Origin of the sequence: Winogradskyella sediminis (assembly GCF_003387355.1) — a bacterium.
In the GTDB taxonomy this organism is placed as follows: Bacteria; Bacteroidota; Bacteroidia; order Flavobacteriales; family Flavobacteriaceae; genus Winogradskyella; species Winogradskyella sediminis.
In genome coordinates, this window is sequence record NZ_QUNH01000003.1 from 230,686 (window position 1) to 288,356 (window position 57,671).

Consider the following 57,671-nt stretch of genomic DNA (forward strand, 5'->3'; position numbering starts at 1 on the left):
ATATAAATTGTTGTTCTTCACCTGTAAAACTAAACATCAATATAATAAGTAGAATATAAAAAGCCCAACGAATTGGTTTTTTCATAAAATCAATTTTTTCAATAGCATACTGTCCACTTCTTCCTAGCCATTCAGTAGCAATAAAAAATAATACTAAGGTTAATATTGTTGATGGCAATACTTCAATTTCAGAAAAGAGTGATGTATCAAACATATTATATAAGTAAGAAAAAGCGTGAGCAACTGAATCGGCTCTAAAAAACACCCATGCAATAAGTGTGATAAAGAACGTGAATGCCATTTGTCTTAGTTCTTTTAGGGTTGGGAAATATTTTCCTTCAGCAACTAAATTAGTATTGATTCTATTTTTTTTAGTTAGTAATAATGGTAAAAAGTAGAGTGCATTTAAGGCTCCCCAGATTATAAAGGTCCAGTTTGCTCCATGCCAAAAACCGCTAACAATAAAAATAATAAAGGTATTTCTAATCTTCATCTTTAGCCCACCTCTACTGCCTCCTAAAGGAATATAAAGATAATCTCTAAACCAAGTAGAAAGAGAAATATGCCAACGTCTCCAAAATTCTGCTATATCTCTAGAAAAATATGGAAAGGCAAAATTTCTTTTTAAATTAAAACCAAATAATCTAGAAACACCAATAGCAATATCTGAATACCCTGAAAAATCACCATAAATTTGAAAAGCAAAGAAAAAAGCACCAAGTAACAATGTACTACCATTGTATTCTGTGTGGTTATTAAAAATAATATTAGCATATTTTGCGCAATTATCAGCAATTACAATTTTTTTAAATAAACCCCAAAGTACTTGACGTAGACCATCTACTGCATTTTTGTAATTAAATTTTCGTTCAATAGAAAATTGAGGTAGGAGATTGGTTGCTCTTTCAATGGGTCCTGCAACTAATTGCGGGAAAAAGCTAACAAAAGCCATAAAACCAACAAAGTCTTTAGTTGGCTCTAGTTTTTTATTATAAACATCAATTGTGTAACTCAATGTTTGAAAAGTATAGAAGCTAATACCAACAGGTAATATAATATTTAATGTATTTATGCTCAATTCAGATCCGAAAAATGTAAATGAGTCTATTAAGCTATCAATAAAGAAATTATAATATTTAAAGAAGCCTAAGAAACCTAGGTTAACACATATGCTAATCCATAATAAAATTTTACGAGTCTTTAGTTTCTCTTTTTTGCCAAGTGCCAAACCTATGGAATAATCTACTAAAGTACTAAAGAGAATAAGAGATAGAAACCTCCAATCCCACCAACCATAAAATACATAGCTAGCAAGAGCTATTAATACGTTTTGTGATTTAATACGTTTACCACCAATTACCCAATATAGTCCGAAAACTATAGGAAGAAATATAAAGAACTCTAAAGAATTGAATAGCATGTTATCGCTTTACTAGTTGTTTTTCGTTTGTTTTAATGCTTCTACAAGCTGCATACTCGCTTTTTTAGCACCTTTATAGTTTAGGTGGTGATAATCTGCGAAATCTTTATCATTATATAGGTACTGATCATCCTTATATGTGTTTAAGTCAAAAAAAGGAACTTGTTGTTCAGCTAAGTAAGAATCAAAAAAAATAGCTTCATCATCAGGGTCAGTTAATTCTAATCTTGTTGGAGGGTAAGCGGTTCTAACACAAATTAATTTTGCATTATTAGAACTTACCAATGCTTGTATTTTATTAAAATACGTGTTAAATCGGTCTCTATTGAAGGACGATGTAGAGAAGTTTGCAATGGGTTCGTAATTTGATATTTGAGTATCACTGACAATAGTTGTGTCATACAAATATCCTTTTATCCAATTGTCTTCTTTTCTCAAAGATTTATTTTTAGATAAAATCCCTGCAATATCTTGCTTAATATAGTTCTTGAACTTTACAACGGGAATACTATAATTTAAAATTCCGCTGTTGCCATAGCCTTCGTAAATGAGATTTAATTGCCTTTTCTTAGAGTTAAAGAATGAGCTATTTGAAAACGTCTGGTAATAATCGTATGACTCATCAGACGCCTCAAAAAACATATCTAAAACAATATATTTAGGATTTTGATATTCAAATATTTCTTGTAACGAATAATAGGTTTCTGCAATGTCTTGGGCAGAGGTTGCCATATTATACGAGTTGGTATTTAAAACTGAATCAATAATTATTGGATTAAATGACGCATAACACCTGCTTGTGCCAATTAAAATTAGATCGAAAGTGTTTTTGTTATTATGAATTGCTTCCCACTTTAGGTAATTTCTATTGGTTTTATTTTTTACAGATTTGTAAGTAGGATACTCATAGAGTATTGCTATTATGGTATTTAAAATTATAAATACTAATAAACCTAAAGCAAACTGTTTTAAGAATTTTTTCATTTAAAACTGAAAATAAATAAATGCTTGTTCTTCTCCTGTGAAAAGAAACATTAGCATAATTAGTACCATATATAAAGACCATCGTAATGGTTTATTTATTTTATCTACTCTCTCTAATGCATATTCTCCATGTCTTCCTAACCATTCTATTATCATAAATACTAAAACCAAGAATAAAACTGTAAAAGGTATGATAGCTGGTTTAGAAAACAGTGAAACAGTAAATATACTTTGTAAATATTCTATGGCGTGTGTTACAGAATCTGCTCTAAAAAATACCCATGCTAATAAGGTTATAAAAAAGGTATTTGTCATTTGTAAAATTTCTTTAAAGCTAGGGAGTAATTTGTTTTCTGCAACGATATCAGTATTTACTCTATTTTTATTTGTAAGTAATAGAGGTAAAAAATACAGAGCATTTAAACCTCCCCAAATAATAAATGTCCAATTTGCTCCATGCCAAAAACCACTGACAAGAAATATAATAAATACATTTCTAATTTTTTTGTTTAGGCTTCCTCTACTACCACCTAGGGGAATATATATATAATCCCTGAACCAAGTAGATAAAGAGATGTGCCAACGCCTCCAGAATTCAGCTATATCTCTGGAAAAATATGGGAAAGCAAAATTTTGTTTTAGGTTGAATCCAAAAAATCTAGACACACCTATGGCAATATCTGAATATCCAGAGAAATCACCATAAATTTGAAAGGCAAATAGAAAGGCTCCTAAAAGTAAAGTGCTTCCTGAATAGTCATCTGAGTTATTAAATATAATATTAGCGTATTTTGCACAATTGTCTGCAATGACCACTTTTTTAAATAAACCCCAAATTACTTGGCGCATTCCGTTAACAGCATTAGCGTAATCAAATTGACGTTTACTATAAAACTGTGGTAATAAATGGGTTGCTCTCTCAATAGGGCCAGCCACTAATTGAGGAAAAAAACTAACAAATGCAAAAAAAGCAATAATGTTTTGAGTCGGTTTTAGACGTTTTTTATAGACATCTATAGTATAGCTTAAAGTTTGAAACGTATAAAAACTAATACCTACTGGTAGAATGATGTTTAATGTATTAGGGCTAATTTCGGATCCGAAGAATGAAAATGAAGCTATAAAGCTCTCAACAAAAAAGTTATAATATTTAAAGAAGCCTAAAAAACCAATGTTAATGCAGATACTCGTCCAGAGTAACAATTTACGTTTTACTTGTTTGTTTTCCTTACTTAATAGTACTCCAATACCATAATCAATAAATGAACTAAATATAATGAGCGAAAGAAATCTCCAATCCCACCATCCATAAAAAACATAGCTGGCAATTACAATAAGAAAGTTTTGGTGCTTCAAATTTTTATTAAATACAAACCAATAAAGAATAAAAACTATCGGTAGAAATAAAAAAAAATCAAGCGAGTTAAAAAGCATAGTTGGTTAAATTTGAGTCGTTTTTATGCTAAATCATAATTGCGTCAGGTAAATATGATAGTTAATAATTGTAATGTCAAAATAATTCTTTGAACTTACAATTATAAGGTATTATCTACATATTATGGTGGTGAAAATAAACTAAACGGTTAAAATGTAATTATTTGCGACGTCACTTTATTGTATTGAAATTAACTAAACTCATCGGTTAATTCCTTTTTAGGAAAAAGAATTTAACACTTATAATTAAACATTGTTGTTGGTATACAATTTGCACAATAACCGTGTTAATATGCAGGGTATATAGGTAAAGTATGTTTTAGGTGAATTCTACGGTCTCGTCATCGATGAGGTAACCTAGATAAACAAAAATAGCCATAAGGTATGGTTGGTTGATTACACTATGTAAACTCAGCATAAACACGCACATGGCTAGTAGCATTGGGAGAACAAAATATCTTATGTTTTCTGAACATGAAAAGGCTCTATGATAGTAGACACCCAGCATAATTATAAAGAATAGTAAAACAAAAATTCCAGCATCTGCCCAAATAGCAATAAATGTATTATGCGTTTGATGAAGAGCTCCAAAGTCAACACCGTTACCCATAAGTGGATTTTTATAAATATAATGCAAAACCTCTGCTACTAATTCACTTCGTCCTGAATCATCAATTTCCTCAAAATTTAATGACAAAACATTCACTAGGTTATTAATTTTATCTCTTTGTTGTCCTACTAAGTCCATATTGGCTGTGAGACTGTTTAAGTTTAAGAGCAAAAGGTATACTATGGGTAACAAGCAAATTCCAAATATGAGTTTTAATCCAGTAAAAAATTTACTGTTCAGTATTACTAAAGAAATAATAAATACCGAGAGTCCTGTAGTAGAAAAGGTAATAAACAAGCTATAGAATACAACTGCTAATATGCCTATTTTAAGAATTTTAAAGATTATTTTCTGAGGATTATAAACTTTATAAATAAAAATAAAAGTAAGTACCGTAACTAAAGCCATGTTATTGGCATCTCCATATACACCTTGAGCTCTATCTACCACATATTCTCCCACTCCTTGAACATCGAGATCAAAATTTATGCTATTAAAATAAATACACGTAAGGCAAGATAAGATTAGTGAAATTATAGCTGTTTTTTCAAATACCTTTCGGTTCTCAGGCAAACTGAGATAGTAGTAAAATCCTAATACGTAGAAAAAAGGAATTGTACTCGCTACAATATTTGTGTAATTGTTATGCATTGCTCCAGAAAAAATGGCAATGACAAAATAAATTATGTAAAAATAAATCCAGAGTCTCGCTGTTCTTGAGAACTCACCTCTGTTTCTTAGGGTTAAAACGATTCCTAATAGAATTAAACCTAAACAAAAATATGCTATTATCTGCGCTAGTACTGTAGAAATAAACATCGTTACTAAAACCTGAAGGTTGAGTACAGTAATAACAAAAGGTACTAAAAAACAAAGGTGTATAGTTAATTTGTTTTTCATTTTTATAGCGCTTCAAAAATTTCTAGATACTTAGAATAAATGGTTTCAATATTATACCGATCTAATGATTTTATGCCTTGTCTAGCTAATTCTATTCTTTTTTTTGGATTTTTTATTAATTTATCTAATTCTATGCTCATTAATTCCATATTCTGATCTTCAACCAAAATACCATTAACGTTATGAGTTATGATTTCTGAAGGTCCAGAAATACAATCATAAGAAATACAGGCCATACCTTGTGACATAGCTTCTAGTAATACCATTGGTAAACCTTCAAATCTAGAAGTCATGATGTAAATTTCAGAATCTCTCATAATTTTAGAAACCTCATTAGAAAAACCTTCAAATATCACTTTGTCTTCTAAGTTTTCTTTTTTTACAAGGTTCTTTAAATATTGTGTTCCTTCTTCACCTCCGCCAACAATTTTTAATTTCCAATGAGGATAATTTGCTAAAATAGGTCCAATTAATCTTATCAAATTATCAAATCCCTTATGGTGATATCGGTTAAGTGATCCAACTGCTAAGATAGTCTTATTTCGATCTCTGCTTTTTTCTTTAAAAACATCAAAGGAACAAGGGTTGGGCATAACAAACGTATTGACATTTCTCTGTTCATAAAAATCCTTATCAAAACTGGTAAGTACTGTTAAAGCGTTACTATATCTATAGGCATACTTTCTAGTTATTTTGCCAATAAAATCTGTCTCTTCTAGGTGGTTGTTGTGTTCGGAAGCAATTAGTTTTATTCCATAAAGTTTACTTATAAGCGTTCCTATTAAATTTGTGTGAATCATAAAGGAAATTAAAACATCTGGTCTATTTTTTTTGGAATAATAATAATGTGCCAAATTTTTTAAACTTCTTACCATGTGATTTTTAATCTTTCCATGATGAAGTCTAATGCGTTTAATATCCTTTCCCGGTTGCCAGACATCTGGTTCGTTAAAAGTTATAATGGATACTTCATGCCCTTTAACTTTGAAATGATCAGCGAGTATAACCAATACACGTTCTGCACCTCCCGAAGCTAGAGAGTTAACAACAAAATCTATTTTCATTAGATTAGTTTTTTATATTGTTTATATGTGTATCCAAAATAGAAACAACTACTTATAATAAATACCAAAGACGTGCTCATTGCTAATCCATAAACTCCATAATATTTAATTAAAATAATGTTTAATATGATATTAATAATGAGATTTACTAGAGATATCCAAGCCATAAAGCTGTTTTTATTAATACTTGTTAAGAATTTAACAATTATTAAGGTGCAAAGATAGAAAGGAACATTCAGAAACAAAATTTGTTGAATAGCAGATACTTTTAATGTATCGTCATGAGTAAATTGATCTCTTTCTAACCAGAGTTCAATAATCCAATCTGAGATAAATATTCCAATTAAAGTAGCTACTAGTACTCCTAGAAATACCCATTTTAATATTTTAAATAAATACAGGTAGGCCTTTTTAATATCTTCAATAACTAATCTCGAAAAATGAGGTAATAGCACATTTCCTAGAGACATAATTACAATAGCAACACCAAAGGCAGGAATTCTATTGGCGTAACTTAAAGCTGCTAATGACCCTACAATTAATTGACCTGCAAAAAATTGATCTACAAAATTATTCATAGCTGAGAGAAAACCAGAAGATACTTTAGGAGGTAGTTGCCTTATCATTAATCTTGAGTTATTATTTAAAATAGGCTTTCCTATTGCTATTACTCTGTATCTAATAGAGAAATATAATAAAAATATAAAACCAACAAGAGTACCAGCTATTGTTCCGTATGCCAAAACCATAGGACCTAATTCGTCTAAAAATAAGAAAAGAAAGAGAATCATTGTTAATAATGGAAATAGTCCATATACCGTAGATATTAAAAAGCGATTTTCAACTTCTAGTAGCCCAACAAGTACAGACTCTATAGCCCAAAATATTAAACATGGTAAAATAACATGTAGTTGGTCTTTCACTAGTTGGTAATTCGCTTCTGGTTGATTAGGGTAAATAATATCTAAAATAAGATCTATCGATAAATATGAGAATAATATAGATACAATTGCAATGCCAATGGTTATCAGGAAAACAACACTTTGAAAGCTAGACCTATTACCTTCATTTTTTAATTCAGCTATATAATTTGGTATAAATAAGTTTGTAAGTGAACTAATAAATACGCTATTTATAAAAGTAGGTATCAGAGAAGCAATGATAAAAGTGTCAATGACGACGTCTAGTCCAAAACTACCAGCAATAATAGTTTCCTTATAAAATGCAACCCCTTTTATAAGAAAGGTAATTACGGCTACAATTGCCATACTTTTAAAGATGGGATTCTGTAGTGCAATGTTTGCTTTTTCTAAGAGTTTCTTTACTAACATTTTCAGTTAACTAATGCCTTCTAATTATTGGTAAATAAACTTAACCGCGTCAAACATTATACAATAAGGTCGATTATATTTTGACGTGATGATATTAGTTACTGTAGGTTAAAGTTTATTTAGGCATAATAATTATAAGGTCACAAATATGAAAAAAATAATTGAAACTCAGATTATTATTATATAAACTCAATAGATTTCGGTTTAACTACAATGTTACTATTTTAAGTATTTTCAAATATGAACTATATGAGTTTATTTTTTTCGATTCAACATCACTATTTATTATAAAGGACGACTTATTGAAAAAGCTTTTTTGTAATAAAATCCGTTAAAGTGTTAAATGTCTCGATGACAAACATCTAGATATAAAATTAAACCGTATATAAGTTTATGAAATTTGAATACATTTTTTTGTATTTAAAAACCTACAAAAGAACACATTTTAACGAATAATTAAGCATTATAATGCATTTTGACGAATAATTAATCCTTTAAACTAAAAAAATACATTTTAATTTTATAGATTGCCGAACCTACTTAATTAAAATGCCCTAAGAATTTATGAAAATTTTTAATACGTCCCCAACAGCGATTGGTATATTACCAATATTATTCATATTATTTTCTTTAACAAATATATCAGCACAACAATTAGCTTTCCCTACAGCAAAAGGCGCAGGAGCCTATGCATCAGGAGGTAGAGGTGGTCAAGTTATTCATGTTACCACATTAGATTGGGATGGGCCAGGTAGTTTAAAAGAAGCAATTACTACACCAGGTCCAAGAACAATAGTATTTGATGTAAGTGGCGAAATAGATGCCACAGCAATGGGTGATTACGAGACTTTAATTTCGGGATCTCAGTTTGATGACTTAACAATTGCAGGGCAAACCGCACCAAATGGAGGAATTACAATAAAAACAAGCTTTTTTATTATAAATGAGGTCGATAATGTAATCTTAAGATTTTTAAGATTTAGAAACAATTCGCCACATCCTAATTCTGATGCGATTTGGTTATTAGGTTCTGATACTGTTATTTATGATCATTGTACATTTAGTCATGGTAATGACGAAGGGTTAGATGTAAGTGCTTCAGCTACTCCTACATCTTCGAACAATATTACCATTCAGAATTGTTTTATTCAAGACAGTAAAACCGGTTCATTAATGGGAGACAAATCAGCGACCGGAAGTTTTACTTTTACCAATAATGCCATAAGTGGTATTTCTCATAGATTCCCAAATACTACTGCAGATACAAACGGTCAAATCGATGTCGTTAATAATGTGGTTTATAATTGGAACAATCGTCTAGTTAGAGTTACAGGAAATGGTAATTATAATATTATCAATAATTATTATAAGCCTTCTAATGAAGGATTAAGGAGAGCAGGTTGGTTTCCTGGAAATACAGAAATTATTTCAAGATTACACAAATTGCAAGTTCAATTGACAGACAGCCCATTGATTTATACAACTGGAAGTGTGATTACAGGACAAAGAGAGACTCCTCAGGAAGACGATTCTGATATGTGGCAATATTTCGCTGGTTCTCATGCAGCTTTTCCTGAAGGAAATCCGGTTGCAAGTCAATTTTTTGCAAGTACTCAATTTCCATTAGTGGGAGCTGAGTTTACAATAAAAACAGCAAACCAAGCCTATGTTGATGTCTTAAGCGATGTGGGTGCTAATAAAACCTTAAATGCGAATGGTACTGTTAATGAGTATTTAGATTTAAAAGATGAAGCTGATATTTTAATGATACAGAATGATACTTTTGAAAGCTACGACTCAAATAATTTCACATATTTTCCTAGAAGTGAAATTCCTTACCCAGCGATACCTCAAAACAGCAGACCATCCGATTTCTATGTGTCAAATCCACATATTCCAGAAGTTTGGTTTCAGGCTAATGTGCCAGAAGGACAAGATCATAACGACATAGCACCAAGTGGTTATACTTGGCTAGAAGAATACTTAAATGGCGTAGATAGATCTAATGAAATAACAGCATTAGAAAGTGTTGTGGTTACACCTTCGACGGCAGAAATATTTATTCCAGAAACACTTCAACTAACCGCTGGTTTTATTCCAGATAATACAACCAATCAAAATGGAACATGGAGTTCTAGCGATGAAACTATTGCTGTTGTTGATGCAAATGGACTTGTAACTCCTATTTCTAATGGACAAGTGACTATTACATTCACAGCTTCAGATGGAGGATATACAGATACATCTGAAATAACGGTTTTTTATGAGGCGCTCGAACCGAGCGCAGGTGAAGACCAACAGATCTGTGAAGGTGAAAGTATTACCCTTACTGCCAGTGGCGGTACAAATTATATTTGGAACACAGGTGAAACTAGCAATAGCATAAATGTAACACCTGAATCTACAACAACATATACAGTTACAGTATCTGATGATAATGGACAATCTGAAGATGCTACTGTTACTGTAATGGTTAACGCTATGCCAACAGCTAATGCAGGAGAAGATCAAACTATATGTGCAGGAGATTCTATTACCTTAACAGCTACTGGTGGAATTTCATATCTATGGAATACGGGAGAAACTACTGCATCAATTGAGGTTAGTCCTAATGAAGAAACTACCTATAGTGTAGAAGTAAGTAATGATACTTGTTCTAATTTAGATGATGTCACTGTATTTGTTAATACTGCTCCAATATTAACAATCACAGAAGATTTAGTTATCGTTGAAGGTGAATCTGCTCTGTTAACTGTAAGTGGAAGCGATACATATGAGTGGAGTACAGGCGAAACTACAGATTCTATCACTGTAACTCCTTTAAGTACTACTACATATACGGTAAACGCGGTAGGGCCAAATGGTTGTACGAGTAACGCAGAGGTTACTGTAACGGTTATACCAGAACTTATTGCTAATGCTGGTAATGACCAAACGATATGTTTTGGTGAGACCGTAACTTTAACGGCTATAGGAGGATCAACTTATTTATGGAATACCGGAGATACTGGTCCTGAGTTAAATGTAAGTCCAAATGAGACAACAACCTATACTGTTACTGTAGAAGATGAATTTGGTTTTACCGATACTGATGACGTTACTGTTTTTGTAAATGATTTACCAAATATTTCAATAAATGAAGATCTTTTTGTAATGATTGGTAATTCCGTAACACTTACCGCGACTGGCGGAAATACATACTTGTGGAGTACAGGCGAATCTACTTCAGAAATCACAGTTAGTCCAGATGTGACAACAACCTATACCGTTACAGGATTTTCGGAAGCAGGTTGTCAAAGTGTAGCTGAAGTAGTTGTTACTGTGATTGAAGATTTAGTGGCGAATGCCGGAAATGATGTTACAATATGTCTCGGTGAAAGTGTCATTTTAAATGCATCAGGTGGAATAACTTACACGTGGAATACAGGTGATATAGGAGCAACACAAACGTTTTCACCAACAGAAACTGCGACTTACACCGTTACAGTAACAGATGGGTTTGGAAATTCGGATACAGATGATGTTACGATTACAGTAAACTCTCTTCCCATAGCATTTGCAGGTGAAGATAAAATAATATGTCAAGGCGAATCCGTTGAGCTGGTAGCAGAAGGTGGAGATTCTTACTTATGGAGTACTGGTGAAACAACTTCAACAATAAATGTAACCCCTAATGAAGATACTATTTATACAGTAGAAGTGTTTGCAAATGATTGTTCTGCTACGGATGATGTTGCAGTATTTGTTATGGTCGCACCAGAGTTAACTGTGAGTGATGCGATTACAATTGTTTCAGGGAGTTCAACTATAATTGAAGCTTCAGGAGCTGATTCTTACGTATGGTCTACTGGCGAAACTACTAGTGCAGTAGAAGTTAATCCTATAGAAACAACGACCTATTCTGTAACAGGTTTTTCAATTAATGGCTGTCAAATTTCTAAAGAAATAACAGTGACTGTAATAGCGGAAGTGCTTGCAGATGCAGGAAGTGATGTTTCTATATGTAATGGAGAAAGCGTAACGTTAACGGCTTCGGGTGGAACTGAATTTTCCTGGAATACAGGTGATACAAGTGCCTCAATAACGGTTAGTCCTACTCAAACCACAACGTATACGGTGACTGTAACAGATAGTTTTGGTAACTCGGATTCTGATAGTGTCATAGTGAACGTTAATGACTTACCAATTTTAACCATATCTGAAGGTGTAACCATTACTGAAGGAGAAAGTATTAACCTTATTGTTAGTGGAGCAGAGACGTACCAGTGGAGTACAGGTGACACTTCTAGTACTATTGCGGTTAGTCCATTAGAAACAACAATTTATACGGTTACAGGTTACTCCGCAACAGGTTGTGAAGTTACTGAACAAGTTACAGTAAGTGTTGTTGCAGACGTCATAGCAGATGCAGGAAGTGATGTTTCAATATGTAATGGAGAAAGCGTAACGTTAACGGCTTCAGGTGGTGTTGATTATGAATGGAATACAGGTGATGCAAGTGCATCAATAATGGTTAGTCCTACTCAAACAACAACGTATACGGTGACTGTGACAGATAGTTTTGGTAACTCGGATTCTGATAGTGTCATAGTGACCGTTAATGACTTACCAATTTTAACCATATCTGAAGATGTAACCATTACTGAAGGAGAAAGTATTAACCTTATTGTTAGTGGAGCAGAGACGTACCAGTGGAGTACAGGTGACACTTCTAGTACTATTACGGTTAGTCCATTAGAAACAACAATTTATGCGGTTACAGGTTACTCTGCAACAGGTTGTGAAGTTACTGAACATGTTACAGTAAGTGTTGTTGCAGACGTCATAGCTGATGCAGGAAGTGATGTTTCAATATGTAATGGAGAAAGTGTAACATTAACGGCATCAGGAGGTGTTGATTATGAGTGGAATACAGGTGATGCAAGTGCATCAATAACGGTTAGTCCTACTCAAACCACAACGTATACGGTGACCGTAACAGATAGTTTTGGTAACTCGGATACTGATAGTGTGATAGTGACCGTTAATGATTTACCAATAATATCTGTAAGTGAAAATATTACAATTGTTGAAGGGGAAAGTACAAGCTTATCAGTAAGCGGAGCTGAAACTTATGTATGGAATACAGGTGAGACATCAAATACTATTATTGTAAGTCCTGCTGTAACCACAACTTATAATGTTATTGGAATGACAAATTCATGTACTAGTGAGTTAAAAGAAGTAACCGTTACAGTATCGCCATTGTTTAGAGCATCTGCAGGTTCTGATACGCGTGTTTGCGATAATCAAAGTTATGAAGTAGTTTTAACCGCAAACGAAGGAGATAGTTACTTGTGGAGTACAGGAGAGACAACTCAAAGTATTGTTGTAAATCCGATGTCGACATCAACCTATTCCGTAACCGTTACTTTAGGGGAGCAGACTGATACAGATGATGTTGTGGTATATGTAGATCCGAGTCCAGATGTTGTTATCGAGAATGGAGACAGTGTAGATATATTGAATGGAGACTTTGTAACATTATCAGTTTCTGGAGCTAATTCTTATCAATGGACTAATGGTGCTACTCAACCTAATATTGCAGTAAGTCCGTCGACAACAACAACTTATGAGGTTAGAGGCTTTGTAGGTGAGTGTTATGACGATAAGCAAGTTACGGTGAATGTACTACAACCAGTAGTAGCGGATGCAGGCCAAGATGTTTCAATTTGTTTAAATGATCTAACAACTTTAACGGCTACGGGAGGAGATGACTACGTTTGGAGTACCGGAGAAACGACTCCTACGATTACGGTTTCGCCAACAGAAACTACGGATTACACCGTAACCGTATTTAATGCTCTAGACTTTGATGAAGCTACAGTTAGAGTAGAAGTTGATCTTAATTGTGCTATAGACTCTACACAACCGATTGAAGAAGAAGAGGAAGAGTTAAATTTTGATGTTTATCCTAATCCGGCATCAGATATGGTAAATGTAAAAATATCAGGAACGGTAAATGTTTCTGATATAACTATCTACGATGTTACAGGAAAGTTAGTAAAGCAAATAAAAGTGGCTAATGAGAATTCAAGTTACTCTACAACGTCTCAAATAGGAATTAGCTCATTTCAGTCTGGTGTATATTTTGTGAGACTTATTAGCAAAGATAAAGCTATGACTAAAAAGTTAATTGTAGAATAAGAAAACACTATTATTGAATATAAAAGCACCAAAATCAATATGGATTTTGGTGCTTTTTTTTATAATCGAATTCGGTTAATTTGAGCCAAATCCAAATTCTTTATACCACTTGCTTAATACATATAATTTCCAAACATTAGCAGTGTGATCTTCATTACCCTCCATATGATCTATTAATAAGTTTTTAAACTTTTTTACATTCAGGTTAGGAACACTATTTAGAAAATCATCATTTAAAGCTTCTAAAAATTCTTCCTTCAATTCTTTGCGCATCCATTCACCTATAGGAACAGCAAATCCACGTTTAGGTTGGTCGAACACGCTTTCAGGTATATATTCTTTTAGAATGTCTCGTAATATCTTTTTTTGACGTCCTTTTTCATACTTAAAATGCATTGGTAATGATCTTGCAAACTCTATAACTCTGTAGTCCAAAAAAGGGCTTCTAACTTCTACGGAATAAGCCATACTAGCTCTGTCTACTTTAACATTACTGTCATTCTCTAACCATAATTTAATATTTAAATCCGCGGCTTTTTGTAAAAATATATCAGACCAAGATTTATAACCTTGGTAGTGCTTCATGTATTCTTGCTTTTTCTCGTTTAATAGAAAACCTTTTCTTGAAAAAATATTCTCAATAAAATCATTTCTACTTTTTGTATATAAAGCATTTTTAATTCTATAAGAATCCATTCCAAATAGCTTTAATAGTCCGGAATTGGCAATAAACTTTCTCAGTATATAAGGTATATCCATGATTCTTTTATTCCGAACTAAGGAGTCAAAATGCTCATAGCCAATAAAACTCTCATCGCCTCCATCTCCAGATAGAGCAACAGTTACGTATTGTTTAGTTACCTTGTTTAGTAAAAGAGAAGGTAGGGCAGAGCTATCTGCAAATGGTTCGTCATATACATCCGTGAGTTTTGGGATAAGGTGAAGTATGTCACTAGCATTGCAAATCGTTGTAGTATGTGTTGTGTTTAAGATTTTAGCATACTGTTCCGCTATTTTGCTTTCATCATATTTAGGGTCATCGAAACCTATTGAAAAAGTGTTTATTTTAGATTTTGAAACCTTTGCAGCAATACTAGACACAAGTGCGGAGTCAATACCTCCTGATAAGAATGAACCAATAGGTACGTCAGATTGTAGACGTATTTTTACGGCATCTAATAAAAGTTTGTGTAATTCATGTTTTGCATCTTCATATGAAATGTCTTTAATTTTAACCGGTTTTAAATTCCAATAACTAAAGGTCTGTAGTGAATTGTTATTGAAGTCAATTTCCATATAATTTCCTGGAGGAAGTTTGTAAATATTTTTGGCAATAGTATAAGGACTCGGTATAAACATGCAATCTAAAAACATGGAAATAGCATCGTCATTGACCTTTTTACCTGAGAGCATGGGTTTAATTTGGCTACAGATTTCAATTTTTCCATTTTCCCAGTAATAATAAAAGGGTTTAACACCAAGCCTATCTCTTGCAGAAAACAGAATATTTGTTTTGGAATCGTATATTGAAAAGGCAAACATTCCATTTATTTTGTCTAAAATGGATTTTCCCCAATGTTTATAGCCAATTAATAATACCTCGGTATCGCTTTCTGTTTTAAATTTATAACCAAGGGCTGTAAGTTCTTCTCTTATACTTATATAATTATAAATTTCACCATTAAAAACAATAGTTAAATTTTTAAAAAACATTGGTTGATTAGAACGTGGATCTAGGTCTAATATAGATAAGCGTAAATGTCCAAAGGTAAGATCATTTACTTTTTCAATTCCAGTATAATCTGGACCTCTAAAAGAAATTGAATTTAATTTAGATGTAATTTCCTCATTATCAAAAGGAATATTAGTCAGATATATACCGCACATATTATGAATGTTATTATTACTACTATGTAAAAAAAGAACATTTTTATGTGAAAACCACGAGTATTGTAATAAAACAGTTGAAAATTTAAAAAAACAGGATAAGGAGTTAAACTTTTAATATATAGCGACATAAAAACTTCTATATAGTATTATAGCAATTAAAAAAAAATGCATCAAAATTTTAAATTTTGATGCATAATAGTATTTAAGAACTTAAGAACTAAGATCCGATAGAAGAGTATTCAAATCCAATACTTTCCATGTTATCTTTATCTAATATATTTCTTCCATCAAATATAAAAGCTGGTTTTTTCATATTATCATAGATTTTTTGCCAATCGTATGTTTTAAACTCATCCCACTCAGTCATAATAGCTATAGCATGAGCATCTTTAGACACTTCATATGGGTCTTCAAATGAAGTTACTAACTCATTATTCTCCTCTGCGCTTCTAGTATTGAGATAATTTAAATCTGCTTGCACCTTTTTATTATTTACTTTTGGGTCGTAAACAGCTATATGTGCTTGTTCGTTTAGTAAGTGATCTGCCACATATATTGCAGCTGATTCTCTAGTGTCATTGGTATCTTTCTTAAAAGCCCAACCAAGCATAGCAATCTTTTTACCAGAAACGGTATTATATAAGGTGCTAATTAAATTATCAGAGAAACGACGTTTTTGATGATCGTTTAAAATAATTACTTGTTCCCAATAGTCTGCCACAGCATTTAAGTTGTAACTCCTAGCAATATAGACAAGGTTTAAAATATCTTTCTGAAAACAAGAACCACCAAAACCAATAGAAGCATTTAGGAATTTTGGACCAATTCTTGAATCCATTCCTATTGCTTTTGCTACTTCGTTCACATTAGCTTCAGTGTGTTCACATAATTCGGAAATAGCATTAATTGATGAAATTCTTTGTGCTAAAAACGCATTGGCTGTTAATTTAGATAACTCAGAAGACCATACATTTGTTCTTAAAATATTTTCTTGAGGGACCCAAGTTCCATATATACTAGCTAAGCTTTCTATGGCGTCTTCAGATTCTCCTCCTATTAAAACACGGTCTGGACTTAATAAATCTTCAATGGCTGTACCTTCTGCTAAAAATTCTGGGTTAGATAAGATTTCAAACTTTACATTATTACCGGTGTTATGTAAAATGCTTTTTATAGCTTGAGCCGTTCTTACAGGTAAGGTTGATTTTTCAACTACAATTTTATCTGTAGATGCTACTTCAGCAATATTTCTAGCACATAATTCTACATATTTTAAATCCGCAGCCATACCTTTACCTTTTCCATAAGTTTTGGTAGGTGTGTTTACCGAGATAAAAATCATTTCAGATTCTTTAATCGCTTCATCAATTGCAGTAGAAAAGAATAGGTTTTTTCCTCTAGTTTCTTTTACAATTTCTGCTAATCCTGGTTCATAAATTGGCAATTTAGATACGTCTTCATTATTCCAAGCGGCAATCCGCTCTTCATTAATATCGACAATAGTTACTTTAATGTTTGGATTCTTTTTTGCTATTACTGCCATTGTTGGTCCACCAACGTATCCAGCACCAATACAGCAAATCTTTGTGATTTTCATGCTTTTATGTTTAATTTGATTTGAGCCTAAATTTTATTATATGTACAAATTTGACTTTTTATTTTACTTCTATCAAGTTGTATTAATATCTTTTCTTTCAAAAAGATATTTGTGTTTTTATTGAGATAATAATTTTTCAAATTTAAACTATTAATTGTAATAGTCTTTATACCAGTCTATAAAAGATTTTACACCAGACTTAATAGAGGTATTTGGTCTATAATCATAATCTTTAATTAGGTCATCGACATCAGCCCATGTACGTTCCACATCACCGGGTTGCATTTCCATCATATTTTTAGTAGCAACTTTACCGAGATTAAGCTCTATTTCTTTAATAAAATCTAGTAATTTAACTGAGTCATTATTACCAATATTGTATAACTTATAATACGCTTTAGTATCAATCCGATTTGTTGCTGGTTTTTCAATTACTCTAACTACACCTTCTACGATATCGTCAATATAAGTGAAATCGCGCTCCATTTTTCCATGATTAAATACTTTTATAGGTCTATCTTTAACAATTGCATCCGTAAATAAGAACATCGCCATATCTGGTCTTCCCCAAGGTCCATATACTGTAAAGAATCGTAAGCCTGTGGTTGGAATTTTAAACAAATGACTATAAGTGTGTGCCATAAGTTCATTGCTTTTTTTTGTAGCTGCATATAAGCTTATTGGGTGGTCTACAGTGTCTTCTGTAGAAAATGGAATCTTTTTATTCATGCCATAAACACTTGAGCTACTTGCGTAAACGAGATGTTTGATGTTATAATTCCTGCAACATTCAAGTATATTTAAGAAACCAACAAGATTTGAGTCCACATAAGTTTCTGGATTTTCTAAACTATATCTTACACCTGCTTGTGCAGCAAGATTACAGACAACATCAAAATTTTCACTTTTAAATAATTTAGGGAGTTGTTCTCTATCTTCAAGATTCATTCTTATGAAACTAAAGTTTTCCGATTCACTTGTACAAAGAGAATTAAAATTAGTAGCCTCAGTTTTATCTACGCCTAATTCATTTAGTCTTGAGTATTTTAAGTTAACATCATAATAGTCATTTATATTATCTAGTCCAACGACTTGATGACCTTTAGATAACAGAACTTTACAAGTGTAAAATCCAATAAATCCTGCCGCACCTGTGACTAATATTTTCATAATTATGCTTGTTTTGCGAATTAATGCTTCAAATATTAAAATTTAGATTGTAATTATTCAATTTTAATTGAAACAAATATATTTTATTGGTTGTTTGTATAATTTATATCGAGGATTGTCGCTAATGAATCACAATTTTTGACCCTCAATTCTAGATCACGATCTTTATAGCTATTTTCTATAAGATAGATTTTGCAAGAATCAACTTTTGTATCACTTTCTGAAAAATCTACATTTCCATATTTCACCAAATTTATCACTATTGTTGAATCTAATGTTTGTGTTGTAATAAAACTTGAAGCTTTATCAGAATATTTAAAAGGTTTTGAAGTTATATTTTTTACTGTTCTGGCATTAGGACCATAATCGCAAGAAGCGTCCTTTCCGTTTAAAAAAAACATAAGAAGTATTAAACCAATAGCAAAACCGCCAAGGTAATAGGCAAAACGATGTATAAATTTCATAGATTTAAAGTGTCAGTCTGATGATAAAAGCTTAATAGCAAATTAAAAAATTAACAAGTTGGCATCACTATATTCTAAATCGAACCATTCTGCGACCGATTTATTAGTTAAAATACCGTGGTAAAAATACAACCCATTTTTTAAACCACGATCAAAACGAAGCGCATTTTCAATACCACCATATTCACCTATTTCTAATAAATAGGGTGTAAAGATGTTACTTATAGATACAGAAGCGGTCCTTGAATAACGCGCTGGAATATTAGGGACACAATAGTGAATGACTCCGTTATGTTCAAAGGTAGGACGATCGTGCGTAGTGACTTCGCTTGTTTCAAAACAGCCTCCCATATCAATACTCACATCAATTACTACTGAACCCGATTTCATATTAGCTACCATACTTTCTGTGACGATAACAGGTGCTCTGTTTGCTCCTCTAACTGCACCAATAGCAACGTCGCAACGCTTTAATGCTTTAAGAAGGTTTTTAGGTTGCATTGTTGAAGTATAAATGGTGCGTCCTAAATTGTTTTGAAGGCGTCGTAGTTTGGTAATGGAGCTATCAAATACTTTTACATTAGCACCTAGACCTGTGGCAGAGCGTGCTGCAAATTCGCCAACAGTACCAGCACCGAGTATAACAACTTCTGTTGGTGGCACACCATTAATGTTACCTAGCATTAAACCATTTCCGCCATTCACGTTAGAAAGTAATTCTGATGCAATTAAAATTGAAGCTGTGCCTGCAATTTCGCTTAGAGAACTTACTGCAGGATATTGACCATCATCGTCTTTAATATATTCGAAGGCTAAAGCTGTAATTCGTTTTTTAGCTAAAGCTTCAAAATAAGACTTATTTTGAGTTTTTATTTGTAGTGCAGAAATTAATAAGGTCTGTGGATTGATAAGTTTAATCTCTTCTAAAGAGGGTGGTTCTACTTTAAGAATTATAGGGCAGGAGTAGACTTTAGAGGTGTCTTTGGTAACTTCAGCACCAGCTTCACTATAAGTTTTATCTTTAAAATTAGCACCTTCACCAGCGCCAGACTCAAACAATACACGGTGACCATTAGCGGTTAATGCAGAAACGGCATCTGGTGTTAAGCATACACGTCGCTCTTGAAAATGAGCTTCTTTAGGAATGCCAATAAAAAGCTCCCCCTTTTGCTTAAGAATTTCTAAGGTTTCTTCTTGAGGTAATAATTGGGCTTTGGTAAATGGTGATAGTGATATACTCATTAAGTCAATTACTTTTATATTGTCTTTGCAATATAGCAAATAACACTAAACAAAATACAGTAATAAAAGAACTTAAGTGACATTTAATTTATAGTGTAGTATATGTAAACCTAAAAATACTGTTTAACTTTTCCCCAAAGACCTTTAGGTTTAATCATAAACTCAGCTTCAAGTTCTTCGAGTGTTTTGTCAGCATAATTAATTTTGTTGAACATTTTAGCTCTAATTAAATAAATTGATGGAACTACTAGAACCAAAACAGGAAGTAACACCACAAAGGTACCTTCATCAATATTTCCAGCTTCTCCATTCCAACTTATAACTGCTTGAAATGCAAACATAACAATAGGTACTAATATGGCATGATACCACCAATGACGGCAGGTAAAAAACCAAATAGTCAATAGTATAAGGGGAATAATTTTACTCGTATAAACCCACATTGCATATTGTGCATCTTCCCAAACTCCACTTTTATAGGTAAACAAAAAAGTGTCCCAAACTGCATCAGTCGGAACACTTTCATGTAAGGAATACAAAAGAGGAGTAGAGGCTATAATTGTAGCAATAATTGTTCCTACAATGGCGCTTCTACTTAATTTACTATTATCCCCATTTAATGAGTTTTCTTTTTTTCTTCTCAATTTGTGTTGTTGTCTGTCCATCTAAGTCAATAAGATTAGTAGCTTGTACAGTAAATAATACTCCTCCGAAGATTGCAATAGCTAGGACTAAATTTTTTTTTGTTTTCATAATTTAAAGGGATTTAATTAATTAATTTAGTTCAAATGTAAAAGCATTAGTAAGCGTTTACAAATCGAAAACTGTTAAAGTCCAATGAATTATGAAGCGTTCGTTACGGTTTTTCCGTAATCCTAGTTGAATTTTGTAGGAAAATTATTCAATTTTAATTAAAAAATTATACTGTTTTCATAGCTGACTTTTGGGTTAAATGATTAGTGTTAATGGTTAATTTAATAGATCGCGTATCGCTATCTACCTTAGTAATAGCAACGGTTTGTGCTTCCGTTGGTATTAATTCTTCGATGCGCTCTGACCATTCCATAAATAACCAATGATTACTATTAAAATAATCTTCGATTCCAAAATTGTAGGCTTCTTCAATAGATTCTATTCTATAGAAGTCGAAATGATATATTTTGTCGTTAGGTATATTATACTCATTCACTATAGAAAAAGTAGGGCTGGTGGCAACATCATTACTTTTCATTGCCTTTAGCAGCGCATTGATTAATGTGGTTTTACCTGCGCCCATTTCTCCATTAAATAATACTGTTTTTGTATCAAGATGAATAAGGATACGATTCGCAATTGTATCTATATCATTTAAATGGTATGTGAATTCTATAATTTTCACTTTAAATTTTAAGTCATTTTCAGTTACAATAGTAGGGATATTTTTTGAGATAACCTAAAAAATAGTGTATTTCGTCGGATTTTTTTGCACTTTAAAGGTTTTTAACCTCATAATGTTGTATTTATAATCAAAATAGAGCAACTTAAAAATAGGATTAAAATATAAAAATGATACCGAATTGTATACGGTATCATTTTTAAATTAAGAGTAAAACAAATTTAGGACTAATTATTTAGGATCCATAACAACAAAAGGTATAATCATTTCCTCTAAAGAAACACCTCCGTGTTGATATGTATTTCTATAATAACTAACGTAGTGATTAAAATTATTTGGGTAGGCTAAAAACAAATCACCCTTGGCAAAAATAAAAGAGCTACTCATAGTTAATGCAGGTAGATGTATAGACTTAGGGTTCTTAATGGCTAATACATCCTTGTCTTCGTAGGTGAGACTTCTACCTGTTTTATAACGCAGATTTAAGCTTGTATCTCTATCACCAATAACTTTAGTTGGTGCTTTTACGTTAATAGTGCCGTGATCTGTGGTTAGTATTAACTTAAAACCAAGTTGTTGTGACAACTGAATCATTTCGAATAAAGGAGAGTTCTTAAACCAACTTACGGTTAGTGAGCGATACGCTTTGTCGTTAGATGCTAATTCTTTAACAACTTCCATTTCTGTTTTAGAGTGCGACAACATATCTACAAAATTGTAAACAATGACGTTAAGGTCGTTATTTTTTAGAGATTTAAAATTCTCTACCAGTTTTTTTCCGGATTTGAGGTTTGTAATTTTATGATATTCATGTTTTATATGTCCTAAGCCTAAACGTTTTAATTGTTCTTTTAAAAAATCACCTTCGTGCATGTTTTTACCTCCGTCGTCGGTATCGTTTTTCCAGTACTGAGGAAATAGACTTTCCATATCTGCTGGCATTAATCCAGAAAAAATAGCATTACGTGCATATTGTGTTGCTGTGGGCAGAATACTGTAAAATGCCAATTCCGATGCTTTTTTATAATAATTATTTACAATAGGTTCAAAAGCTTTCCACTGGTCGTAACGTAAGTTATCGATCACAACTAAAACGGTTGGTTGTTTATCACTTAATTCTGGTACCACTTTATCTTTAAATAACGTATGTGACATTACAGGTGCATCAGTATTAGGCTGAAACCAATCTTCATAATTTTTCTCTATAAATTTGCCAAATTGCATATTAGCTTCCGTTTTTTGAGATTCTAAAATAGCGGTCATGCCAATATCTTCAATATTTTCTAGCTGTAATTCCCAGTATATCAGTTTTTGATATAATTCCACCCATTCTTCATAAGAATTAACCATAGATAAATCCATCGCAATTTTTCTAAACTCTTGCTGATAATTAGAGGTTGTTTTTTCAGAAACTAACCTTGAATGGTCTAAATTTTTCTTTAAGCTTAATAAAATCTGATTAGGGTTTACTGGTTTTATTAAATAATCTGCAATCTTATTACCAATAGCTTCTTCCATAATGTACTCTTCTTCGCTTTTAGTAATCATTACTATCGGAAGATTAGCACGTCGTTCTTTAATTTCATTGAGGGTTTCTAGTCCTGTTAATCCTGGCATATTTTCATCTAAAAAGACAATATCAAAATTAGTATCAGTAATGATTTCTAAAGCTTCGGTACCACTTTGGCATTTAGTAACACTATAGCCTTTTTGTTCTAAAAAAATAATATGTGGCTTTAATAAATCGATTTCGTCGTCAACCCAAAGAATATTTATCATGTTGTGGTATATTTGTTTCTTAATTATTGAAATTTAAAATTTTGCCTACAAAAAATAAGCTTAAAATATTTAACGATCCAATTTACGGATTTATTACCATACCGAATTCGTTAATATTTGATATCATTCAGCATAAGTACTTTCAAAGATTACGTCGTATAAGCCAAATGGGATTATCTTATTTGGTGTATCCTGGTGCGCATCATACAAGATTTCATCATGCTTTAGGTTGTATGCATTTAATGCAAAAAGCCATTAATGTACTTCGCTTTAAGGGAGTTATGATTTCTGAAGAAGAAGAAAACGGATTGTTAATTGCTATTTTGTTGCACGATATTGGTCATGGACCTTTTTCACATGCCATGGAGCATAGCATTGTAAATAACGTATCTCATGAAGAAATTTCACTACGTTTTATGGAAGAACTCAATTCAGACTTTAACGGAAGTTTAACGTTAGCCATTTCAATCTTTAAAGGCGAGTACCCAAGACATTTTATGTGTGAGCTCATTTCTAGTCAATTGGATATGGATAGAGCCGACTATTTAAAACGCGATAGTTTTTATACAGGTGTTGCAGAAGGTAATATTAATAGTGAGCGTCTCATTACCATGCTAAATGTTGTAGACGATCAGTTGGTTGTGGAAGAAAAAGGGATTTTAAGCGTGGAAAAATTCTTAATAGCAAGGCGCTTTATGTATTGGCAAGTATATATGCATAAAACCGGTGTAGTTGCAGAGCAATTATTAATGGGATCCTTAAAAAGAGCTAAAGAATTAGTGCATCAAGGTGTAAAATTAAGATGTAGCGATGCTTTATTTTATTTCTTGTCTTCTGAAATTAATGCAGAAAACTTTAATTCTGCAACCTTAACGGTATTTTCAAAATTAGACGATTATGATATTGTAGCTGCAATGAAAGATTGGCAAAACCATGAGGATTTTGTGTTAAGCAATCTCTGCCAAATGCTATTGAATAGAAGCTTATTGAAAGTGAAATTAAAAAATAAGCCAATTAAATCTTCGGAATTAATAATGCATTCAGAGGCCTTAAAAAAGAAACATAATATTACAGAACATGAAGCTTCATATTTTGTGTTTCAAGGTGTATTAACGAACCAGGCTTATCAAAATAACTTTCAGAAAATCAATATTTTATTTAAGTCAGGAAAAATAAAAGATATGGTTAAAGCATCTGACCAATTAAATTTAAAAGCACTGAGTAAACCTATCACTAAATATTATATGTGCTATCCTAAAAAGAAAATGTAATCCTTTTTTTCTATTTTTGTGCATAGCAACAAGACTTTAAAATCAAATCATTGAAATTTACAGCAGAACAAATCGCAGGTATTTTAGAAGGAATAGTTGTTGGTGACCCAAATATAGAAGTTTCTAAACTTGCTAAAATAGAAGAAGGAACAGAAGGCTCACTAACATTTTTGTCTAATCTTAAATATACACCTTATATATATACAACAAAAGCATCTATAACTATTGTAAATTCAGATTTCGAACCAGAAAAACCAATATCTACGACGCTAATTAAAGTAGAAGATGCATATGAAGGTTTTTCTAAGCTATTAGAATATTACGATCGTATAAAATCAAATAAATCAGGAATAGAGCAACCTAGTTTTATTTCAGATACTGTTGAAGTCCCAGACGAGATTTATGTCGGTGCCTTTGCTTATATTGGTCATAATGTAGAACTGGGGACTAATGTTAAAATATTTCCTAATGCTTACATTGGCGATAATGTTAAAATTGGTGATAATTCTGTAATATTACCTGGTGCTAAAGTCTATTCAGATTGTGTATTAGGAACCAATTGTGTTATCAATTCTGGAGCTATTATTGGAGCAGACGGTTTTGGTTTTGCTCCCACTAAGGATGGAGGATATGTTAAAATACCACAAACAGGAAATGTTATTTTGGAAGATTTTGTTGATATCGGAGCAGGTACCACTATAGATAGAGCAACGATAGGTTCTACTATAATTAGAACTGGAGTTAAGCTCGATAATCAAATACAAATTGCCCATAATGTTGAAATCGGAAAAAATACGGTTATAGCCGCTCAATCAGGAGTAGCGGGTTCAACAAAAATTGGAGAACATTGCCAAATTGGCGGACAGGTTGGTATTGCAGGGCATTTAACAATTGGAAACAACGTTAAAGTACAAGCGCAATCTGGTATCGGGAGAAATGTAAAGGATAACGAAGTCTTACAAGGCTCTCCTTCTTTTGGATACACGGATTGGAATAAATCTTATGTTTATTTTAAAAATTTGCCGAAACTGGTAAAAACTATTAATGAATTAGAAAAAAAAGTAGATGGCCATAATTAAAACGGAAACGAAACAGAAAACCATTGAAAAAGAAGTAACACTTTCGGGTGTAGGGCTTCATACTGGTGCAGAAGTTAAATTAGTATTTAAGCCTGGTGCGGAAAACTCTGGATTCGTTTTTCAACGAACAGATTTGGAAGGATCACCAAAAATCGAAGCTGATGCTAATTACGTTACAAGTACACAGCGAGGAACTTGTATGGAGAAAAACGGAGTAACGATTCAAACTTGCGAACATGTCTTAGCAGCCTTAGTAGGTCTAGATATCGATAACGCAATAATAGAATTAAATTCTTCAGAACCGCCAATTATGGACGGCTCTTCTAAATTCTTTGTAGAGGCTTTAGAGAAATGTGGTATTGTTGAGCAAAATGCGTTTCGTGAAGAATATGAGGTCACTCAAGTGGTATCCTATACTGATGAAGGCTCTGGCAGCGAAATCATTTTAATGCCATCAAGCACCTATCAAATTACGACTATGGTAGATTTTGGTACTAAAGTTTTGGGAACCCAAAATGCTACGCTAAACAAGGTTTCAGACTTTAAAACTGAAATTGCGGATGCCAGAACATTTAGCTTTTTGCATGAAATTGAAATGCTTTTAGAGCACGGATTAATTAAGGGAGGTGATTTAAATAATGCCATCGTTTACGTAGATAAAGAATTATCTGATGAAACAATGGAGAAATTGAGAGTTGCTTTTAATAAAGATAATATCGCAGTAAAACCAAATGGTATTTTAGACAACTTAACGTTGCACCATCCTAATGAAGCTGCACGTCATAAGCTATTAGATGTCTTAGGTGATTTAGCTTTAATTGGTACAAGGATAAGAGGTAAAGTCATAGCTAATAAACCAGGTCATTACGTTAATACGCAGTTTGCTAAAAAAATCTCTAAGCTAATAAAGAATGAAAGACGTAATAATGTTCCACAAGTTGATTTGAATGCAGAGCCATTAATGGACGTGAATCAAATTATGGACATGTTGCCACACAGACAACCATTTTTATTAATAGATAAGGTGTATGAATTGTCTGATAACCATGTTATTGGTATGAAAAATGTGACCATGAACGAAGAGTTTTTTAAAGGTCATTTTCCAGGTGCACCAGTGATGCCAGGTGTATTAATAGTTGAAGCTATGGCGCAAACAGGTGGTATCTTGGTATTAAGTACTGTACCAGATCCTGAAAATTACTTAACTTTTTTCATGAAAATGGATAAGGTGAAATTTAAGCAAAAAGTAGTACCAGGAGATACATTAATTTTTAAATGTTCATTAATTTCACCAATTAGAAGAGGAATCTGTCATATGCAAGGTTATGCTTATTCTAACGGCAAATTATGTGCAGAGGCAGAGTTAATGGCACAAATATCAAAAGTTAAATCATAATAAAAAATGTCTTCAAAACGAAAAATTGAAGTCTACAACGATTAAAAGCGAATACATTTTTACCGCTTTATCACAATAAAAAACAGAAAAATGAACCAACCGTTAGCATACGTACATCCTGGAGCAAAGATTGCTAAGAATGTTGTTATAGAACCTTTTACAACGATACATAATAATGTAATAATTGGAGAAGGGACTTGGATAGGAAGTAATGTAACCATTATGGAAGGAGCTCGAATAGGTAAAAATTGTAGTATTTTCCCTGGCGCTGTAATTTCAGCAGTTCCACAAGATTTAAAATATAACGACGAAGAAACTACCGTAGAAATCGGAGATAATGTTACCATTAGAGAATGTGTAACCATTAATCGTGGTACAAGCGATAAGATGAAAACCGTCATTGGTAACAATTGTTTAATTATGGCATATTGTCACATAGCACACGATTGTATTGTTGGGAATAATTGTATTTTTTCTAATAATAGTACACTGGCCGGACATATTACCGTTGGTGATTATGTAATTTTAGCTGGTATGACTGCAGTTCATCAATTTTGTTCTATCGGAAATCATGCTTTCGTTACAGGTGGTTCTTTAGTAAGAAAAGATGTGCCTCCTTTTGTAAAAGCGGGAAGAGAACCATTATCCTATGTTGGAATTAATTCAGTAGGATTGAGACGTAGAGGCTACGAGTCTGAAAAAATTAGAGAGATTCAGAATATTTACAGAATTCTGTATCAAAAAAATTACAATAATACCCAAGCTTCAGATTTAATAGAAGCTGAAATGGAAGCCACACCAGAACGCGACGAGATTTTGCAATTTATTAAGAATTCGCATCGTGGTATCATGAAAGGCTATTTCAAATCAAACTAATAAAATAGATTTTAGTATTACTTATAATCTTTCACAATATATTAAGATTAAGTAATACTAAGTCAGTCATATAAATAAATTAAGATTAAGAACTAACGCTAATAACAATATAATGGCAAATACTTCAGATATTAGAAACGGATTATGTATAAGATATAACAATGATATCTATAAAATTGTAGAATTTCTTCATGTGAAACCTGGAAAAGGACCAGCTTTTGTAAGAACTAAAATGAAAAGTGTAACTACAGGAAAAGTTTTAGATAACACTTTTTCAGCAGGTCATAAAATTGATGATGTTCGTGTTGAGACTCATAAATTTCAGTACTTATATAATGATGGTGAATTTTATCACTTTATGAATGAATCTGATTATACTCAAATTCGATTATTAGAATCTGCAATTGACAGAACAGATTTAATGAAAGAAGGAGAGGTGGTTACAATTCAAATTAACACTGAAGATAATATGCCTCTTTCGGTAGAATTACCTGCGTCAGTAATTTTAGAAGTTACGGCTACAGAACCAGGCGTAAAAGGAAATACGGCTACTAATGCCACAAAACCTGCAACAGTAGAGTCTGGTGCGGAGGTTAATGTTCCTTTATTTATTAATGAAGGTGATAAGATTAAGGTAGAAACCGAAAAAGGGACTTACAAAGAACGTATTAAAGAATAAATTAATTTGCAGTTTCGGTCACAGCAAGTAGACTGAAAACTGAGACTGAAAACTGTAAACTGAGAAATGAAATTCCCTAAGCCATATACACTAAAGCAAATAGCACAATTAATAGATTGTGAATTTAGAGGTTCAGAAGACTTTGAAATTTTAGGTATTAACGAAATTCATGTTGTAAAGCCAGGTGATATTGTTTTTGTAGATCACCCAAAGTACTATGATAAGGCTTTAAAATCTGCAGCAACTATTGTTTTAATTAATAAAGATGTGCCTTGTCCTGATGGCAAAGCACTATTAATTTCTGATGATCCTTTTCGAGACTTTAATAAAATCACAGCACATTTTAAACCTTTTAAACCATCGAATATTGCTATTGCTGATAACGCCATTATAGGAGAAGGTACTGTAATACAACCCAATTGTTTTATCGGTAATAATGTTACTATTGGCGAAAATTGTGTGATTCATGCCAATGTTAGTATTAATGATGATGCTATTATTGGCAATAATGTCACTATTCATTCCGGAACAGTTTTAGGAGCCAGCGCCTTTTATTATAAAAATAGACCAGAAGGTTACGACCAGTTAAAATCTGGTGGTCGTGTTATTATTAAAGACCATGTAGATATTGGTGCGCTTTGTACTATAGATCGTGGAGTTACAGGCGATACAACTATTGGAGAAGGTACTAAGTTAGATAATCAAATTCAAATAGGGCACGATACCATAATTGGCAAAAAGTGTTTAATTGCATCTCAAACAGGAATTGCTGGTTGTGTTGTGGTAGAGGATAATGTGACTATTTGGGGGCAAGTAGGTGTTAAAAGTGGAATTACCATTGCAGAAGGCACTGTATTGTATGCACAATCTGGATTAGGGCATACTACAGAGGTTGGAAAGACCTATTTTGGTTCACCAGCAATAGATGCAAGAGCATTTTTTAAAGAGAAAGCCTATATAAAAATGATTCCTGAGATGGTTCAAAAATTAAAAAATTTGTAATGACATCAAAAGCGGTTGTAAAAGCATTTTATGAGTCCGATTTAGCAAATGACGCATCAGTTGTAGAGCGGTTTTTTCATAAAGATTGCAAATTACATTGGACCAATAACCAAGGCATTAGATTGCTCGAATATAACGATATCATAGCGTTTTTTGAGGGCACAAGACAATCTTATAATCACTTGCGTTTTGGGTTTACTCATTTTATAGAAGCTGAAAGCTTTGTAACTACAAGGCATACGCTTTATGGTACAACCATTGAGAATCCTAATATAGAAACTATGATAGCGCATTTTTCAACCATTTGGGAGGTAAAAGATAATAAATTATATCGTGGATATGAAATCAGTCAACATGCCGATGAAAGTGACGAAAAAGGTATGGAATCTTACAAAGAAATAAATATATAAAAGAGGTCGCATTTGCGTTTAAAATCTCTTATTTTTGCATAACAAAATACATAAAACTTAAAATCAACAATATCAAATGAGCGTTTTAGTTAATAAGAATTCTAAGATAATAGTTCAAGGTTTTACAGGTAGTGAAGGTACATTTCACGCTGAACAAATGATTGAATATGGTACAAATGTCGTTGGAGGTGTCACTCCAGGAAAAGGTGGTCAAACACATTTAGACAAGCCTGTTTTTAATACAGTTTCTGAAGCTGTTGAAAAAGTTGATGCTGATACCACAATTATTTTTGTACCGCCAGCTTTTGCTGCAGATGCAATTATGGAAGCTGCAGATGCAGGAATTAAAGTAATTATTACAATTACAGAAGGTATTCCTGTTGCCGATATGATTAAGGCGTCTGACTACATTAGTGGTAAAGATTGTCGTTTAGTTGGTCCTAACTGTCCTGGTGTTATTACTCCTGGTGAAGCTAAAGTTGGTATTATGCCAGGTTTTGTATTCAAAAAAGGTAATGTTGGTATCGTTTCTAAATCTGGAACGTTAACTTATGAAGCTGCTGATCAAGTTGTAAAACAAGGTTTAGGAATTACAACTGCAATTGGTATTGGTGGAGATCCTATTATCGGAACAACTACAAAAGAAGCTGTAGAATTATTAATTAATGACCCAGAAACTGAAGCTGTGGTGATGATTGGTGAGATAGGTGGACAACTAGAAGCTGATGCGGCACACTGGTATAAAGAAAGTGGAAGTAAAAAACCAGTAATTGGTTTTATTGCAGGTGAAACTGCGCCTGCAGGTCGTACAATGGGACATGCTGGTGCAATTGTAGGTGGTAGCGATGATACTGCCCAAGCTAAAAAGAAAATAATGAGTGCTTGTGGAATTCATGTAGTGGATTCTCCTGCTGAAATAGGAAAGAAAGTAGCAGAAGTTTTAGGCTAATATTTTCCTCATAAAACTGTTAAAAACCTTACAAAATCTTGTGAGGTTTTTTTATTTCGTGCAAATTGTAATTATTATCTTTGAATTAAGGTCTCAGCGTCTAATTGTCTTGATGCCTTTCTTTATAACATATTGAAAAACAAACTAATCATAAATTAATAATGAAACTTTTAGAAGGTAAAACAGCCATAATTACTGGCGCAAGTAGAGGTATTGGTAAAGGTATTGCAGAAGTTTTTGCAGACCATGGTGCTAACGTTGCATTTACGTATAGCTCATCCGTAGAAGCGGCTAATGAATTAGAAAAAGAACTAAATTCTAAAGGTGTTAAGGCTAAAGGCTATCAGAGTAATGCAGCAAGTTTTGAAGAGTCTCAAAAACTCGCAGAAGATGTTTTAGCTGAATTCGGAACGATAGATATTTTAGTAAATAACGCAGGTATTACAAAGGATAACCTATTAATGCGAATGGGTGAAGAAGATTTTGATAAAGTTATTGAAGTTAACTTAAAATCTGTATTTAACATGACTAAAGCTGTGCAACGTACTATGTTGAAACAACGAAAAGGCTCTATTATAAACATGAGTTCAGTAGTTGGGGTTAAAGGAAATGCCGGACAAACAAATTATGCGGCATCTAAAGCCGGTATTATTGGTTTTTCAAAATCAGTAGCTCTAGAGTTAGGGTCGCGTAATATTAGAAGTAACGTCATCGCTCCAGGTTTTATTGAAACCGAAATGACAGCCAAATTAGATGAAGACACCGTAAAAGGTTGGAGAGCCGGAATTCCTCTAAAAAGAGGAGGTACACCAGAAGATATTGCTAACGCTTGTGTGTTTTTAGCAAGTGATTTAAGTGCCTATGTTACAGGTCAGACCTTAAACGTAGATGGTGGTATGTTAACCTAAATGCAAAAGCCTGTTGAGACAGGTATCTATCTATTTTTTTTGTATAATTTTTAATGAGTAAATTAACACTTCTATACATTACAATTGCTGCGATTACAGCGCTTTTATTAGCGCTGTTTCAGTATTCGTATAAATCGAAATTAAAGTCCAATCTCAAATATGTGCTTGCAGCATTAAGGACAATTTCAATTTTTGGAATTTTTCTTTTACTCATTAATCCAAAGTTTGAATCCTTTACTTACTTCAACGAGAAACCCAAGCTTGTTGTTGCCATAGATAATTCGGAATCTGTTTCGTATTTAAAACAAGATGAAAAATCTAAAGAAGTGGTTAACACTTTAATGAACGATTCAGAGTTAAAAGAGCGTTTTAATATTCAGACGTACAAATTTGGAAAATCGGTATCCTCGTTAGATAGTTTAAATTTCAGCGAACGTCAAACTAACATTGCGTCGGTATTAAAACAGTTTGAAGAAATTTATGCAAATTTAACGGCTCCTATAGTACTCTTAAGTGATGGTAACCAAACGTATGGTGCAGATTACAGTTATATTGCTAAAGGGATAAAGCAGCCCATTTATCCTGTAATTTTGGGAGATTCCACTATACATTCAGATTTAAGTATTAAACAACTGAATGTTAACCGTTATGTGTATTTAAAAAATAAGTTTCCCGTTGAAATTATTGCAAATTATAGTGGAAATGAAGAGATAGAAACAGAATTAAAAATATGGTCTGGTAACACCGTCGTATTTAAAAAGACACTTGAATTTAATGCCTTAAAATCGTCTGAAATTATTTCAACAGCTTTAACGGCGAACAGTGTGGGCGTAATAAAATACCGTGTTGAACTCGTTCCATTAACAACTGAAAAAAATAAAGTAAATAATATTAAGAATTTTGGAGTCGAAGTTATTGATCAAAAAACAAATATTGCATTAGTTTACGATCGTTTACACCCAGATTTAGGTGCTTTAAAAAAGGCTATTGAAAGTAATGAGCAACGTAGCGTATCCATATTAAAACCACAAGAATTAACTGACAAAATAATTGATTTTCAGTTAGTTATATTGTATCAGCCTAACTATAACTTTAAACACTTGCTTAATGCGATTAAAGAGCAGAAAGTCAATACATTTATCATCTCTGGTACAACAACGGAATGGAATCTATTGCAAAAAACTCAAGGATATTTTAAGCAAGTAGTTACCAGCCAAACGGAAAGTTTTCAACCTAGTTTAAACAAAAACTATGGCACATTTATAGTTGAAAATTTAGACTTTAATAGTTTTCCTCCGTTACAATCTGAGTTTGGATCACTTCAAATTACAGTTCCTTACGAAACCTTATTGTACAAACGAGTTAATGGGATAACTACCGAAGATATATTGTTAGCTACATTTGAGACTGAAGGGACTAAACACGCTATTTTAAATGGTGAAGATATCTGGCGCTGGCGATCTCAATCTTATTTAAATACCAATAGTTTTAATGCTTTTGATGAATTTATAAATAAGTTAGTTCAGTATTTAAGTTCTAATAAAAAGCGAAGACGTATTAACGTTGATTATAAGAGTTTTTATAATGGTAATGACGATGTTATAATTTCGGCACAATATTTTAATAAAAATTTTGAGTTCGATAATTCGGCATCGTTAAGTATTGTATTAAAAAATAAAGATGATAATAGCGTAAGAGAAGTACCTCTTTTACTCAATAATGGTAATTATACTGTAGACTTAAGTGGAATTAATGCGGGTTTATATGAGTTTACTATAAAACATAATTCAGAATCAATCTCTGTATCTGGTAGTTTTCAAGTTTTAGAGTATAATGTTGAGCAGCAATTTTTAAATGCAGATATCGAGAAGTTAAAAGCTATGGCTACTGAGAGCAATGGAGCCGCTTATTTTACATCAGAAACCGATAAATTGATCGGTACTTTAATTAGTGATAATAGGTATAGTACCATTCAAAAAAGCACTAAAAATATCGTATCTTTGATTGATTGGAAATATCTACTTGGTTTAATTGCTTTAAGCCTTTTTGTCGAGTGGTTTATTAGAAAATATAACGGATTAATTTAAATATAATAGAATGGAGAAATTACCCAAGGTTGGATTACCGATTTTAATAGGAGTTATACTTTTAATTATTGTACTAGCTAAATCTGCAGTAACCTTAGACTCAGGTCATGCAGGTGTGTTGTATGAAACCTTAAACGGAGGTGTTGTAGCAGACAAAGATCCTTTAGGGCCAGGATTTCATATTATAGCACCTTGGAATCGTGTGATTGATTATGAAACACGTCAGCAAGAAATGCCAGAAAAAATGTCTGTATTGTCCTCAAACGGATTAGATATTAAATTAGATGCTTCAATATTGTATCAACCAGATTACAAGAATCTAGGAAGGTTACATAATGAAAAGGGTGAGAACTATGTAAGTCGAGTGCTTCAACCCGCTATTAGAAGTGCTGCGAGAAGTGTTGTTGGGCGTTATACACCAGAGCAATTATACTCTAGTAAAAGAGATGCTATACAAGAAGAAATCTTTGAAGAAACTAGAAAAATTGTAGAACCACAGTTTATTCAGTTGAATGATATTCTTATTAGAGATGTAACTCTACCACCAACAATTAAACAAGCTATTGAACGTAAGTTAAAGCAAGAGCAAGAGTCGTTGGAGTATGAATTTAGATTAGTTACTGCTCAAAAAGAAGCTGAAAAAGTAATTATTGAAGCACAAGGTAAAGCTGATGCTAACCGAATTCTAAGTGCTTCATTAACCGATAAAATTCTACAAGACAAAGGTATTGAAGCGACTGTAAAGTTATCAGAATCACCTAATAGTAAAGTTGTGGTAATCGGGTCTGGTGATTCAGGAATGCCTATTATTTTAGGAAATCAATAAATTTTAGGGCAAATATTAAAGTTTTATTAAAAAATATAATTTTATCAACTAATAATTAGGATTAGTAATTTTATTTAGAAATCTTTGTGCCAAGAATTAGAAACTATGACACTTATTCAATTACATCATCATTTTCATATCATCGCTCAAGCGAGGTGAAAGTGTATTGAATAAAATCAAAATATATTTTAAAAACCCGTTTGAGAATTTCAAGCGGGTTTTTTGTTTTTTAATCCAAAGGAATTCTTAGACATTACAAATCGTAATTATGACTAAATTAAAAATTGCAGTTCAAAAATCGGGTCGACTAAACGAAGACTCCATGAAAATTTTAAAAGAGATTGGTATTTCTGTAGATAATGGTAAGGACCAACTTAAGGCGTCTGCTCAAAATTTTCCTTTAGAAGTATTTTATCTTAGAAATGGCGATATCCCTCAGTATTTAAGAGATGGTGTGGTTGATGCTGCTATTATTGGTGAAAATGTTTTAATTGAGAAAGGTAACGATCTAAAAATTGTAGAGCGCTTAGGATTCTCTAAATGTAAAGTGTCTATTGCCGTTCCTAAATCATCATCATCAAAAAGTTTAAAAGATCTCGAAGGGAAGCGTATTGCTACATCGTACCCAAATACAGTAAATCAATTTTTAAAAAAAGAAGGGGTAAATGCGAACTTGCATATTATTAATGGTTCTGTAGAAATAGCTCCGAATATAGGATTGGCAGATGCTATTTGCGATATTGTATCTAGTGGAAGCACACTGTTTAAAAATGGCCTAAAAGAAGTGCAGGTTCTTTTAAAATCTGAAGCTGTACTAGCGACTTCTCCTAAAATCTCAGAAGAAAATCAAGCGTTAATTGATAAACTTCAATTTAGATTAAAGTCAGTATTAAAAGGACGAGAAAGCAAATATGTATTGCTTAACGCACCAAACGACAAATTGGCTAATATTGTGAAAATTCTTCCAGGTATGAATAGTCCTTCTATTTTACCCTTAGCCAAGGAAGGCTGGAGTTCTGTTCATTCGGTTTTAGATAAAAATGATTTTTGGAATATTATAGATGAATTAAAAGCCAATGGAGCCGAAGGTATTTTAGTTTGTCCTATAGAGAACATGGTACTTTAAAGAACTATTGTACACAATAAAAACATTAAATTTAAGGTAACAGATGAAATTATATAATAATCCAGAAAAATCAACTTGGCCAACGTTACTTCAGCGTCCCACTCAGTCTTTAGAGGTAATTGAAGCTACTGTAAATCAAATTTTTAAAGATATTGAAGCAAATGGTGATAGCGCTATTAAAAAATATACTGAGAAATTTGACGGTATTGCTTTAGATTCTCAAGTAGTTTCACAAGAAAGAATTGAAAAGGCTTCAAATTTGGTAAATACCAATCTAAAAAAGGCTATTGTATTAGCAAAAGCTAATATAGAGAAATTTCATAGTGCTCAGAAAACTGGGAAAATTAAGATAGAAACGATGCCTGGCGTTTGGTGTTGGCAAGAAAAACGTCCTATTCAAAAAGTAGGACTATATATTCCTGGTGGAACGGCTCCTTTATTTTCAACGGTGTTAATGTTAGCGGTTCCGGCACAAATAGCAGGTTGTAAGGATATTGTATTATGTTCTCCTCCTAATGAGAAAGGTGAAATTGCTAATGAAATTTTGTACGCTGCACAGCTATGTGGAGTGACTAAAGTTGTCAAAGTAGGAGGAATCCAGGCTATTGCGGGATTAACCTTTGGTACAGCATCAATTCCTAAAGTTTTTAAAATTTTTGGTCCTGGTAACCAGTTTGTGACTGTGGCGAAGCAACTCGCTACAAAATATGGCGTAGCTATAGATATGCCAGCGGGTCCAAGTGAACTTTTAGTGATGGCTGACGAATCTGCAAATGCAGCTTATGTGGCTTCAGATTTATTGAGTCAAGCGGAACACGGTAGCGATAGTCAGGTGATCTTGGTAACAACGTCTCAGGATTTTGCTGAAAGCGTTTCAAGTGAAATTAAAAAACAATTAGAGGTTTTGCCAAGAAAAGGCATAGCTGAAAAAGCAATTGCTAATTCAAAGACCATTATTGTGGCCTCTAATGAATCTGCATTAGAATTGATTAATGCATATGGACCTGAACATTTTATAGTTGCCACTGAAAATAATAATTTTTTTGTAAATCATGTTGAAAATGCGGGTTCAGTGTTTATTGGTAATTATACTCCTGAAAGTGCTGGTGATTATGCTTCAGGCACAAACCATACGTTACCAACTAACGGGTTTTCAAAAGCGTATTCTGGAGTTAATTTAGATAGTTTTCAAAAAAGTATGACGTTTCAAAAAATATCTAAACAAGGTATACAAAATATAGGAAACGCTATTGAGTTAATGGCAGAAGCAGAAGGCCTACAAGCCCATAAAAATGCAGTAAGCTTAAGGTTAAATGATTTGAAAAAGGAGTAAAGATCTTATTTTTAGTAATAGATCACTGAAAAACATGCTTTTAAACAGCAATTAGTATGAATAGCAATTTCAATATAAACAATCTCTTAAGAGATAATATTAAGTCCATAAAACCTTATTCGTCGGCAAGAGATGAGTATAAAGACACCACTGATGGCATGATTTTTTTGGATGCGAATGAAAACCCATTTAGTACGGACGTTAATCGCTATCCAGATCCTCAGCAGACTGCTCTTAAAGAACGTTTATCGGAATTAAAAGGAGTTTCCACGCAGCAAATTTTGCTCGGTAATGGAAGCGATGAAGTTTTAGATCTTATATTTAGAGCGTTTTGCGAACCTAATCGTGAAAACATTATCACCTTACCTCCAACATACGGTATGTATAATGTCTTAGCAAATATCAATGCCATAAATACCATAGAAATACCATTAACGTCAGACTTTCAACCAGATGTTGATGAGATACTTAGTGCTGCACACTCACACACCAAAGTACTTTTTTTATGCTCGCCTAATAATCCAACAGCTAATAGTTTTAACGCTGATGCTATAGCGTATTTAATTGAAGAGTTTCAAGGTATCGTGGTCATTGATGAGGCTTATATCGATTTTTCAAAAAAGGAAAGCTGGTTAAGTCGTTTAAATGATTTTCCAAACATCATCATTACGCAAACCTTATCTAAAGCTTATGGTTTGGCTGGTATTCGTTTGGGTATATGTTATGCCTCAGTTGAGATTATTTCAGTTTTAAATACGATAAAACCACCATACAATATAAATCAATTGACGCAAGAAAGAGCGTTAGAGCGTTTAAATGCTGAAGATACTGTAGCTAAAGAAATCCGTAAAATAGTAAAACAACGAAAAACTCTTAGAAAAGCATTAAAGTCCATTGATTATATAGAAAAGGTGTATGCTTCTGATGCTAATTTTATTTTAGCAAAAGTAGATGATGCCAATAAACGCTACCAACAATTGGTAGAAAAAGGAATTGTAGTAAGAAACAGAACAAAACAACCATTATGTGAAAATTGCTTACGATTTTCTGTAGGTACTAAAGCGGAAAATGAGAAGTTAATTCAAACATTGATGCAATTATCGTAACATTTGTCATTCTGCAGTAGATGTGGAATACATCATTATATTATTAATCAAAAATTAGATTCCTAATTAGATAGGAATACTCATAACATATGAAGCCAGTTTTATTTATAGATAGAGACGGAACGCTTATTAAAGAGCCAGCGGATGAACAAATAGATTCTTTTGAGAAATTAGAGTTCTATCCAAAGGTTTTTCAATACTTAAGTAAAATCGCTAAAGAATTGAATTTTGAAATTGTAATGATTACCAATCAAGATGGTTTAGGTACAGACGTCTATCCTGAAGATACTTTTTGGCCAGTTCATAATTTTGTGCTTAAATCATTTGAATCAGAAGGTGTTATTTTTAAAGAGCAGTTTATAGACCGAACGTTTGCTAAAGACAATGCGCCTACACGAAAGCCTAATACAGGCTTATTATCAAAGTATTTTTCAGAACCTTATGATTTGCAAAACTCCTATGTTATTGGTGATCGACTTACCGATATAGAATTGGCAAAAAATCTTGGAGCAAAAGGAATATTTATAAATGATAATACCAATCTTGGAACAGATGAAGTTACAGTAAATTATACAGAACTCGACCCTTATATTGCTCTTGAAACTAATGATTGGGAAGTCATATATAAATTTTTAAAAAGCACTGAACGCGTAGGGAGTATTGAGAGGAATACGAATGAAACAAAAATTAAAATCAGTCTTAATTTAGATGGCACTGGAAAAAGTGCTATAGATACTGGTATTGCGTTTTTCGATCATATGTTAGACCAAATTGCACGCCATGGACAAATCGATTTAAATATTAAAGTTGATGGAGATTTAGAAGTCGATGAGCACCATACCATTGAAGACACAGCTATTGCTTTAGGCGAAGTATTTGCAACAACTTTAGGAAATAAATTAGGTATAGAGCGCTATGGTTTTTGTTTGCCAATGGACGACTGTTTAGCACAAGTTGCCATTGATTTTGGTGGAAGAAATTGGCTCGTTTGGAATGCCGTGTTTAAACGTGAGATGATAGGAAAAATGCCAACCGAAATGTTTTATCATTTCTTTAAATCCTTTACAGATGGTGCTAAGTGTAATTTAAATATTAAAGTAGAAGGTACTAATGAGCATCATAAAATCGAAGCTATTTTTAAAGCCTTTGCTAAAGCTATAAAAATGGCCGTTAAGCAAGATATTGAGAAAATGATATTACCGTCAACAAAAGGAATGTTGTAAACATTTGCTATTTCTACGAAAGTAGGAATCCACTTTAAATTAAAAATCAATAGATTCTTGCTTTTGCAAGAATGACAATACATTGTTAATGAAACTATCAATAGTCAATTACGGAGCAGGAAACATTAAAAGTATACAATTTGCATTTCAACGCTTAGGACATAAGGCTGTTTTAACTGATAAACCAGAGGAGATTATAAACTCAGATAAAGTACTTTTTCCTGGTGTTGGTGAAGCGAGCTCTGCAATGTTAAAACTGAAACAAAGTGGCTTGGATGTATTAATTCCTACCTTAAAGCAGCCCGTATTAGGAATTTGCTTAGGCATGCAATTAATGTGTAAGCATTCTGAGGAAGGTGACACTGCGGGTTTGGGTATATTTGATGTTAATGTCAAACGATTTTCAAACAAGGTTAAAGTTCCACAAATGGGATGGAATACAATTTCTAATCTTAAATCTGAGCTATTTAAGGATATTAAAGAAAAAGAATACATGTACCTTGTTCATAGTTATTATGCAGAAGCTTGTGCGGAATCTATTGCAATTACGGATTACGAATTACCGTATGCCTCAGCATTAGAAAATGATAATTTTTTTGGTGTACAATTTCACCCAGAAAAAAGTAGTAAAGCAGGAGAACAATTATTAAAGAATTTTTTGAAATTATAATATAAAGCTTGAAAATGAGAATAATACCAGCCATAGATATTATTGACGGTAAATGTGTGCGTCTCACTAAAGGAGATTACACTACGAAAAAAATATATAATGAAAATCCGTTAGAGATAGCCAAGCAATTTGAAGGTGCTGGTATAAACTATTTGCATGTAGTAGATTTAGACGGAGCCAAGGCCAGCCATATAGTAAATTATAAAGTATTAGAAAACATTGCGTCCAAGACCAATCTTAAAATAGATTTTGGTGGAGGATTAAAATCTGATGAAGATTTAAAAATCGCATTCAATTCAGGCGCACATCAAATTACGGGAGGTAGTATTGCCGTTAAGAATCCAGAACTTTTTGAAACATGGATTGTTAAATTTGGTGCCGAACATATAATTCTAGGAGCCGATTGCAATAACGAAAAAATAGCGATCAGTGGTTGGCAAGAAGAGAGTAGCTTAGAAGTTTTGCCTTTTATTAAAGATTATCAAACCAAAGGCATTAAGTATGTTATTTGTACGGACATTTCAAAGGATGGTATGTTAGAAGGTCCTTCTTTTGAGCTTTATAAGCGTATTTTAAATAATAATTCATCCTTTGATAATGAGAACGCTTTAAAGCTGATTGCTTCTGGTGGTATTTCAAAATTTGATGAATTACCAAAGTTGCAAGAATTAGGATGTGAAGGAGTCATTATAGGTAAAGCGATTTATGAATATAGGATTAGTTTAAAGGAATTAGAGAATTTTATAATTAACAAATAGCTAATAGCTTTTTGGTGTTAGCCATTTGCTAAACACCAAAAGCCTATGGCCAAAAGCGATAATATGCTGACAAAAAGAATAGTGCCGTGTTTAGATATTAAAAATGGACGTACCGTTAAAGGTGTCAATTTTGTTGATCTTAGAGATGCAGGCGATCCTGTAATATTAGCAAAACAATATGCTGATTTAGGTGCGGATGAATTGGTCTTCTTGGATATTGCGGCGACATTAGAAAATCGTAAAACCATGCACGATATGGTTTTAAAAGTCGCAGAGCAAGTCAATATTCCATTTACAGTTGGTGGTGGAATTTCTACCGTAGAAGATGTAGATGATTTATTGCACTGTGGCGCGGACAAGGTTTCAATTAATTCATCTGCAGTAAAACGACCAGAATTAATTAACGAATTGTCAGATAAGTTTGGGAGTCAATGTGTGGTTGTGGCTATCGACGCAAAGCAAGTTAATGGAGAATGGTTAGTACACTTAGCTGGTGGTACAATACCAACAACCATAAAACTTTTTGAATGGGCAATAGAAGTTGAACAACGTGGCGCAGGTGAAATTTTATTTACCTCTATGAATCACGATGGAACAAAAGCAGGATTTGCCAATGAAGCATTAGCTAAATTATCAGAATTAGTGAATATTCCTATTATAGCTTCAGGAGGAGCGGGAAACATTCAGCATTTTGTAGACACCTTTAATATCGGGAAAGCGGATGCAGCATTAGCAGCAAGTGTGTTTCACTTTGGCGAAATTCCAATTTTAGAATTAAAAGAAGCATTATTCAATAACGGAATACCAGTAAGAATATAAGTAAAAATGATGAACGTAGATTTCAATAAAAATCCAGATGGGCTCGTGCCAGCAATTATTCAAGATGATTGCACTAATAAAGTATTAATGTTAGGTTACATGAATGCCGAGGCACTAAACAAAACGATAGACACTCAATTAGTAACCTTCTTTAGCAGAAGTAAACAACGGTTATGGACCAAGGGAGAGGAAAGTGGTAATGTATTGCATCTAATAGATATAAAGTTAGATTGTGATAGCGATGCGCTATTAATAAAAGTAAATCCCAAAGGGCCAACGTGCCATAAAGGAACCGATACCTGTTGGAATGAGGATAATGAAAATACGTATGGTTTTATTTCTAAACTAGAAGAAACCATTGCTTCAAGAATTAAGGCAAAAGAATCAGAAAAATCTTACGTTGCTTCGCTGTTTGCGAAAGGCATTAATAAGATAGCTCAAAAGGTTGGGGAAGAGGCTGTTGAAGTCGTCATTGAGGCAAAAGATGACAATGATGAGTTGTTTTTAGAAGAAAGTGCCGATTTATTGTTCCATTTTTTGATGCTTTTACAGGCAAAAGGGTTCAAAATGAACGATGTAGCTTCAGTCTTAGATAGACGAAGTGAGCGTTAAATTCGGCAAAAAGCATATTAAAGTAAGATAAGTTTTATGTAAGATGTATTTCAACGAAAATATCGTTATTTCATCGTTTTTTTTTGCTGGTAAAGCGTAGTTTTGGGGTATCATTAACAAACTATAACCCTAATCTTATGAAAAAAACTAAACCTACTTTAGTCTTTCTTACAGTTTTATGCTTTTTTAACTTAACAAAAGCACAGCAACCGCAATCTGAATTTAGTATTCAAGACGAAACACGTGATCACTATGCTGCAAATGTCCCAAATCATGAGCACTTTATCACCAGCGAAACTCTATTAGATTTTGATACAGAAGATCTAAATATGAATCAGCCAGCTGAATTTAATGGTGATGCTTATCATGAAAGTTATGAGGATAACTCAAGTTCAGACAACTTAGAACGAAGTACTTTTGACTCTAGTGTAACTTTTACTTATGATGGAAGTTGGGATGCAGAAGGAGATCCATTCTCAGTTGGAGTAAGTTCTTCAGATGTTATTGTTATTCAGTCTGGTAGTATAGACATTTTAACAGATATTACTTTAAGTCTTATAACAGTAGAGACTGGTGCTTCTATGACTATAGCAACAGGAGTTACAGTAACAGCGAATGTTGTTCTTAATTCAGGTGCTGGCGAATTTGCGAGTTTAATCTCTGATGGAAGTATTGTTGGCACTGTAACGTATAACCGCTCTACCGCACAAGCCGGCGTAAATGAATTAGTTTCACCACCACTTACAGGACAGATATTCTCTGTTTTTGCATTAGCGAATTCTTTAAATTTAGCAGCCTCAGGTGATTTAAGAGCGTATGCAACATTTTTAACAGCTACTGATACTTATTATAATCTTGATGTGCAAGTTGCTGTAGATGGTAACCATGTGCTAGAAGCAGGTGCTGGTTATAGAGGAGCTACTACAGATGGTGCAAACTTAATCTATACAGGAGATGTAGAAACAGGAACGGTTAACTTAACGCTTAACGATTCTGGTTTTGCTTGGAATTTAATAGGTAACCCTTATCCATCTTATCTCGATTTTGAAAGTTTTTTTACCGATAATAAATTAGAATTGGACTCAGAAAATGCTGCTGTTTATACATATTCAGGAGATAGTAATAACCCTTGGATAGTTTGGAATCAGGCTACTGCAGATAATAAAGATATAGTAGAATTGATTGCGCCAGGTCAGGCCTTTTTTGTAAAATCGAAAGTGGGTGGCGGATCTGTTGATTTTACAACTAATATGCGTTCGCATGGGAATGACAGTGAAAATTTATCAAGAGATGCTGTATCATCACATTACGGCTACACAAAATTAAAGTTAAGCTCAACAACCGCAGAGTATAATACTGAATTTTACTTTAATAGTAATGCTTCTGAAGGATTAGACCCTGGTTATGATGCTTCTGTTTTTGGTTCTACTCCTCCTGCATTTTCAATTTATTCTAGTTTAATTGAAGGAGATGCTAGTATTGCCTTAGCAATTCAAGCTTTAAATAATATATCTATGGATGATGTCGTTGTGCCTCTAGGAGTATATGCTGGTCAGGGACAAGAGTTAACTTTTAGTGTCGCTGAAAGTGATATGTCTGAAACAACAAATGTGTATTTAGAGGATACTGTAAATAATACGGTTACACTTTTAAACACTGGTGATCATAGCTTTACTCCTTCGACAGATTTAAGTGGAACCGGACGTTTTTATTTAAGATTTGAAACAACAACTCTTAGTGACGTCGATGTAGATTTTGATTCTCTAAAAATATATGTAAATAATTTAGCGAAGACCATTAATATAGATGGTCAATTACATAATGAGACGAATGCTAAATTATATGACGTCAATGGACGCCTTATTTTATCTCAAAAGTTGGATACATATAACGCTAATCAATCTATAGATATTAGCTCATTGACTTCTGGTGTATATATTGTAGAATTAGATAATAATACTACTCAAAGACATATTGAGAAATTAATCATAAAATAAAATTTGCCTTTGGTAAAACTATACTTTTTATAAGAAACAGCCATAATTGAAAAATTATGGCTGTTTTGTTTATAAGGTTAATTAAAATGATATATTTTGTTGCCGACTAATACAACTAGTATAATAAGAGTTTCAAATTAAAATATGAGCATTGCTTTTGGAATCTTCGAGAAATTAGCGTTCTTGCTACTATGTTTAATAAACGTTACTATTATCTCATTAAAATTCAATATTTAGGCTATCGTTTTCACGGTTGGCAAAAACAACCAGATGTTAAAACGGTACATCTAATGATAGATCGTACCTTGAAATATATTTTTCAAGATACCCGATTTAAAACCTTAGGAGCAGGCAGAACTGATGCTATGGTCTCTGCTAATGAAGCAGCTTTAGAATTATTTGTTTATAATGAACCGCTTCAAGATCTTGATGCTTTTTTAGAACTATTCAACCATAATTTACCTCAAGATATACGGGCGTTATCTATTAAAGAAGTAAATAAAGAATTTAATATTATTCAAGATTCTAAGTTAAAAGAGTATCACTATGTATTCTCTGAAGGTCAAAAAAATCATCCATTTTGTGCTCCTATATTAACTACGATATTAGAGCCGCTTAATGTTGACTTAATGAAACAAGGCGCCAAACTATTTGAGGGTCATCATAATTTTAAAACCTATTGCTATCGTGCTACTGACAAAGGACAATACATAAGAACTATTGAGTCTTCAGAAATTGTAGATAACGATATTTATACGGCCAATTTTTTTCCTGAAAAATCGTATGTCTTAAAAGTAGTAGGAAAGGGATTTATGCGTAATCAAATTCGGCTAATGGTAGGATGTTTGATTAAACTGGGTAGAGGTGACATTACATTAGAATATATCCAAGACACTCTAAAAATGGATAGTACTGAAGTTATGGATTATATAGCACCAGCTTCAGGTTTAATTCTTCATTCGGTAGATTTTGAATAAAAAAAGTACAAATTAGATTTAACTTGTACTTTTATTATGACTATAAGATGAATTCAGTATTTTTAATTAATCCAACCTTTAGAGATTGATTTCTTAGCGTACCATATTAAAAAGATACAGATCACAATAACTAATATTGGCATTATTAAAGTTGGTGCATCCATTTCTACAGTTATAAATAGATAAATATGCTGCACTATTGCTCCCAATGCTGAAATAATAAATAGGGGATAAGCCCATTTTTTTCTAATTAATAAGGTAATGCACCCAAGTGCACCACAAAATACAGCTAATGCAAAAGCTGCTGTATACCAAGCCGGATATTCAACTAAAAATTCGGCTTGTTGTTCTTTTGGTAATTGTGCAATAATCTCATCAGTCATAAAGGCTCTACCGATGTATGCCATGACGCCAGCGCCATTCCATAATAATGCCAATACGCTGATTATCCAAAAGGAAATTGGCGGTTTTCTTTTAATGTTTGTCATAAATTAGTTGATTTAGTTAAAAATAGATACTAATAAGTACCATACGAATCAACAATGTATGAAAAAAATTAAGAATTAAGTATTTACCTAAAAAAATAGATATAAAATATAAGACAAATTATATCTTATTCGGCAACGTGAAGTTTTGGTTCTTTATCTACAAATTTTCCGTTAACAGATTCTCCTAAAATGATAACTTCTTTAGAACGCTCGTACATTTTTATAGCACGATGCATCTGTAATTTGGTCCCACTGTATAATTTTACACCTGATTTTGAGCCTTTGTTTCTAATCTCAATATAGAAACCATCCTTTAGTGCTGTTGGTCTTGTTGCTGGTCTACCCATAAATATATTGTCTGTTTTAAAAGTGGTGCATAATAGTAAATTTAAAGGGAACTCACAAGTTTATTGTAAAACAATTATTAACCGAGTTATCTTTTATGTTAAATGAGTACACAACGTTTAGAATCTAAGTCTTAAATCATGGCTATTTACTCACCATAGTGTTAAAAGTATTTATGGTTTTGTTTAGGTGAAGTTCTGACGTTTTTCGTTAATACACTATTATGGTTTAGCGTTAAAAATACGAGGAGAAGAGCAAATTTTATCTTTTTATCAGTAAGATATTTGTAAACGTTTAATAAATAGAATAATTAATATATAAATGAAAGAGCAATTTAATACAGCATTAGGTAATTTAGTAGATAAACTGATTGGTTGGTTTAACGCTATTATTGAGAATATTCCTAATTTTATTTTGGCAATCTTAGTGATGATAGCGTCTTATTTTGCCGCGAAGTACGTTGGTAGATTAGTAAAAAGGTTAGTTTCTCGCCGAATTCATCAAGACTCCATTAAAAATGCTATATCTAGAGTTGTAGCTGTTGTCGTAGTCGCTTTAGGGTTGTTTATTGCTTTAGGAGTTTTAAATTTAGGTAAGGCTCTAACTTCATTATTAGCTGGTGCAGGAGTCGTCGGTTTGGCTATTGGTTTAGCGTTACAAGGTACTTTGGCTAATACTTTTGCCGGACTTATTTTGTCATTTAGGAAGAAAATACAGATAGGTAATTGGGTGGAAACTACGGGATATTCTGGTGAAGTAATGGATATTAATCTTAAAGATTTTACGCTAAAAGAAGCGGATAACAATATTGTAATTATACCGAATAAAACCATATTAGAAAATCCAATTAAAAATTACTCATTAACAACTAAGATGAGAATTTTTTTAGAGTGTGGAGTGGGTTATGAATCCGATTTAGAAAAGGTACAGCAATTAACTAAAGAAGTTATTGCTACAACGTTTGACCAAGTTAAATCTGTGGATGATGTAGAATTTTATTTTACCGAGTTTGGAGATAGTTCCATTAACTATTTATGCCGTTTTTGGATAGACGCCGAAAGTATGCTCGAAAAGATGAAAGCAAAAACCACTGCTATTATTGAAATTAAAAAAGCCTATGATAAAGAGGGTATTAATATTCCATTTCCAATTAGAACATTGCAGTTCGATAATTCGTTAGATATTAAAGGTAATTCTAAAGCACAATCCACAACTCAAAACGAAAAGTAGTTGCATTAAACAAATTGTATCAATTGAGTTAAATTTCATGGGATACGAGCCAATTTAATCGCAATGTCCTAACGATATTTGTAGTATACATAAACCATTAAAATCAATTACAATGAAGAAGTTTAGTTATTTATTTATAGCCTTATTTAGTTTAAGTTTAATGACCACTAGTTGTAGAGAACAAAAATCTACAGGTGATAAAATTGAGGATGCTGTTGATGATACAGGAGATGCAATTGAAGATGCAGCAGATGACGTTGAAGATGCTGTAGACTAATTTTTGAACACATTCTAAATATATATGTAAAAAGCCATCATTTCGATGGCTTTTTATATATTTATAAAGTAAACAAATCTCTATTGTAACTCCCTTTTTATTTAAGCATGACACATTCAATTCCAAAAGAAACTTTTACATTTTTTAAAAAATTAGAAAAAAATAATAATCGCGACTGGTTTAATGAACACAAACCAGAGTTTAAAGCTATAGAGTCTAAACTTAAAGCATCTTTTAATCATTTAGGTGAATTAATGAATACGCACGATCAGATTGAAAAGATCAAAATCTTCAGAATTTACAGAGATGTAAGATTTTCTAAGAATAAATTACCTTATAAAACCCATTTCGGAGGGTCTTTTACAAGAAAAAAACCAGAATTAAGAGGTGGGTACTATGTACACATTCAGCCTAATAACGAGTCATTTATTGCCGCTGGGTTTTGGGATCCTAGTAAAGAGGATTTATTGCGTATTAGAAAAGAATTTGAAATGGACGATACTGAAATACGTGCAATTTTAAACGATAAAACTTTTAAATCAACTTGGGGAGACTTTACAGGAGAAGCGTTAAAAACAGCGCCTAAAGGATTTGATAAAACACATGCTGCCATAGATTTAATTCGACGCAAACAGTTTATTGTGATTAGAAAGTTTACTGATAAAGATGTTTTAGCAGAAGAGTTTCTAGCTAACGTGAATACCGCTTTTAAAAACGTAAGACCGTTTTTCGATTATATGAGCGATGTGCTCACCACCAATCTTAACGGAGAATCGTTATTGTAAACTAAAAGTGACGTACAGAATCTGTCTGCTCAAATAATTGAATGCTATGAATAAGGCGTTCCTTTACAATCGCCATCATCCGTTTATTTAATGCAGAAGAGTTTTTAATATACAACTCATATTCGTCAACTGTAAATTGCCCAATAACCATACCCTTCAAAGAATTTCTGAATTTAATATCCTTTTGTATGGCGTTAGAAATGTATTTTAATTGACCTTCTAAAGTTAGTGTGTAAAACACATTTTTATGCTTTTTAATGTAGTTTTTAAATACAGCAATAAATAAATCGTGTTGTAACTTAATTATTGGTCGTAAGGTTTTGTTCTGAAAAGCTTCATCAGCACCTGTCGTTTGGTGAACTTTTGCTGATAAAATTTGAGGTCTAATAGAGAGTAGGTTATCCAATCGTGTTGACATATATCATGATTTAAGGATTAATTCGTTATTAAAATTACGGAAATAGGTGGCGTTTCAAATGTCATAGTCATTATGTTGTTAACGGTCTTATTAACATTTCGTATGTCAATATTTAAAAATCGAATGCCATAGCAACGTAATTAAGCGAAGTATACTTTACTTTTGAACTCATAATATTCACGACAATTAATAAGTAGTTATGTTGCGTATGTCTTAAGGACAAATTAACTAAAAACTGCTTTTGATTATAAAAATTAGATATATGAGATTTCACACAAGAAAATGGGTTAAACCCGAAGATTTAAATCCTAATGGTTCTTTATTTGGAGGACAACTTTTAGCATGGATAGATGAAGAAGCTGCATTATACACTATAATTCAGTTCGAAAATTCTAAAATCGTAACTAAGTTTATTTCTGAAATAAATTTTATGAGTTCTGCTGTTCAAGGTGATATTGTAGAGCTAGGAATTGATGTCATTAAATTTGGAAAAACTTCGCTCACCTTAAAATGTGAAGCCAGAAATAAAATGACTAGAGAGACTATTTTAACTGTAGACAATATTGTAATGGTTAATTTAGGGCCAGATGGAAAACCTGCACCGCACGGAAAAACCCAAATTGAGTTTGTTAAAGATAGATTGTAAGCAGACTACACGTTGTTGCTTAAAGCCAACTCATAGATTTCTAAATCAAAATATTTGACAGAAGCGAGTATATGGTCAAAGATGTCCCCTAATATGTATTCGTAATTCTGCCAACGTTGATCACTACTAAATGCATAAATTTCCATAGGGATTCCTTGCGGAGTTGGTTCTAATTGGCGTACCATTAAGGTCATGTCTTTATTAATAGCAGAATGGTTTTCAATATACGTTTGAAGGTATTTTCTAAATACACCAAAATTGGTAAGGTTTCTACCATTAATTAAAACGGACTTATCAATGTTCTTTTGACTATTGTAAGTATTGATTTCCGTACTACGTGTTTTAATATATTCTGAAATTAATTGAATTTTTCCGAAGCGTTCAATATCCTCATTATTAAGAAATTTAATGGTAGAGGTCTTAACAATAACCGAACGTTTAATGCGGCGTCCACCAGAATCCATCATGCCTCTCCAGTTCTTAAATGAATCTGAAATTAGAGCGTATGTAGGAATTGTAGTAATCGTCTTATCCCAATTCTGTACTTTTACGGTTGCCAAATTTATTTCAGTAACATCACCATCTGCACCATATTTTTCAAAAGTTATCCAGTCTCCAATTCGTACCATATCATTTATAGATACTTGAATACTAGCAACAAATCCTAAGATTGTATCTTTAAAAATCAAAATAATAACTGCGGAAGCCGCCCCTAATGTGGTGGCAAACTTTATAAAGGAAACTCCTGTTATAATCGCCAAAATTGAAAATATCCCCAAGAGCCAAGCAAAAATCATAAAGACTTGTACATAGCTATCAATAGGCTTGTCTTTATAATTAGGTAAAGTTTTAAGGTAATCTTTAATAGAGCTTAAAAAACTTCTAATAATTTGAAGGGTGAGTACAATGGTGATAATGACCAAAGTTTTTTCGATAATAATATTGGCAGTTTCAAAATCCGAAAATACTTCTGGTACAAACTCAATGAGTATTAATAACGGAATAATGTGTGCAATATTTCTCGGTAATTTGTTAGTGATTAAAATGTTGTCAAAATCTGTTTTGGTGCGCTTTGCGACACTCGATGAAAAACGCCATAAAAGTCTTTTAGTAACATAATCAACAATAAAAGCAATTAAAACTAAGGCTAAAAGAAGCCCAAACATATTGAGGTATATGGCAGTATCTTCAGAAATACCTTGTTCTACTAAAAAATCGAATAACGTATGTTTAATGTTTAGCACGGCCAGATTTTGTTAAGTATTTTTTATCCACGTAAAAGGTTCCAAAAGGAATTATAGAGGCTAATAAAACAATCCAGAATGTTCGCGTTGGCCATTTCATATCAGAGCTTATCAATACAGCAATCACCACGTATGCCATGAATAAAATTCCATGTGGCATACCTAATAATCCTACATATTGAGGGTCTTTGTACATGTATTTTATTGGTGTGGCTATAAAAAGTAATAAGATGTAAGAAACACCTTCTAACAACGCTACAACTCTAAAGACTGGTAATAATTTTAGCATAACATTAAATTTCCTGTAAAAATACTTTAGAATTAATGAATAAGAGAAGATTTTAACAGCTTTTAAGAAATTGAGATAAACTTAAATTCTATTAATTATATTTAACGGCATATTCAATCGATTATATTATATTTTATGAGAAAAATCCTAGTATCAACCCTTGGTTTATTCGTCTTGTTATCCTGTGCTACTGCGCAATCTGTAGGTAAGAAGACAGAAGCTAAAGGATCGGCAGCTTCCAAATCACAAGTTTCTAAAAAAGCTAATAAAAAAATTAAAGACTATGATAAAGTCATTACTAAAGATGCCGTGACCGATGATGGTTTATTTAAGGTACATGTTATAGGTGAAAAGTATTATTTTGAAATCCCAATGAAACATCTCAATAGAGATATGTTATTGGTGAGTAGATTTGCAAAATTACCTTCAAATTTAGGTGGTGGTTATGTTAATGCTGGTACAAAAACCAATACACGCATGATTAATTGGGAACGGTTTAAGGATAAAATTCTGATTAAAGAAATTACCTCGAGTGCCGTAGCCACAGACAGTTTGCCTATTAATATTTCTGTAAAATCTAATAATTACGAACCTACACTATATGCATTTGATATAGCTGCTTTTTCTAAAGATTCTTCTGCTGTGGTTATTGATGTTACTAATTTTTACGGCTCAGATGTCAAAGCTATTAGCGGCTTAGGGTCACGATTAAGATCTGCTTATAAAGTAAAAAATCTTGATAAATCGAGAAGCTTTATTAATACTGTTAAAAGTTTTCCAGAGAATATTGAAGTCATCCAAGATTTTACTTACAATGCAGCAAAACCGCCTGTAAATACTGGAGACGAAACAATTAGTGTGCAAATGAATCAATCGATGATTTTATTACCCGAAACACCTATGCAACCACGACTTTTTGATAAGCGTGTGGGTTGGTTTACTTTAAGTAAATACGATTATAGTAGTGAAGCCTTAAAATCAGATAGAAAAACGTATTTGAGACGTTGGAGGTTGGTGCCAAAAGATATTGAAGCATATAATAGGGGAGAGTTGGTAGAGCCTGTAAAACCTATTGTATATTATTTAGATCCGGCAACTCCTATGAAGTTTCGATCGTACATGAAAGAAGGAATTGAACTTTGGCAGAAAGCCTTTGAGGCCGCTGGATTTAAAAATGCGATTATAGCTAAAGATCCTCCAACTAAAGCAGAAGATCCAGATTTTAGTCCTGAAGATATTAGGTACTCAGTTGTAAGATATGTAGCAAGTACCACAAGAAATGCAACGGGTCCAAGTGTTTCGGACCCTCGAAGTGGTGAAATTATTGAAAGTGATATCATTTGGTATCATAACCATTTGCGCTCGTATCGCAATCGCTATTTGTTAGAAACTGGCGCAGCAAACCCGTCTGCAAGAACGCTAAATACACCAGAACAGGATATCGGCGAAATGATGAAAATGGTGATAGCACATGAGGTGGGGCACACATTAGGTTTGCCACACAATATGAGTGCGAGTTATGCATATGATGTTGAGAATTATAGAGATGGAGACTTTACACAACAATACGGTATTGCTGCGACCATTATGGATTATGCACGATATAATTATATAGCACAGCCAGGTGATGAAAATATTAGATTTGTGAGACAATTAGGACCTTATGACGCGTATGCAATTAACTACGGTTACCGATATATTGATTCTGCTAAAACAGCACAAGATGAAAAAGAAATTTTAGAGGGTTGGATTTTAGAAAAGGCAGAAAATCCAATCTATAAATTTTCAGGACGTGGAAACTATGATCCTACAGCACAAACCGAAGATATTGGGAATAATAGTATTAAAGCCAGTACTTATGGGCTGAAAAACTTAAAAATAGTCGCTAAAAATTTACCAAAATGGACGAGTGATCAAACTGATAATTACGAAGATTTAGAGGAACTTTACGGAGAATTGCTAAGCGTCTGGAGCCGCTATATAGGTCATGTTGTAACACACATTGGTGGAGTGGTAGAGGATACGAAGAACCCATCTCAAGAAGGAGCCGTTTATAATCCTGTTGCTAGAGATGATCAAAAAGCGGCATTGCATTGGTTGCAAAATAATGCTTTTAAAACACCAATTTGGCTAATTGATAAATCGATACTTCAGAATATTAATTACGCAGGTTATACCGATAGAATTAGAGGTTTGCAGGCTAGACATTTAAATAACTTATTAAGTTTTGAACGCCTGGGTAGAATCATTGATCATAATGCTATAGATACTAAAAACTATGCTGCGCTAGACTTTTTAAGAGATCTACGAAGAGGCATTTGGTCTGAGGCCAATTCAGGAACAAATGTTTCTATTTATCGACGTAATTTACAACGTGTTTATTTAGAAGCGATGTTTCAATTAATGACCGAAGATTTAGATAAAAATCGCAGTCGTCAATACTTTAATGTCAATCAATCCGATATCAGAGCTTTAGTGAGAGGAGAGTTAAATAGGGTAAAGGAGCTGCTTATATCTGCATCAAAAAGTTCTATAAATACAGAAACTAAATACCATTATCTCGATGCTGTTGAGCGTATAAATGTTATTTTAGACCCGAAATAAGAATTTTAATACATGAAAAAAATAATATTATTAATTGTACTGTTTAGTTTTTCCGTGCCAACGCTTATAACAGCGCAATCAAAAACGAGCCAAAAGGAACTATTTGCTAATACGTATCATAACTCAAAAAATGCTGTAAAATCGCAACATTATCAATTTGTAGCAGATGTGATACATAATAGTCAAGAAAGAGAAGTGTTAAATGGTGAACACAATCAATTTAAAGTATATAAGTTACAAGTTGTAGGGCAACTACACGATTTTTCAAAACATAAAGTTGTTCATGTTATTAAGGATGATCAAAGTAAAATCGATACCTCATTTAACGACGAAACACAACTAATTTCAATTGATATCCTTGCCACAGACTATGATATAAAAATTGAAATAAAACCGAATGGTAAAGCTTTTTTAACGTTAAATGGCCACGATGGTTCAAAATTATCTTATACAGGACGCATAAATAAATTATAAGATAATGTCCTTTTATTAGTAAAACTTTTACAGTAAAGGAAAGCGAATTTTGTACTTTAAAAAGGGAAATAAGCTATAAATTTTCGGCACAAACGACTTAAACTTAAGCTTGGAGTATTTTTAGTCAGCGTTTGTAAGCATTATAATTTAATATGTGGTATAGAAATTGTATCTTTGTAATCAGTTTATTGAAGATATACTACTCAAATAACATTATTCTTAAAGTTATTGTACTAGATTTTAATACTATTCATTGTTAAGTAGATTAACTTGTTTGCATTATGCATATTTTCAAAAGCACATACACATATTAATTTTTAAAACTACGAATGGCTAAATCACAACAGACTTTTAGTAAAAGTGAAAAAGAAAAAAAACGATTAAAAAAACGAGAGGATAAGCGTAAGAAAATGGAAGCGCGTAAACTCCAGAAAGAAGAAAACGGATCCGAAGGTATCCCAATTGCTTATGTAGATCACAATGGTAATTTAACAGATACTCCACCAGATCCGACGATGAAAGTGAAGGTAAAAGCTGAGAATATTGTTCTTGGTGTACCGACCAAAGAAGAGTCAGACGAAGAACCGTTTGATCCTATTAGAAATGGTAAAGTGTCTTTTTATGACAACTCAAAAGGTTTCGGTTTTATTATTGATACTGAAACAAATGAAAAACATTTTACACACGTCAGTGGTATTATAGACGAAATTGCAGAAAATGACAAAGTCACTTTCGAATTAGAGAAAGGGCAACGTGGAATGAATGCAGTGAGAGTTAAGCAAGCTAAATAATTTAATTTAAAAATTTTTTAAAAGCCATTGTAGTTTTACTATAGTGGTTTTTTTTTATGATGCAATTCTATATTTGAAATGATTTAAGTTTTTTTAATCCACGCTATAGAGGGATTGGGGATCGTAAGTGCTTAAACATTCAAGGTAACCATTGTAGATATTTTTATATATATTCACATTTCATTTTTTTAAGTTACTATGCACCCCAAAATCAAAGAATTTTCGGAAAGAAAAATTATTGGAATAACCACAACGATTATAAGAGATGAACAGCATAAAATTAGGACGCTATGGCAACAATTTATGCCACGAAAACATGAAATTCAGTCCCTGACTTCACAAGAGTTAATCGCAATGCAAATTTTTCGCTTAAATGAAAATGGTACTCCTAGAGAAGCATTTGAAATTTGGGCATGTGCGGAAGTTATGGATTTTGATAACATTCCAAATCATATGAAAGTTTATACTATTATAAGTGGAACTTATGCAATGTTCCCACATAAAGGTATGGATGCAGGTTCTACTTATGAAAAGATTATGAGCGAATGGTTGCCAACTTCTGGCTATGAAATAGATCATAGACCACATTTTCAAGTTATGGGAGAAAAATATAAAAATGGGTGTACAGATTCTGAAGAGGATTTTTATGTTCCCGTGCGATTAATTAAAAATTAACCCTAAAATCGCACCCACTTTTATAATTGCTACAGCCAAAAGCAGTTTTTCCTTTTAAAATTTTACCTGTTTTACATTTAGGGCAAGTGTCACCAGCAGCAACAGGTTTTACTTTAGATTTTTTTGGTTCTAGTTTAAGTTTAAAGTTATCATCAAAACGCAAAAGACCTTCCAAAGTTTGACCGTTAATTTTAAATCCTTTTAAATTCACGGTAGAGCCTTTACTTAATAAACGTTTATACTGATTTTCAGAAATCTTTTTGTCTCCAAATGTAAACGGTAACGTAAAATCACAAGAAGTACCATATAGATTGCAACCATAAGCCGATTTTCCTTTTAAAAGTTGTCCTGTTTTACATTTAGGACAAGGACCACCTACTAAAGCTGTGGATTTCTTTTTCGATTTCGATTTTGATTTCGATTTTCCTACGGGTTTGTTATTAACTGCAGAAATTCGGGTTTGTACTTTTTCGCTACGAACTTCATATACCAAGGCATCTACCATGCGTTTCATACCTTTAATAAAAGTACTTGCGCTAAATTCACCTTTTTCAATATCCTTTAATTGTTTTTCCCAAGATCCTGTGAGTTCTGCAGATTTTAGCAACTCATTTTGTATCGTATCGATCAGTTGTATTCCAGTAATCGTTGGTAAAATCTGTTTTTTATTACGTTTAATGTATTTACGTCTAAACAGTGTTTCAATAATATTGGCACGTGTAGATGGACGACCAATACCGTTTTCTTTCATTAAATCTCGTAGCTCTTCGTCTTCTACTTGCTTACCTGCAGTCTCCATGGCACGCAATAGCGAGGCTTCAGTATATTGATTCGGTGGTTTGGTTTGTTTTTCTAAAAATGAAGGCTCATGTGGGCCTTTTTCGCCTTTTACAAAAGTAGGTAGTAATTTGTCTTTACTTGATGCTGATGGTGAAGCGTCTTGTTTTTCAAAAACAACACGCCAACCTTTAGATAGAATCTCCTTTCCTGTGGTTTTAAAATTAACCTCTGCTGCTTTACCGATTACTGTAGTGTTAGAGACTTTACAGTCGTCATAAAATACTGCAATAAACCGTTTTACAATAATGTCGTAAACTTGCTGCTCATTATACTGTAGATGTGTTTGCATTCCGGTAGGAATGATAGCATGGTGATCTGTTACTTTTTTATCATTAAAAACACGAGACGATTTCTTTATCTTTTGGTTTAAAAGTGGTGTTGTAAGGCTCGAATAATCAGTGAGTTTAGATAGTATACTTTTTACTTTTGGATACACGTCATTTGGTAAAAAAGTGGTGTCTACTCTAGGGTAAGTTACCGCTTTTTTCTCGTATAATTTTTGGGCTATTTTTAAAGTGTCATCTGCCGAAAATCCAAATTTTGTATTACAGTAAACTTGTAGTCCGGTTAAATCAAATAGCTTCGGAGCATATTCGGTACCTTTCTTTTTGGTGATAGAAACAATTTCAAATGTATCCTCTTTCACTTTATGCGCTAAGCGTTCTCCATCTTCCATTTTTAGAAACCTACCGTCTTCATAACTAAAAAGGGTGTCTCTATACAGTGTTTGTAATTCCCAATAGGGTTGTGGTTTAAAGTTTTCTATTTCTTTAAAACGATTTACTAACATAGCAAGCGTAGGTGTTTGTACGCGTCCTACGGAAAGTACTTGTTTATAGCCACCATGTTTTACGGTGTAAAGTCGTGTTGCATTAATACCTAAAAGCCAATCTCCAATAGATCTCGAAAAGCCGGCATAATAAAGGTTATCGTAATCTTCAGCAGGTTTTAAATTTTTAAAGCCTTCCTTAATGGCTTCTGTAGTTAAAGACGATATCCAAAGCCGTTCTACCTT

At 32.8% G+C, this 57,671-nt stretch carries 51 protein-coding genes (2 of these 51 only partly in view); 30 read left to right on the top strand and 21 right to left on the bottom strand.

From position 1 onward, the window contains the following. The 6 genes from C8N41_RS13765 to murJ all read right to left on the bottom strand — a co-directional run. Positions 1-1,420 carry the 5' portion of an MBOAT family O-acyltransferase gene (locus C8N41_RS13765; RefSeq protein WP_115839702.1) on the bottom strand. It extends 14 nt beyond the left edge of the window, so 1,420 of the gene's 1,434 nt are visible here — the first part of the coding sequence; its start codon is at positions 1,418-1,420; its stop codon lies off the left edge, out of view. Between the two features lie 12 nt (positions 1,421-1,432). Beyond that, entirely contained in the window at positions 1,433-2,404 is a 972-nt protein-coding gene (locus tag C8N41_RS13770) for a hypothetical protein (RefSeq protein ID WP_115839703.1), read from the bottom strand. Beyond that, the gene (locus C8N41_RS13775) at positions 2,405-3,838 is read right to left on the bottom strand and encodes an MBOAT family O-acyltransferase (RefSeq protein ID WP_115839704.1); all 1,434 of its coding nucleotides are present in this window, start codon (positions 3,836-3,838) and stop codon (positions 2,405-2,407) included. Between the two features lie 319 nt (positions 3,839-4,157). Further along, positions 4,158-5,348 carry an O-antigen ligase family protein gene (locus C8N41_RS13780; RefSeq protein ID WP_115839705.1) on the bottom strand — a complete coding sequence of 397 codons (1,191 nt, stop codon included), beginning with the start codon at positions 5,346-5,348 and terminating at the stop codon, positions 4,158-4,160. A gap of 2 nt (positions 5,349-5,350) precedes the next feature. Then, the gene (locus C8N41_RS13785) at positions 5,351-6,412 is read right to left on the bottom strand and encodes a glycosyltransferase family 4 protein (protein ID WP_115839706.1); all 1,062 of its coding nucleotides are present in this window, start codon (positions 6,410-6,412) and stop codon (positions 5,351-5,353) included. Further along, positions 6,412-7,743, bottom strand: coding sequence for a murein biosynthesis integral membrane protein MurJ (gene murJ, locus C8N41_RS13790; protein WP_092443106.1), 1,332 nt, complete (start codon positions 7,741-7,743; stop codon positions 6,412-6,414). Before murJ ends, C8N41_RS13785 begins: the two co-directional genes overlap by 1 nt. 564 nt (positions 7,744-8,307) lie before the next feature. On the opposite strand from murJ, the gene C8N41_RS13795 reads away from it, so the two are divergent. After that, positions 8,308-13,929, top strand: coding sequence for a T9SS type A sorting domain-containing protein (locus tag C8N41_RS13795; protein ID WP_115839707.1), 5,622 nt, complete (start codon positions 8,308-8,310; stop codon positions 13,927-13,929). A 75-nt stretch (positions 13,930-14,004) separates the two neighbouring features. On the opposite strand, the gene asnB is transcribed toward C8N41_RS13795, so the two are convergent. The 9 genes from asnB to porX form a co-directional block, all read right to left on the bottom strand. Continuing rightward, positions 14,005-15,816, bottom strand: coding sequence for an asparagine synthase (glutamine-hydrolyzing) (gene asnB / locus C8N41_RS13800; RefSeq protein WP_092443102.1), 1,812 nt, complete (start codon positions 15,814-15,816; stop codon positions 14,005-14,007). 220 nt (positions 15,817-16,036) lie between these two features. Next, positions 16,037-17,416, bottom strand: coding sequence for a nucleotide sugar dehydrogenase (locus C8N41_RS13805; protein ID WP_115839708.1), 1,380 nt, complete (start codon positions 17,414-17,416; stop codon positions 16,037-16,039). Positions 17,417-17,566: 150 nt separating this feature from the next. Beyond that, entirely contained in the window at positions 17,567-18,586 is a 1,020-nt protein-coding gene (locus C8N41_RS13810; RefSeq protein WP_092443099.1) for an NAD-dependent epimerase, read from the bottom strand. Positions 18,587-18,669: 83 nt separating this feature from the next. Next, positions 18,670-19,050, bottom strand: coding sequence for a hypothetical protein (locus C8N41_RS13815; protein WP_092443097.1), 381 nt, complete (start codon positions 19,048-19,050; stop codon positions 18,670-18,672). Between the two features lie 42 nt (positions 19,051-19,092). Further along, complete coding sequence (locus C8N41_RS13820) at positions 19,093-20,292, bottom strand: alanine dehydrogenase (protein WP_092443095.1); 1,200 nt, start codon at positions 20,290-20,292, stop codon at positions 19,093-19,095. Between the two features lie 110 nt (positions 20,293-20,402). Then, positions 20,403-20,936 (bottom strand): hypothetical protein, encoded by a 534-nt coding sequence (locus C8N41_RS13825; RefSeq protein ID WP_244266690.1) that lies wholly within the window; start codon positions 20,934-20,936, stop codon positions 20,403-20,405. After that, positions 20,899-21,045, bottom strand: a complete 147-nt coding sequence (locus C8N41_RS16995; RefSeq protein WP_170137131.1) for a hypothetical protein — start codon at positions 21,043-21,045, stop codon at positions 20,899-20,901. The genes C8N41_RS13825 and C8N41_RS16995 overlap by 38 nt, the downstream gene beginning before the upstream one ends. 166 nt (positions 21,046-21,211) lie before the next feature. Continuing rightward, positions 21,212-21,670, bottom strand: coding sequence for a tRNA (adenosine(37)-N6)-threonylcarbamoyltransferase complex ATPase subunit type 1 TsaE (gene tsaE / locus C8N41_RS13830; RefSeq protein WP_244266689.1), 459 nt, complete (start codon positions 21,668-21,670; stop codon positions 21,212-21,214). A gap of 228 nt (positions 21,671-21,898) precedes the next feature. Continuing rightward, the gene (gene porX / locus C8N41_RS13835; RefSeq protein ID WP_092443093.1) at positions 21,899-23,446 is read right to left on the bottom strand and encodes a T9SS response regulator signal transducer PorX; all 1,548 of its coding nucleotides are present in this window, start codon (positions 23,444-23,446) and stop codon (positions 21,899-21,901) included. Between the two features lie 41 nt (positions 23,447-23,487). Here porX and C8N41_RS13840 point away from each other — a divergent pair, with 41 nt between their 5' ends. The 21 genes from C8N41_RS13840 to truA all read left to right on the top strand — a co-directional run bounded on the left by C8N41_RS13840 (position 23,488) and on the right by truA (position 45,550). Continuing rightward, complete coding sequence (locus C8N41_RS13840; protein ID WP_115839826.1) at positions 23,488-24,717, top strand: HD domain-containing protein; 1,230 nt, start codon at positions 23,488-23,490, stop codon at positions 24,715-24,717. 50 nt (positions 24,718-24,767) lie between these two features. Continuing rightward, positions 24,768-25,796 carry a UDP-3-O-(3-hydroxymyristoyl)glucosamine N-acyltransferase gene (lpxD, locus tag C8N41_RS13845; protein ID WP_115839709.1) on the top strand — a complete coding sequence of 343 codons (1,029 nt, stop codon included), beginning with the start codon at positions 24,768-24,770 and terminating at the stop codon, positions 25,794-25,796. After that, the gene (locus tag C8N41_RS13850; protein ID WP_092443089.1) at positions 25,783-27,192 is read left to right on the top strand and encodes a bifunctional UDP-3-O-[3-hydroxymyristoyl] N-acetylglucosamine deacetylase/3-hydroxyacyl-ACP dehydratase; all 1,410 of its coding nucleotides are present in this window, start codon (positions 25,783-25,785) and stop codon (positions 27,190-27,192) included. The genes lpxD and C8N41_RS13850 overlap by 14 nt, the downstream gene beginning before the upstream one ends. Before the next feature lie 90 nt (positions 27,193-27,282). Then, the gene (gene lpxA / locus C8N41_RS13855) at positions 27,283-28,068 is read left to right on the top strand and encodes an acyl-ACP--UDP-N-acetylglucosamine O-acyltransferase (RefSeq protein ID WP_092443087.1); all 786 of its coding nucleotides are present in this window, start codon (positions 27,283-27,285) and stop codon (positions 28,066-28,068) included. A 112-nt stretch (positions 28,069-28,180) separates the two neighbouring features. Beyond that, positions 28,181-28,747, top strand: coding sequence for an elongation factor P (efp, locus tag C8N41_RS13860; RefSeq protein WP_092443086.1), 567 nt, complete (start codon positions 28,181-28,183; stop codon positions 28,745-28,747). 66 nt (positions 28,748-28,813) lie between these two features. Further along, positions 28,814-29,749, top strand: a complete 936-nt coding sequence (locus C8N41_RS13865; RefSeq protein ID WP_115839710.1) for a UDP-3-O-(3-hydroxymyristoyl)glucosamine N-acyltransferase — start codon at positions 28,814-28,816, stop codon at positions 29,747-29,749. Beyond that, a complete protein-coding gene (locus tag C8N41_RS13870; protein ID WP_115839711.1) occupies positions 29,749-30,159 on the top strand; it encodes a nuclear transport factor 2 family protein in 411 nt (136 codons plus the stop codon). Before C8N41_RS13865 ends, C8N41_RS13870 begins: the two co-directional genes overlap by 1 nt. A 76-nt stretch (positions 30,160-30,235) precedes the next feature. Beyond that, a complete protein-coding gene (gene sucD, locus C8N41_RS13875; protein WP_115839712.1) occupies positions 30,236-31,108 on the top strand; it encodes a succinate--CoA ligase subunit alpha in 873 nt (290 codons plus the stop codon). A gap of 161 nt (positions 31,109-31,269) precedes the next feature. Beyond that, entirely contained in the window at positions 31,270-32,016 is a 747-nt protein-coding gene (fabG, locus tag C8N41_RS13880) for a 3-oxoacyl-[acyl-carrier-protein] reductase (RefSeq protein WP_092443078.1), read from the top strand. Positions 32,017-32,069: 53 nt separating this feature from the next. Then, positions 32,070-34,103, top strand: coding sequence for a VWA domain-containing protein (locus tag C8N41_RS13885; protein WP_115839713.1), 2,034 nt, complete (start codon positions 32,070-32,072; stop codon positions 34,101-34,103). A gap of 10 nt (positions 34,104-34,113) precedes the next feature. Beyond that, entirely contained in the window at positions 34,114-34,929 is an 816-nt protein-coding gene (locus C8N41_RS13890; protein ID WP_092443074.1) for a prohibitin family protein, read from the top strand. A 268-nt stretch (positions 34,930-35,197) separates the two neighbouring features. After that, positions 35,198-36,055 carry an ATP phosphoribosyltransferase gene (hisG, locus tag C8N41_RS13895; RefSeq protein WP_115839714.1) on the top strand — a complete coding sequence of 286 codons (858 nt, stop codon included), beginning with the start codon at positions 35,198-35,200 and terminating at the stop codon, positions 36,053-36,055. A 43-nt stretch (positions 36,056-36,098) separates the two neighbouring features. Continuing rightward, a complete protein-coding gene (gene hisD, locus C8N41_RS13900; RefSeq protein ID WP_115839715.1) occupies positions 36,099-37,388 on the top strand; it encodes a histidinol dehydrogenase in 1,290 nt (429 codons plus the stop codon). Between the two features lie 56 nt (positions 37,389-37,444). Then, positions 37,445-38,494 carry a histidinol-phosphate transaminase gene (hisC, locus tag C8N41_RS13905; RefSeq protein WP_115839716.1) on the top strand — a complete coding sequence of 350 codons (1,050 nt, stop codon included), beginning with the start codon at positions 37,445-37,447 and terminating at the stop codon, positions 38,492-38,494. Between the two features lie 89 nt (positions 38,495-38,583). Then, entirely contained in the window at positions 38,584-39,717 is a 1,134-nt protein-coding gene (hisB, locus tag C8N41_RS13910) for a bifunctional histidinol-phosphatase/imidazoleglycerol-phosphate dehydratase HisB (protein WP_115839717.1), read from the top strand. Positions 39,718-39,805: 88 nt separating this feature from the next. Further along, complete coding sequence (gene hisH / locus C8N41_RS13915; RefSeq protein WP_092443065.1) at positions 39,806-40,387, top strand: imidazole glycerol phosphate synthase subunit HisH; 582 nt, start codon at positions 39,806-39,808, stop codon at positions 40,385-40,387. 14 nt (positions 40,388-40,401) lie between these two features. Then, a complete protein-coding gene (gene hisA / locus C8N41_RS13920; protein ID WP_115839718.1) occupies positions 40,402-41,145 on the top strand; it encodes a 1-(5-phosphoribosyl)-5-[(5-phosphoribosylamino)methylideneamino]imidazole-4-carboxamide isomerase in 744 nt (247 codons plus the stop codon). Positions 41,146-41,208: 63 nt separating this feature from the next. Next, positions 41,209-41,964 carry an imidazole glycerol phosphate synthase subunit HisF gene (hisF, locus tag C8N41_RS13925; RefSeq protein WP_115839827.1) on the top strand — a complete coding sequence of 252 codons (756 nt, stop codon included), beginning with the start codon at positions 41,209-41,211 and terminating at the stop codon, positions 41,962-41,964. Between the two features lie 9 nt (positions 41,965-41,973). Then, positions 41,974-42,576: a bifunctional phosphoribosyl-AMP cyclohydrolase/phosphoribosyl-ATP diphosphatase HisIE gene (gene hisIE, locus C8N41_RS13930; protein WP_115839828.1), complete on the top strand. Its 603-nt coding sequence runs from the start codon at positions 41,974-41,976 to the stop codon at positions 42,574-42,576. Positions 42,577-42,713: 137 nt separating this feature from the next. Beyond that, the gene (locus tag C8N41_RS13935; protein WP_115839719.1) at positions 42,714-44,573 is read left to right on the top strand and encodes a T9SS type A sorting domain-containing protein; all 1,860 of its coding nucleotides are present in this window, start codon (positions 42,714-42,716) and stop codon (positions 44,571-44,573) included. A 191-nt stretch (positions 44,574-44,764) separates the two neighbouring features. Further along, the gene (truA, locus tag C8N41_RS13940; protein WP_115839720.1) at positions 44,765-45,550 is read left to right on the top strand and encodes a tRNA pseudouridine(38-40) synthase TruA; all 786 of its coding nucleotides are present in this window, start codon (positions 44,765-44,767) and stop codon (positions 45,548-45,550) included. A gap of 62 nt (positions 45,551-45,612) precedes the next feature. Here truA and C8N41_RS13945 read toward each other — a convergent pair whose 3' ends face one another. After that, a complete protein-coding gene (locus C8N41_RS13945) occupies positions 45,613-46,038 on the bottom strand; it encodes a hypothetical protein (RefSeq protein ID WP_092443058.1) in 426 nt (141 codons plus the stop codon). A 125-nt stretch (positions 46,039-46,163) separates the two neighbouring features. Further along, positions 46,164-46,385, bottom strand: coding sequence for a hypothetical protein (locus C8N41_RS13950; RefSeq protein WP_092443056.1), 222 nt, complete (start codon positions 46,383-46,385; stop codon positions 46,164-46,166). Positions 46,386-46,704: 319 nt separating this feature from the next. On the opposite strand from C8N41_RS13950, the gene C8N41_RS13955 reads away from it, so the two are divergent. The 3 genes from C8N41_RS13955 to C8N41_RS13960 all read left to right on the top strand — a co-directional run bounded on the left by C8N41_RS13955 (position 46,705) and on the right by C8N41_RS13960 (position 48,675). After that, entirely contained in the window at positions 46,705-47,613 is a 909-nt protein-coding gene (locus C8N41_RS13955) for a mechanosensitive ion channel family protein (protein WP_115839721.1), read from the top strand. 112 nt (positions 47,614-47,725) lie between these two features. Beyond that, a complete protein-coding gene (locus tag C8N41_RS17000) occupies positions 47,726-47,890 on the top strand; it encodes a hypothetical protein (RefSeq protein ID WP_170137132.1) in 165 nt (54 codons plus the stop codon). Between the two features lie 107 nt (positions 47,891-47,997). Continuing rightward, on the top strand, positions 47,998-48,675 hold the full coding sequence (locus tag C8N41_RS13960) for a DUF2461 domain-containing protein (protein ID WP_115839722.1): 678 nt from the start codon (positions 47,998-48,000) through the stop codon (positions 48,673-48,675). Between the two features lies 1 nt (position 48,676). On the opposite strand, the gene C8N41_RS13965 is transcribed toward C8N41_RS13960, so the two are convergent. Then, complete coding sequence (locus C8N41_RS13965) at positions 48,677-49,093, bottom strand: glyoxalase (protein WP_092443050.1); 417 nt, start codon at positions 49,091-49,093, stop codon at positions 48,677-48,679. 262 nt (positions 49,094-49,355) lie between these two features. Between C8N41_RS13965 and C8N41_RS13970 the strand changes: the two genes are divergently transcribed. Continuing rightward, the gene (locus tag C8N41_RS13970; RefSeq protein WP_092443048.1) at positions 49,356-49,739 is read left to right on the top strand and encodes an acyl-CoA thioesterase; all 384 of its coding nucleotides are present in this window, start codon (positions 49,356-49,358) and stop codon (positions 49,737-49,739) included. 5 nt (positions 49,740-49,744) lie between these two features. On the opposite strand, the gene C8N41_RS13975 is transcribed toward C8N41_RS13970, so the two are convergent. Then, a complete protein-coding gene (locus C8N41_RS13975; RefSeq protein ID WP_092443047.1) occupies positions 49,745-50,983 on the bottom strand; it encodes a mechanosensitive ion channel family protein in 1,239 nt (412 codons plus the stop codon). Then, the gene (locus C8N41_RS13980; protein ID WP_092443045.1) at positions 50,970-51,272 is read right to left on the bottom strand and encodes a DUF3817 domain-containing protein; all 303 of its coding nucleotides are present in this window, start codon (positions 51,270-51,272) and stop codon (positions 50,970-50,972) included. Before C8N41_RS13980 ends, C8N41_RS13975 begins: the two co-directional genes overlap by 14 nt. Positions 51,273-51,407: 135 nt before the next feature. Here C8N41_RS13980 and C8N41_RS13985 point away from each other — a divergent pair, with 135 nt between their 5' ends. The 4 genes from C8N41_RS13985 (at position 51,408) to C8N41_RS14000 (ending at position 55,816) form a co-directional block, all read left to right on the top strand. Next, positions 51,408-53,876, top strand: a complete 2,469-nt coding sequence (locus tag C8N41_RS13985) for a zinc-dependent metalloprotease (protein ID WP_115839723.1) — start codon at positions 51,408-51,410, stop codon at positions 53,874-53,876. Between the two features lie 12 nt (positions 53,877-53,888). After that, complete coding sequence (locus C8N41_RS13990) at positions 53,889-54,350, top strand: DUF4251 domain-containing protein (RefSeq protein WP_115839724.1); 462 nt, start codon at positions 53,889-53,891, stop codon at positions 54,348-54,350. 329 nt (positions 54,351-54,679) lie between these two features. Beyond that, positions 54,680-55,141 carry a cold-shock protein gene (locus C8N41_RS17175; RefSeq protein ID WP_092443040.1) on the top strand — a complete coding sequence of 154 codons (462 nt, stop codon included), beginning with the start codon at positions 54,680-54,682 and terminating at the stop codon, positions 55,139-55,141. Positions 55,142-55,339: 198 nt separating this feature from the next. Further along, positions 55,340-55,816: a GyrI-like domain-containing protein gene (locus tag C8N41_RS14000; RefSeq protein WP_115839725.1), complete on the top strand. Its 477-nt coding sequence runs from the start codon at positions 55,340-55,342 to the stop codon at positions 55,814-55,816. Here the strand turns inward: C8N41_RS14000 and C8N41_RS14005 are convergent. Next, positions 55,806-57,671, bottom strand: partial view of a type IA DNA topoisomerase gene (locus C8N41_RS14005; protein WP_115839726.1) — the 3' portion only. It continues 369 nt past the right edge of the window; the window shows 1,866 of its 2,235 coding nt (coding positions 370-2,235); the start codon falls outside the window, past its right edge; it ends in the stop codon at positions 55,806-55,808. The two genes, C8N41_RS14000 and C8N41_RS14005, sit on opposite strands and share 11 nt — an antisense overlap.

Bases quoted from the DNA above. Each gene is read 5' to 3' on its own strand.
- hisD (WP_115839715.1), top strand. From the start codon at position 36,099: ATGAAATTATATAATAATCCAGAAAAATCAACTTGGCCAACGTTACTT.
- hisC (WP_115839716.1), top strand. From the start codon at position 37,445: ATGAATAGCAATTTCAATATAAACAATCTCTTAAGAGATAATATTAAG.
- C8N41_RS13870 (WP_115839711.1), top strand. From the start codon at position 29,749: ATGACATCAAAAGCGGTTGTAAAAGCATTTTATGAGTCCGATTTAGCA.
- sucD (WP_115839712.1), top strand. From the start codon at position 30,236: ATGAGCGTTTTAGTTAATAAGAATTCTAAGATAATAGTTCAAGGTTTT.
- asnB (WP_092443102.1), bottom strand. From the start codon at position 15,816: ATGTGCGGTATATATCTGACTAATATTCCTTTTGATAATGAGGAAATT.
- C8N41_RS17000 (WP_170137132.1), top strand. From the start codon at position 47,726: ATGAAGAAGTTTAGTTATTTATTTATAGCCTTATTTAGTTTAAGTTTA.
- C8N41_RS13795 (WP_115839707.1), top strand. From the start codon at position 8,308: ATGAAAATTTTTAATACGTCCCCAACAGCGATTGGTATATTACCAATA.
- C8N41_RS13820 (WP_092443095.1), bottom strand. From the start codon at position 20,292: ATGAGTATATCACTATCACCATTTACCAAAGCCCAATTATTACCTCAA.
- C8N41_RS13890 (WP_092443074.1), top strand. From the start codon at position 34,114: ATGGAGAAATTACCCAAGGTTGGATTACCGATTTTAATAGGAGTTATA.
- C8N41_RS13970 (WP_092443048.1), top strand. From the start codon at position 49,356: ATGAGATTTCACACAAGAAAATGGGTTAAACCCGAAGATTTAAATCCT.
- C8N41_RS13965 (WP_092443050.1), bottom strand. From the start codon at position 49,093: ATGTCAACACGATTGGATAACCTACTCTCTATTAGACCTCAAATTTTA.
- hisH (WP_092443065.1), top strand. From the start codon at position 39,806: ATGAAACTATCAATAGTCAATTACGGAGCAGGAAACATTAAAAGTATA.
- hisA (WP_115839718.1), top strand. From the start codon at position 40,402: ATGAGAATAATACCAGCCATAGATATTATTGACGGTAAATGTGTGCGT.
- C8N41_RS13960 (WP_115839722.1), top strand. From the start codon at position 47,998: ATGACACATTCAATTCCAAAAGAAACTTTTACATTTTTTAAAAAATTA.
- fabG (WP_092443078.1), top strand. From the start codon at position 31,270: ATGAAACTTTTAGAAGGTAAAACAGCCATAATTACTGGCGCAAGTAGA.
- C8N41_RS13945 (WP_092443058.1), bottom strand. From the start codon at position 46,038: ATGACAAACATTAAAAGAAAACCGCCAATTTCCTTTTGGATAATCAGC.
- C8N41_RS17175 (WP_092443040.1), top strand. From the start codon at position 54,680: ATGGCTAAATCACAACAGACTTTTAGTAAAAGTGAAAAAGAAAAAAAA.
- C8N41_RS13805 (WP_115839708.1), bottom strand. From the start codon at position 17,416: ATGAAAATCACAAAGATTTGCTGTATTGGTGCTGGATACGTTGGTGGA.
- C8N41_RS13815 (WP_092443097.1), bottom strand. From the start codon at position 19,050: ATGAAATTTATACATCGTTTTGCCTATTACCTTGGCGGTTTTGCTATT.
- hisIE (WP_115839828.1), top strand. From the start codon at position 41,974: ATGAACGTAGATTTCAATAAAAATCCAGATGGGCTCGTGCCAGCAATT.
- hisF (WP_115839827.1), top strand. From the start codon at position 41,209: ATGCTGACAAAAAGAATAGTGCCGTGTTTAGATATTAAAAATGGACGT.
- efp (WP_092443086.1), top strand. From the start codon at position 28,181: ATGGCAAATACTTCAGATATTAGAAACGGATTATGTATAAGATATAAC.
- lpxA (WP_092443087.1), top strand. From the start codon at position 27,283: ATGAACCAACCGTTAGCATACGTACATCCTGGAGCAAAGATTGCTAAG.
- C8N41_RS13780 (WP_115839705.1), bottom strand. From the start codon at position 5,348: ATGAAAAACAAATTAACTATACACCTTTGTTTTTTAGTACCTTTTGTT.
- C8N41_RS13990 (WP_115839724.1), top strand. From the start codon at position 53,889: ATGAAAAAAATAATATTATTAATTGTACTGTTTAGTTTTTCCGTGCCA.
- hisB (WP_115839717.1), top strand. From the start codon at position 38,584: ATGAAGCCAGTTTTATTTATAGATAGAGACGGAACGCTTATTAAAGAG.
- C8N41_RS13935 (WP_115839719.1), top strand. From the start codon at position 42,714: ATGAAAAAAACTAAACCTACTTTAGTCTTTCTTACAGTTTTATGCTTT.
- C8N41_RS13775 (WP_115839704.1), bottom strand. From the start codon at position 3,838: ATGCTTTTTAACTCGCTTGATTTTTTTTTATTTCTACCGATAGTTTTT.
- C8N41_RS13885 (WP_115839713.1), top strand. From the start codon at position 32,070: ATGAGTAAATTAACACTTCTATACATTACAATTGCTGCGATTACAGCG.
- C8N41_RS13865 (WP_115839710.1), top strand. From the start codon at position 28,814: ATGAAATTCCCTAAGCCATATACACTAAAGCAAATAGCACAATTAATA.
- C8N41_RS13980 (WP_092443045.1), bottom strand. From the start codon at position 51,272: ATGCTAAAATTATTACCAGTCTTTAGAGTTGTAGCGTTGTTAGAAGGT.
- C8N41_RS13770 (WP_115839703.1), bottom strand. From the start codon at position 2,404: ATGAAAAAATTCTTAAAACAGTTTGCTTTAGGTTTATTAGTATTTATA.
- C8N41_RS16995 (WP_170137131.1), bottom strand. From the start codon at position 21,045: ATGAAAACAAAAAAAAATTTAGTCCTAGCTATTGCAATCTTCGGAGGA.
- hisG (WP_115839714.1), top strand. From the start codon at position 35,198: ATGACTAAATTAAAAATTGCAGTTCAAAAATCGGGTCGACTAAACGAA.
- C8N41_RS13985 (WP_115839723.1), top strand. From the start codon at position 51,408: ATGAGAAAAATCCTAGTATCAACCCTTGGTTTATTCGTCTTGTTATCC.
- truA (WP_115839720.1), top strand. From the start codon at position 44,765: ATGTTTAATAAACGTTACTATTATCTCATTAAAATTCAATATTTAGGC.
- C8N41_RS13810 (WP_092443099.1), bottom strand. From the start codon at position 18,586: ATGAAAATATTAGTCACAGGTGCGGCAGGATTTATTGGATTTTACACT.
- C8N41_RS13785 (WP_115839706.1), bottom strand. From the start codon at position 6,412: ATGAAAATAGATTTTGTTGTTAACTCTCTAGCTTCGGGAGGTGCAGAA.
- C8N41_RS14000 (WP_115839725.1), top strand. From the start codon at position 55,340: ATGCACCCCAAAATCAAAGAATTTTCGGAAAGAAAAATTATTGGAATA.
- murJ (WP_092443106.1), bottom strand. From the start codon at position 7,743: ATGTTAGTAAAGAAACTCTTAGAAAAAGCAAACATTGCACTACAGAAT.
- porX (WP_092443093.1), bottom strand. From the start codon at position 23,446: ATGATAAATATTCTTTGGGTTGACGACGAAATCGATTTATTAAAGCCA.
- C8N41_RS13955 (WP_115839721.1), top strand. From the start codon at position 46,705: ATGAAAGAGCAATTTAATACAGCATTAGGTAATTTAGTAGATAAACTG.
- C8N41_RS13950 (WP_092443056.1), bottom strand. From the start codon at position 46,385: ATGGGTAGACCAGCAACAAGACCAACAGCACTAAAGGATGGTTTCTAT.
- C8N41_RS13850 (WP_092443089.1), top strand. From the start codon at position 25,783: ATGGCCATAATTAAAACGGAAACGAAACAGAAAACCATTGAAAAAGAA.